Origin of the sequence: Bradyrhizobium sp. 4 (assembly GCF_023100905.1) — a bacterium.
In the GTDB taxonomy this organism is placed as follows: domain Bacteria; phylum Pseudomonadota; class Alphaproteobacteria; order Rhizobiales; family Xanthobacteraceae; genus Bradyrhizobium.
On sequence record NZ_CP064686.1, the window covers coordinates 7,360,379 to 7,418,049 of the forward strand.

Genomic DNA, 57,671 nt, shown 5'->3' on the forward strand with positions numbered 1-57,671 from the left:
GCTCGCAATGACGATGTGGAGGGAGCGCGCGTCGGTCGCCTAGCGCCGTCGTAGTCAGTGAATGCCTACAGACCGATCCACTCGCCCGGCGCATCGTGATCCAACCGCGCCACCGCATCGGCGCGGCGCGTCAGCACCGCGCGCTGGTTGATGTAGCCCTTGTCGGTGATCTCGCCGCCGTCCACCGACGGCGGCTCGACGAGCAGCAGGGCGCGCGTGGCGTGGGCGGAGGAGTTGGCGCCGTGTTGCTTGAGTTGCGCCAGACCCTGCGCGATCGCGGCTCTGATCTTGTCATGCGCGAGCAATTCGTTCACGTTCGCGGTGTCGGGCAAGCCGGCATGCGCGCGGCACGCGGCGATGTTCGGGAACACCAGGAAACGCACCTCGTCGCCGCCATGGCCGGTGACGACGATGTCCTGCGCGAGCGGCGCCAGCGCGGCGATGCCGGCGAGGCGCAGCGTGCCGACGCTGACCCAAGTGCCGGAATTGAGCTTGAAGTCCTCCGCGACACGGCCATCGAAGAACAGGCCGCGCTCAGGCCGGTTCGCATCGGCGAACTTCACGGCATCACCAATGAGATAAAAGCCCTCGTCGTCAAACGCCTGCCTGGTCAGCTCCGGCGCCTTCCAATAGCCCGGCGTGACGTTGGGGCCGCGCACGCGCACCTCCAGCTTGTCGCCGGAGGTCACGAGTTTCAATTCGGTGCCGGGGATGGGCACGCCGATATTGCCCGAGCGCTCCGCGAGGAAATGGCAGTCGGTCGCCAGCGGCGACGTCTCGGTCGAGCCCCACGCCGAGACCATCGGCATCGCGCGGCCAACGGTCTTGACGGAGAGTTCTTCCAGCGCGTCCCAGAGATTCTGCGGCAGCGCAGCCCCTGCGTAGAACGCGAATTTCACCTCGCTGAAGAAGCGGCGACACAGCTCCTCGTCTGCGCGCAGCGCCGTGATCAACATGTCGAAGCCGCGCGGCACGTTGAAATAGACCGTCGGCATCACGCTTTTGAGATTGGCAAGGGACGTCGCAAACAGGCCGGGCGCCGGCTTGCCGCCGTCGATATAGAGCGAGCCGCCATTGCGCAGCACGAGATTGAAATTGTGGTTGGCGCCGAACGTATGGCTCCAGGGCAGCCAGTCGAGAATGACGAGATCCTCGCGCGCCTGTTCGAGAAAGGTCCACGTCTGGGCCTTGGCCTGCTGGCTGGAGGTCAGCATGCGCTGGGTGTTGATCACGGCTTTCGGCGTGCCGGTCGAGCCCGAGGTGAACAGGAATTTTGCGATGGTGTCCGGTGTGACAGCGGCGAAGGCTTTTGCGACGTCCGCAGTTTCTGGCGTCGCCGCAACGGCGCGGAAGGCGAGCGCATCGGCGTCGCTCGCATTGCCGCTGATGATCTGCGCATCGTGCAACGGCTTGATCGCGGCGAGCGCTGCCGCAAATGGCTTGGTCGCGGAGACATAGATCGCGCCGGGCTCGAGCAGAGTGATCATGCTCCTGAGCTTGTCAAAGTCCTTTGACATCAGCGAATAGGCTGGCGAGATCGCGGCCGAAGGCACGCCGACATGCTGGGCCGCGAGCGCAAGCAGCGCATGGTCGATACTGTTATCGGAGAGGATCACGAGCGGGCGTTCGGCGCTGAGTCCTTGCGCCAAAATCCACGACGCCGCCGCGCGGACTCTCCGCAAGGCACCCGCGTAGGTCACGGTGGCCCAGGGCATATCCGCGCTGTCTCGCTCCGCGAGGAAAGTCGCATCGGGCCTCTGCCGCGCCCATTGCTCCAGCCAGTCGCCGATGCAGCGCGCGCCATCGCGCAGCGGCTCGGGCGAGCGCAGCACGATGCTGCCGTCGGCGCGATGCTTGGCAACGGTTCTGGGTGTCGCGAACAGGCTCGCAGCATCACCGCGAGGGGCGGTTGTCATGGTTTCCTCCTCGCCCGGAAGCCGGGATCGGCCGCAGCCTCGTCGCGGACCGCGTTGGCCATAATGTTGGGCATGTCAATTGTTGGGGCGCAAGCTCAGGCCCGTTGAGCTGCCCATTATTTGCGCAAATGCTCGTAACAGGGCGCTGACACGAAGCTCCGCCAGCGCTCGAAATATCCCACAAGCCTCTGATCTCTCGGTAATATCCGCAGCACTTGTCCTGCCCGAATTCTGTACACAATGGCACATCGCTTGCTTCGATCGGGGTGAAGAGACGTAGCCGGAGATTTGTCGCCATGAAGGCTGAAATGGGGGCTGAGCAGCCTGAAACGATCGCCGCGATCGTGGCCGCGCATCGCGCGGGCACGCTCACACCGGCGCAGACGGTCGCACGCACCTATCAGCGCATCCGCGACCACAATGATCCCGCCGTCTTCATCAGCCTGCGCGACGAAAAGGACGCGATCGCCGAGGCCGAGAAGCTCGCCACCAAGGAGGCCGCCAGCCTGCGGCTCTATGGCGTGCCGGTGGTGGTGAAGGACAATATCGACGCGCTGGGATTTCCGACCACCGCGGCGTGCCCGGCCTTCTCGTACATCCCGACACACGATTCGACCGCGGTTGCGCGGCTGCGCGCCGCCGGCGCGATCATCATCGGCAAGACCAATCTCGACCAGTTCGCGACCGGCCTTGTCGGCGTGCGCTCGCCCTACGGCATCCCCAGGAATGCGATCCGCGATGACCTCATTCCCGGCGGATCAAGCTCGGGATCGGCCGCCGCCGTCGGCGCCGGGCTGGTGCCACTGTCGTTAGGTACCGACACCGCCGGCAGCGGCCGCGTGCCGGCGATGCTCAACAACATCGTCGGTCTCAAGCCGAGCCTCGGCATGATTTCGACCGCTGGCCTGGTGCCGGCGTGCCGGACGCTCGACTGTATCTCGGTGTTCGCCCTGACCGTGGACGACGCCGCGCTGGCGCTCTCCGTGATGGCAGGTCCCGATCAGGCCGATCCGTTCTCGCGCGACCGGCCGCTTGGCGCGATCACCCCGCTTCCGGCAAACCTGCGCCTGGGCGTGCCGCGCAGCGGACAGTTGATCTTCTTCGGCGACAAGAAGGCGGAAGCGGCTTACGCCGAGGCGCTGAAGCGCTGGACCGCGCTTGGGGCAACGCTCGTCGAATTCGACCTCGAGCCGTTCTATGAGACGGCCCGACTGCTCTACGAGGGACCGTGGGTCACGGAGCGGTATCTCGTGATCCGCGACCTGCTGGCATCCGCGCCGGATGCCATCCATCCCGTGACGCGCGAGATCACCGCGGCCGGTGCGCGGCTGACTGCGGCGGACACCTTCTCCGCGCTCTATCGTCTGCAGGGCCTGCGCAAGATCGCCGAACGCACCTTCACCAATATCGACGCGCTGGTGCTGCCGACGGCGCCGACGGCCTATACGACCGCGCAGGTGCTGGCCAATCCGGTCGAGCTCAACAGCCGGCTCGGCACCTATACCAATTTTGTCAATCTGCTCGACCTCTGCGGTCTCGCGCTGCCGGCGGCGATGCGCGCCGACGGCGTTCCGTTCGGCATCACAATTCTTGCACCCACCGGCCACGACGCGCTGCTCGCGAGCATCGGCCGCGTGTTCCATGCCGATACCAAACTGACGCTTGGCGCAAAGGGCGCGGCACAACCCGCGCTGGCGCCGCTTGCCGCTGATAGCAGCGACGAGATTCCCATCGCCGTAGTCGGCGCGCATCTGTCCGGCATGGTGCTGAACAGCGAGTTGAAAGCCCTGAACGGCCAGCTGATCGAGGCGACCAGGACCGCGGCAGACTACAAGCTCTACGCATTGAAGACCACGCCGCCGAAACCGGGCATGCTGCGCGTCGAGGCCGGCAAGGGCGCGTCGATCGAGCTGGAGATCTGGTCGCTGTCGTCGTCCGCCTTCGGCAAGTTCGTCAACGCGATTCCCGCGCCGATGGCGATCGGCACCGTGCGGCTGGCGGATGGCCGCAGCGTGAAGGGATTTCTCGTCGAGCCCGAGGTGCTGGGCGAGGCTCGCGACATCACCGCGTATGGCGGCTGGCGGAAGTATATGGCGGACGCTGCGACAGCGTAGGTCTCCTAGGCTGGGCAAAGCGAAGCGTGCCCACCATCACCGTCAGCTTGGGTAGATGGTGGGCACGGCGCTTTGCGCCTTTGCCAACCCTACGGCACCGTGCGCGCGGCCCTAAACCGACACCGCGTAGATCTCGTACTCCCCGCGCACCAGCTCGATATGCGCACGCATCGCGGCGGCGGCGCCCTGCTTGTCGCCGCGCATGATGGCGACGACGACGCGATCGTGTTCCGCTTGCGACTTGGCGAGACGTCCGAGATTGCGGAACTGGGCGCGGCGGAACGGCTGCACGCGCACGCGCGTCGCCAGCGTGATCTCGGCGATGTAGCCGTTCTGCGATCCCGCATAGATCGCATTGTGGAAGCGCTCGTTGACCTCGTGGAAGCGATCGGGGTTGCCGGCGTAGCTCAACACCCGCAGCTCTTCGTGGATGGCTTCCAGACCGTGACGCTCGGCGGCTGACATGCGTTCGGCGGCAAGGCCCGCGCACAGCGCTTCCAGCTCCGCCATCGCCTCGAACATGCCCGTCAGCCGTTCGAACGAGGGCTGCGCCACCACCGCGCCGCGATGGGCGCGCGCTTCGACCAGGCCGCTTGCCACGAGCTGGCGCAGTGCTTCCCGCACCGGCGTGCGCGAAACGCTGAAGCGGCGCGCGATGTCGGTCTCGTCAAGCGGCGCGCCAGGCGGCAAAGCTCCGCGCACGATCTCGTCGGCGAGCTGCAGGCGCAGCTCCTCGGCGCGCGTGACCTTGTGCGCTGATGGCGACGCCCGGTCGACACGCGGCACCGCCGGTTCGGCCGGCAGCGCTCCGGGCGGAAGATCGTCAAGCGTCATACGGTCAGGTCTCTTTCGACTCGTCGATGATGCTGACATGGGCGGCGACGACGCGCCAGCCCTCCGGGAATTTTACCCAGGTCTGCATCTGCCGGCCGACCTTACCCGGCATCGTGTCGCGATAGAACAGGGTGGAGGCGACCGCGGTGTCGCGGCCATAGCTGGTGATCACGGTTTTCGCGGTGCGGCGATTGAGGCCGACCGGCGAGCGCCCGGCGCGAAAGCCGGAGATCGCTTCATAGCCGTAGAGGTTCTCGCCGATGCCATAGCGCAGCGTGCGGGGATCGTTGCGGAAGAGCTCGCCGAGCACCGCGACGTCGTTGGTGATCAGGGCCTGCTCATAACGCTCGAACGCGGCTTTGACGTCCGCGATCACGTCAGGGAGATCGATCTCCATCTCAAAATCCTTTTGGGCTGGGCGCGGCGGCGACGCCCATCTTCTCCAACGCGTACGCGACGCGCAACGCGATGTCCTCGCGCCAGGGCGCGGCGATGATCTGCACGCCGATCGGCAACGGTTCGAGCGGCACCGGCACGGCGACGACCGGGAGGCCGATGAATGAGATCGGCTGGGTGTGGAGGCCGATATTGGCACGCACCGGCAGCTCGACGCCACCGAGATGGAAATTGACCTGGCCGAGCTTCGGCGCGGTGCATGGCGTCGCCGGTGCAATCAGCACGTCGACGGATTTGAAAATCTCCGCGAATTGCGTGCGATACCAGCGGCGGAATTTTTGCGCGCGGTCGACCAGCGGCGCCGGCACCATGGCGCCCGCGATCAGCCGGTCGCGCACGGCGGGATCGAAATCGTTCGGTCGCTTGCGCAGCCGATCGAGATGCAGCGAGGCGCCTTCTGTGGTGGTGATGACATAGGCCGCCGCGCGGGCACGCGCGGCTTCCGGCACGTCCACCACGCGCGTGGCGCCCAGCGCCTTGGCGACGCGGCTGACGGCTTCGACGGCTTCCGGAAACAAATTGGTTTGGAAGTAGCCGCCGGCGATCGCGATGCGCAGGTCCGAAACCGGATTGGCGAGCAGCGGCAGCGTCGGCTCCAGACCACGTGTGGTGGTGCAGGCGGCGTCGTCCGCATCCGGCCCCTGCATGGCGTCATAGGCCAGCGCGAGATCGGTGACGGAGCGCGCGAACGGGCCGAGATGATCGAGGCTCGCGACGAACGGGAACGAACGCGCACGCGAGAGCCGGCCATAAGTCGGCTTCAGGCCGAAGATGCCGCAGAACGAGGACGGCACGCGGATCGAACCGTTGGTGTCGGAGCCGAGCGCGATCGGCACCAGCGCGCCGCCCACGGCGCTGCCCGAGCCGCCGGAGGAGCCGCCGCTCATCCGCGTGGTGTCATGCGGATTGCGCGAGGGACCGTCATGAACGTTCTCCCCGGTGAAGTCATAGGCGTATTCGCCCATGTTGAGCGCGCCGACCAGCACGGCGCCGGCCGCTTCCATCCGCTCGATCAGCGTGGCATCGCGCGTGGCGGGCACGCGGTCTCGGTTGATCTTCGAGCCTGCGCGCGTGGCGAGGCCTGCGACGTCGAACAAATTCTTGACCGCGAAGGGCACGCCGGCCAATGGGCCGACGGCCTTGCCGGCGGCGATATCGGCATCGATCGCGCGCGCTTTGGCACGGGCGCGATCGGCGGTGATGTCGGTAAAGGCGTTGAGGATGGTGTCGTGCTGCTTGATGCGCGCAAGCGCGGCTTCGGTCGCATCGAGCGCGGACATCTTGCGGCCCGCAACCGCGCTTGCGATCTCGGAGGCCGTCATCTCTGGCTTGGTCGTCATGGCGGCGTCAGACCGTGAACACGGGCGCTGGCTCGGTCTCGTCCGGCAGCGCGAATTCGTCGACGAGGCGGCCGAGCCGCAGCGAGACCTCAAGATTGGCGCGTATGGACGACCTCCATGCTTCCTCGACGGGCAACGCCAACGCTTTGGTGACAGCGTCGATATAATCGTCCAGCGGTTCGGCCATCACGCTCCCAAACAAGCTCTCAGTGTGCGCCCTGTATCTGCAGCGGCGGATGCGGGATCGCCGTCAGCAGCTCCTTGGTGTAATCGTCCTGCGGATCGCTCAAGACCCTCTCGGAAGACCCTTCCTCGACGATTCGACCCGACCGCATGACAATGACACGATCGCACAGCAAGCGCACTACGTTCAAATCATGCGAGACGAACAGATAACTCATACCTAGCCGCGCCTTGAGGTCCTGGAGCAGATTGAGGACCACAGCCTGGACCGAAACGTCGAGCGCGGCGGTCGGCTCGTCCAGGATGACGAGTTTCGGGTGCAGGGCGATGGCGCGGGCGATGCCGACGCGGGCCTTCTGGCCGCCCGACAATTGGTGCGGAAAGCGATCCAGCAGATTGTGCGGCAGGCCCACCATGGTGGCGAGCTCCTCGCAGCGAGCGCGGAGCGCGTCGCGCCCCCTGATGTCGCCGAGCTGCATGATGGGATCGGCGATGGCGCGCACGGCGGTGAAGCGCGGGTTGAGGCTGTCGGTCGGGTCCTGGAACACCATCTGGATGCGGCTGCGCTGCGGCAGACGCGCGAAGCCGGCGGGCGCGATGGCGCCGATGTCCTCGCCGTCGAACTGGATCAGGCCCGAGGTCTGGTCCAGCAGCCGCATCACCATCATCGACGTGGTCGATTTGCCGCAGCCGGACTCGCCGACCAGGCCGACGCTCTCACCGTGACCGATCGAGAAGCTGATGCCGTCGACGGCGCGGAACACATCCGGCTCCACCGGCGGCTTGCGGCCGAACAGTTTGCCGAGCGTGGCAGTGGCGCCCTGACGGGGATATTCCTTGACGAGCTTGTCGATGAGGAGAAGGGGCGTCTTGCCCGCCGGGACGATCGGAGCCAATTCCGCGGATGCTGCGCTCGTGGCGGCGAGTGCTGCGCCTTCCTCCTCCAGCAACAGATCCCGCAGGCTCACGCCGAGGCGCGGCGTCGCGCGCATCAGCTTCTTCGTGTAGGGGTGCTGCGGGTTGGCGAAGATGTCGGCCGCCTTTGCGGTCTCGACCACCCGGCCCTTCTCCATCACCACCACGCGGTCGCAATAGGCGGCGGCAAGGCCGAGGTCATGCGTGATCAGGATGGTGGACATTGCCTTGCGCTTGGTCAGCTCGACGATCAGATCCATCACCGCCTTCTGCGTGGTAACGTCCAATCCGGTCGTCGGCTCGTCCGCGATCAGCAGTTGCGGATTGCAGGCGAGCGCGAGCGCGATGACGACGCGCTGGCACATGCCGCCGGACAATTCGAACGGATAGGCATGATAGCGCTCGCGCGGGCGGGCGATCTTGACCTGCTCCAGCGCCTCGATCGCCTTTTCGCCGCGGTCCGAAACCATGGCCTGCTGGACATGGGTGCGCAGCACGTCCTCGATCTGGTCGCCGACTTTCCGGATCGGGTTGAGCGCGGCGCGCGGGTTCTGGAAGATCATCGAGACTTCGCGACCGCGCAAATCGCGCATCTGGTCTTCGGTCGCGGCCTTGACGTCGATGCCGGAGAACATCACCGAGCCCTCGGCAATCCGCCCGGCACGGTCGAGGATGCGCATCACCGCGTACGACGTCACCGACTTGCCGGATCCGGACTCGCCGACGATGGCGAGCGTCTCGCCCTTCGCAACGGAGATGTTGACGTGCTGCACCGCTTTGACGATGCCGCGGCGGGTGGTGAATTCGACGGTGAGGTCCTGGACGTCGAGCAGCGGCTGGGCGGTCATGGGCACCTCCCAAACAAAAACGTCGAAAACAACCCCATGCACAGTAGAACGGGATTGATTTCATTGGATAATTTTGAGCGAAAATTTGAACGGAATCCAGCCATCACGTCCTCCGCTGGGGGTCGACGATGTCGCGCAGGCCGTCCCCGAGGAGGTTGAAGCAGAACACGGCGATCATCAGAGCGAGGCCCGGGAATAGCGCGATCCACCATTCGCCTGACACCATGAAGCCGGCGCCTTCGGCGACCATGATGCCCCATTCCGCCGTCGGCGGACGGACGCCGAGGCCGATAAACGAGAGGCCGGCGGCATTGAGGATGGCGTAGCCCATGGTAAGCGACATCTGCACGATCATGATCGGCATGATGTTCGGCAGGATATGCACGAGGAGAATGCGGAATTCGCCGTTGCCGGACAGACGCGCGGCCTGCACGAAGCCGGCGTTGCGGCGGACATTGGCTTCGGCGCGCGCGACGCGGGCATAGAGCGGAAAGTTCACGATGGCGGTGGCCAGGATGATGTTCTGCACGGTGTTGCCGAGCGCGGCGACGATGCCCATGGCGAGCACGAACAGCGGGAATGCCATGATGGTGTCGGCGATGCGGCCGACGATGCGATCGGTCCAGCCGCCGAAATAGCCGGCCGCGATGCCGGCGAGCCCGCCCATCAGGAACACCAGCGCGACGGAGGCGACCGCGATGAACGTATCGAGCCGCGTCGCCACCACGACCCGGCTGAAGATGTCGCGGCCTAATTGGTCGGTGCCGAACCAGTGCGCGGCCGAGGGCGGCTTCAGCGACGCCGCGGTGTCGGACGCCAGCGGGTCATATGGCACCACATAGGGGCCGAAGATCGCGGCAAGGAGGATCACGATCAGCAGCGCGAAGGCGAAGCCCGTGACCTTGTTTTCGCCGAGCACGTAGCGGGTCTGGTCGAGCAACGCGACGAACCCTGACGTTCGCGCGGGACCGACAGGTTCAACAGCAGGCGCAACGGAGCTCATTGTGTCCCCTACCCTTCCAGCCGCACGCGCGGATCGATCACGCCATAGAGAATGTCGATCACCAGATTGAGCAGCACGTACATCACCGCCATGGTCAGCACGAAACCCTGCACCGGCGCGAAGTCCGACGAGATCAGCGCCTCGACCGCATAGGAGCCGATGCCTGGCCAGGCGAACACTTTCTCCACCAGCACGTTGGCGCCGAGCAGGAACGAGAACACCATGCTCAGCGTGGTGATGACCGGAAGCATCGCGTTGCGGAAGGCATAGGTGACGATGACGGTTGCCGGGGACAGGCCGCTGGCGCGCGCGGTGCGCACGAACTCGGACGACAGCACCGCCAGCATCGAGGCGCGCGTCATGCGCGCGATTGGCGCCAGCGAGAAGATCGCAAGCGTCGTCGCCGGCAGGATCAGCTGGCTGCATGCCGAGCGGAACGCCTCGAAGTCTCGCGCGATGAGGGTGTCGATCAGATAGAAGCCTGTGACCGTCGGCGGCGCGCTATAGAACACATCGAGCCGGCCGAGCGGCGCGGGCGACCAGCCGAGCCGGAAATAGAAGACATAGACCAGCACGAGGCCGGTGAAGAACACTGGCAGCGAGACGCCGGCCGTCGTCGTCACGCGACAGAGATGGTCGACCCACGATCCCGGCCGCGTCGCCGCCAGCACGCCGAGTGGAATCGCGATGACGACCGAGACGATGAGGCCGAGCAGCGTCAACTCGGCGGAGGCCGGCAGGCGGTTGCGGATCTCGGCTGCGACCGGCTGGCCCGTCGTGAGCGAATTGCCGAAATCGCCATGGGCGAGATCGTTGGTGTAGCGGAAGAACTGCTCGATCAGCGGCTTGTCGAGGCCGAGTTTTTTCCGGATCTGCTCCACGGCTTCCTTCGTTGCGGCGGGCCCAGCGAAATACGCGGCGGGATCGCCCGGCAGCGCGCGGGTCAGCAGGAAAGTGACGATGACGACCCCGATCAGCGAGGGAATTGCGAACATCAGGCGCTTGCCGATCATGGTCAGCATGGGGTTGCGCTCCTGCTGCTCTGCATTTGTGGGCGGGTTCGCGCCACCTGCTCCGCTGCGCCCCCTCTCCCACGCAACCGGGGTCTACCCCGGTTGCGCATTGGTGATTGGCGCAAGTCGGGCAGGCCCGACTTGCGATGGGAGAGGGTTGGGGTGAGGGGTAGCCCCAAGCGGGGTCGGAGTTCGTGGCTACCCCTCACCCTGCCCCCCTCCCACAAGGGGAGAGGGAATGAGAGAGCGGTGGCCGCCTCACTCAGAAAGAGAGTCGATGACGCGACCATCTCGCCCACTACCCCCCTCACCCCTTCGCCATCGCGCGATAATCCAGGCGGCGGTGGAACCAGTATTGGTAGCCGCTGATGTTCTTCTGCATCGCGACGTTGACGAAGGGCTGGTACAGCGGGATGCGCGGGATGTCGCTGTAGGCGAGGTCGACGAAGCCCTTCACGTCGGCGTCGTAGGTCGCGGTGTCACCGGTCGCGGCAGCATTCCGCGCCCCGTCGATCAGCTTGTCCATCTCCGCCGACTTGTAGCTCATGGTGTTGAAGACGGAATTATTGCCGTGATAGCACCAGTAGAAGAAGTATTCGGGGTAATCGAGCCAGCCCGAGAACACGTTGGTGAAGAGCGGCATCTCCTTCTTGTTCAACTCGGTGCGCCAGTTGGCGCCGGGCACCTTGTTGATGGTGGTCTTGATGCCGATCTGGGCCAGGCTCTCCTGCACCAGCACGCAGAGCGGCTCGTTGACGCCGGCGAAGTTGAGGTCGAACGAGATCGTGGTCTCGAAGCCGTTGGGATAACCGGCTTCAGCCAGCAGCGCCTTCGCCTTGTCCATGTCGGTGTTGAATTTGTGCGGCTGCGGCCAGGCGACTTCGGTCGGCTTGTCCTTGGCGGCCCCGAACATGGGATTGGCCAGCCCGAACATCACCGCGTCCATGATCTTCTGATAGGGAATCGCGTAGGCGACCGCCTGACGCACTTTGGGATTGTCGAACGGCGGCTTGGTCACGTTCATGCCGATATACTGGATGCCGTTGGAGAACGGCAGCGACACCACGTTGAGCTTGCCGCTCGCCTTCATCTCCTGGAAATCCTTGAACGGCAGCTCGTAGGAGATATCGGCGTCGCCACGCTCCAGCAGCGCGCGGCGATTGCCGGCCTGCGGCACCATGCGCCAGATCACGCGCTTGATCTTCGGCAGCGGGCCGCCGACCCAATCGTCGTTGCGCTCCATCACCACTTCGGTGCCGGCGGTCCACTTCGTCACCTTGTAGGCGCCGGAGCCCGCGGTCTGCTGCTTGGTGAATTCGAGACCCCAGGGATCCTTCTCGCTGGCATTCTTCTTCACCAGCTCGGAGTTGATGATGCAGGGCACGATCACCGCGAGATCGGGGATCGTCAGCTTGTCCTTCTTCAGGAAGTCGACACGCACCGTGTAGTCGTCGATCACGACGAACTGCTCGGGCTTCGTCAGCGAGCCCGCGCTCATCTGGAAGGTGGGGAAGCCGCCGACGCTGACGGCGCGGTCGAGCGACCACTTCACGTCCTTGGCGGTGACGGGCGCGCCGTCGTGGAATTTGGCGTTCTTCTTCAGCTTGAAGGTGACCGACATATCGTCGATCTTGAACTCCTCGGCGAGCTCGCCCTTGAACTTGTCGCGGTCGTAATAGGGCACCCCGCCGGGGCCGGTCTTCATCTCGTGGCTGAGCAGGCGGTCGTAGCAATTCCAGGACACCTCATAGCCGGGCACGTTGGTGCCGACGCCGTGGATGTCGAGATTGTTGGGGCCGCCTTCCGAGACGATCAGCAGCGTCTCCGAGCGCGCATCGGCCATCGCCGACGAGATCACGGACGGCATGGCCGGAAGCGCCGCGCCTGCGGCCAATCCGGAAACGGACTTGAGGAAATCGCGGCGCTTCATAAAATGGCTCCAACACAAAGTTTTCTGGTTGGAACTGGATTCGCAAGGTTCGTGCCAAGGCTTAATGAGAGTTTAAAACAACATAAGCCACTGATATAACCGCGTAAAATGGCCATTACTTCGACTGTCGATCAGAAGCCGATCTCCAGCGCGTTGCATACAAAGAAGCAGATTTGCATATAAAATGGGCTTTCTGGAACGCTCGCTCATTGCGTGGGCGCATCTCGTCCCAAGTCACTCGGCTACCGATCCGCGGCAATCACCCCGGCCAGATCAGCTCCTGGAGCTCGACCAGATCGTCGGCCTCGTCCTGCCAACCCTCGATGCAGATGTGGTTGTTGAGGTCGCTGGCGCGATGCAGCAGCATCAGCGCCATCAGGCGCCGCTTGAGTGAATAATCGAGCTTCGCATAGCCAAAACCCTCGAGCAGGCTGCGCACCCTCCCCGGCCGGCCCGCTGCCATGAAGGCGCTGGGGCCGAGCAGATCGTAGTCGCGCCATCCCGCCAGCACGTCGCCGAAGTCGAACAGGCCGGCGAGCGACCATTGATCATTATGGCAGGCGAGCAGGAAGTTCTCCGGAATGTATTCGCCGATCAAGATCACCGGCGGCGCATCGATGGGAATGAGCGCGGCCGCGTCACGCAGGAGGTCGTCGAGGCCGGCGAGGAATTTTGGCGCCAGGCCGAGACGCGTGTGCCGCGCCTTGCAGCCCTGCATCTGGGCCCGCATGAAGTCGGCCCAGCGCGGCTCGATCTGCGCGAGCGGACCGAGCGGCGCGCGCTGCACGGTGGCGATGGTCTCGCCGATCTGGCGCAGCACGCGCTCTCTCTGCGCTTCCGCCAACGACGGCCAGACCTCCGAACCGAGCGTGCCGGCAAGGCGTGTGATTGCGAGATAAGGCCAGCCGTCGCGCTCGCCTTCCGCGACGATCTCGGGGATCGGCAAATGGAGGCGGCCGGCAAGCTGGGTCAGCGAGCCGTGCTCGGAGACGAATTGCGCGCGGAGCAGCGGCGGGAAGATTTTCAGGATCAGGTGATCGCCGAAGCCGACGACGAGATTGGTGCCGGTGGCAAACACGTGCGGCGCGCTGACATCGAGACCGTGGCTGCGGGCGATGTCGATGGCGATCGGCAGCCATCGCGGAGGGTCGGCGCGAAAGGCGCGAAAGGCAGCAGCGTCGGTGAAAGTCGGCAAGATTTGCGATGGAACGCTGGTCATGCGTGCCCGATCAGGCAAGCAGGTTTTGGTTGATTTGATGCGCGCCAAGCAGACGGTGCACCTTTCCCGCTTGCGGGGGAGGTCGGCGCGAAGCGCCGGGTGGGGGTTCTCTCCTCTGGGGGATTGTCCCTTTGCGGAAAGACCCTCTCCCCAACCCTCTCCCGCAAGCGGGAGAGGGAGCGCACTTCCTTCGCGGTTAAAGAGAGGTCCAATCTGAGAACTCTACCGATCCGGGCTGGCGCGCTCGAACTGGCGCAGGATCTTGTTGCCGCGCTCGACCGCGGCATCGAGCGCGGCTTGCGCGCTCTTGCGGCCGGCAAAGGCCTGCTCCAGCTCGTCCTCGATCGCGCCGCGGATCAGCACGAAGGAGCCGAGCCGGATGCCCTTCGAATTCTCCGTCGGCGGATGCAGCGTGATCTCCTCGAACGACATCGCCGAGCCCGGATTGCGCTCGTAAAACCCTTGCGCGCGCGTCAGCTCGAAGGCGGCGCGGGTGACAGGCAGATAACCGGTGTTCTGGTGCCAGGCGGCCTGCACGCCGGGCTGCGACAGATAAGCGAAGAATCGCGCCACCCCCTTGTATTCCTCGCGCGGTCGATCGCGCAGCACCCACAGCGTGGCGCCGCCGATGATCGAATTCTGCGGCGCGCCCTTCACGTCGGGCCAATACGGCATCATGCCGTAGCCGATCTCGAACTTCGAGTTCGCCTTGATGTCGGCGCGCGTCGCCGAGGAGCCGATGAAGATGCCGCATTCGCCGTTCTGGAAGCGCGGCTCGGCCGACTGGCCGCGGCCGCTATAGTCGAACACCTTCGTCTTCTGCCACTCGCTGAGCTCGGCGACGTGACGCACGAGAGACGGATTGTTGATGGTCAACTCGGCATCGAGCGCGGCAAAGCCGTTGGTCCGCGTCGCCAGCGGCAGATTGTGAAACGCTGAAAAATTCTCGACATGGATCCAGGACGGCCAGGACGTGGTGAAGCCGCACGCCGCGCCGCGATCGCGCAGGCGTTTAGCGGCAGCACCGAGCTCCGGCCAGGTCTTCGGCGGCGCCTCCGGATCGAGCCCTGCGTCGCGGAACATGGTCTTGTTGTAATAGAGAATCGGCGTCGACGAATTGAACGGGAAGGACAAGAGATTGCCGGCCGCATCGGTGTAGTAGCCGGAGACCGCGGGAAGATAGTCATTGAGCGAGAACGGCTCGTTCATGTCCCGCATCAGGCTGAACACGGGATAGATCGCGCCCTTGGCCGCGGTCATGGTGGCGGTGGCGACCTCGTTGACCTGGACGATCGCGGGCTGGCTGCGCGAGCGGAAGGCGAAAATCGCGGCCGTGACCGTCTCGGTGTAACTGCCCTTGTAAGTCGGCACGACGCGATAGTCCGGCTGCGAGGCGTTGAAGTCGGAAGCAAGCTTCTCGAGCTGGCGGCCGAGTTCGCCGGACATGGCGTGCCACCACGCGATGTCGGTCGCGGCCCGCACCGGCGCGGCCAAGGAGAGGGCCGCAAGGGCGGCGATGACCTGCAAGAAGCGCAATGCTGAAATCACGATGGCTCTTTCCGTATCGCGCGACGACGGCGACCGTCCCTGCTTAAGGCGCGGCATTTGCGGTTTCAACCGGGAATGAGCGCCGGCCGCGCCGCACAATCACGCCGAAGCCCCGGGCGGGATGGCCTTCCCCCGACCATCTGCTAGATTGCATTGAACCTTTTGCTCCCGCCATAGACTCCACCACTGAGGGGTTGAGTGTGCCAGTGTTGAACCGTGCCGAACGCTCGCGGACCGGGGTGATTTTCGTCGCGCTTCTGATCGCCATCTGCGCGACGGGGGCCGCTGCGCGGGAATTCCGCGCCGCCGACACCCAGACCGAGGATTATCCGACCGTGCAGGCGCTGCGCTACATGGGCGCCCTGATCGCCGAGCGCAGCGGCGGCCGGCACGAGGTCAAGGTGTTCCACTCCCGCCAGCTCGGCGAGGAGAAGGAGACCATCGAGCAGACCCGGGTCGGCGCGATCGATCTCAACCGGACCAATGTGGCGCTGATCGGCAACTTCGTCCCGGCGATGAACGTGCTGGCGATGCCGTTCCTGTTCCGGTCCATCGAGCACATGCAGAAGGTGCTGGACGGGCCGATCGGCGGCGAGATCCTCGGCAGCTTCGAGCCCTATGGCTTCGTTGGCCTCGCCTTCTACGATTCCGGCGCGCGGTCGATCTACAACGGCGCCCGCCCGGTCAGAAACGTCGCGGACCTCAAGGGATTGCGGATCCGGGTGCAGCAGTCGGAGTTGATGAGCCAGATGATCCGCGCGCTCGGCGCGGAGCCGGTCGAGATGCCCTATGGACAGGTGCTTGCCGGGCTTGCCAACCATCTGATCGACGGCGCCGAGAACAACTGGCCCTCCTACGTGACGACGGACCATTACAAGCATGCCGGCTATCTCGCGCTCACCGAGCACACGATGAGCCCCGAAGTGCTGGTGATCTCGCTGAAGGCGTGGAAAAGCCTGTCGGCCGACGACCAGACCATCTTCCGGGAAGCCGCGCAGCGCTCCAGCCGATTCATGCGCGAGAAATGGCGCGACCTCGAGGAGCAGTCGCAGCGCAAGGCGGAAGAAGCGGGCGTCACCATCGTCAGGGATATCGACCGCAAGCCGTTCGAGGACGCGATGGTCGCGATCTACACCAAGGCCGGGCAAGATCCGGCCGCGGCCGTGCTGATCGAACGCATTCGCAAGGTGGAGTGAGGCCTCTTGCCCGGGCTTGGACACAGCGAGCATGCAGACAGGTCGCCCGGCCCGATGGGGCGGCTGCGCGCGCGGCTGGTCGGCGTGCTCCGGGCGGTGCCGATCCGCTGGCGCATCCTGTCGATCGCGGCGCTGAACTCTGCCGTGGTCATCGTGCTGGTCGGGCTGATCTGGAACGGCTCGCAGGTGCTCGGCTCGGCCTGGGAGGACGTGCGCCAGGTGCGCGAATCCGACCGGATTCTGGCGCTGCTCGAAAGCGAGACCGGGCGGCTGCACAATCTGATCCACCGCTACATCAACCAGCCGAGCCCCGACCTGTTCGCCGAGATCCTGCTGCTGCGCGAGGCGGTGCTGGGGACGCTGACCAACCGCGCAGCCAAGGACCCGATGCTGTCGGGCTCGGTCGAGGAGCTGGAGCGCACCACCGACCGCTTCCTCAACGGCTTCGGCGAGCTGCGCGGCGTGCAGGCCACCATCGCGAAGACCTATGAGGATCAGGTGCAGGGACCGGCCAGGGACATGGCCGGGCTTTACTCCATCATCGAAGGCGCCACCGGCCACCGCGACGCGCTGATCTGGCCTTCGCTGGGCAAGTCGCGCGAAGCCTTCACCGCGATGCTGGTCGCGGCCAATTCCTACTATCTCTCGCTGTCATCGGGTGCGGCCGACGACGCCCGCCGCAATACCGAAACCATCGAGAAGACCATCCCCGTGATGATCGATCTCGCCGACAACGACCTCCAGCGCATGGCGCTGCGGCGGCTGGCGGCCCGGACCGCCGCGCTGCGCGAGGGCTTTGCAAAGCTCTCCGAGCAGCTCACGAACCGTACCGAACTGCTGCGCAACACCATCGACGCCAACCAGGCCGAGGCCATCGGCGCCATCGACGATCTCTCCACCAAGATGCGCCAGCGCGAGCAGAAGGCGCAGGAGACGTTCGACCGCACGCTGGCGGACATCTCCCGCCGTGTTCTTTCCATCGCCGTGATCTTCCTCGGCATCATCCTCACCGCCGGCGTGCTGATCGCGCTGTCGATCCGGCTGCCGCTGCAGCAGATCATGGCGGCGATGCGCGCGATCACGCTTGGCGACCTCGGCCGCGAGGTGCAGGGCACGCGTGCACGTGACGAGGTCGGCGCCATGGCGCGCGCGGTGGAAGTGTTCCGCGAAAACGCAATCGCGAAGCGCCAGACCGAGGACGAGCTGCGCGCGTCCAAGGAGAAGGCCGAGAGCGCGCTGCTCGAGCTCAACGCCGCGCAGCAGAACCTGATCGATGCCGAAAGGCTCGCAGCCCTCGGCGGCCTCGTCGCCGGCGTCGCGCACGAGGTCAACAACCCGATCGGGATCAGCCTCACCGTTGCGTCGAGCTTTGCCCGGCGCACCGAGATCTTCGAGGCCCAGCTCAAGGGCGACGGCGGCCTGCGCCGCTCGCAGCTGGAAGAATTCGTGCAGTCCTCGCGCGACGCCTCGCAGCAGCTCGTCGCCAATCTCCAGCGCGCCGGCGAACTGATCCAGTCTTTCAAGCAGGTCGCGGTCGACCGCTCCCATGCCGAGCGGCGGCAGTTCTCACTGAGCGAAGCCACCGACCAGATCATCGCGAGCCTGCGCCCGGTGCTGAAGCGGTCGCCGATCACGCTCCATGTCGACATGCCCGAGGGGCTGCTGCTCGACGGCTATCCCGGCTCCTACGGCCAGATCCTGACCAATTTGTTCCTCAACGCCGCCAACCACGCCTTTGCCGACGGCCGCGCCGGCACGATCACGATCTCGGCGCGGCCCCGCGGGGCCGACGACGTCGAGATCATCTTCACCGATGACGGGGCCGGCATGACCTCCGACGTGCAGCGCCAGGCCTTTGACCCATTCTTTACCACCAGGCGCAATGAAGGTGGCACGGGACTCGGCCTCCATATCGTCTATAACCTCGTCACCCAGCAGCTCGGCGGTCGCATGATGCTGGAATCCAAGCTGGGACAAGGCACTACATTTCGCATTATCATGCCCCGGGTCGCCAGGGGCGGCGGGCAAAGCACAGAGACTGACGGGACTTCTCAATGGCCGAACAGGACGATGTCCTCCACCTGATCGACGACACCGGTACCGCATCGGAGGATGTTGACGCCCGGAAATGGAAGATCGCCGTCATCGACGACGATCCGGCCGTGCATGACGGCACGCGTTTTGCGCTCTCGGACTATTCCCTCAACGGCCAAGGCCTGGAGATCCTCTCCGCCCATTCCGCGGCCGAAGGTCGCAAGCTGATGGCCGCGCACAACGATATCGCCGCCGTGCTGCTCGACGTCATCATGGAGACGGACGTCGCCGGCCTCGAGCTGGTCGAGTACATCCGCAACGAGCTCAAGAACGAGACCGTGCGCATCATCCTGCGCACCGGACAGCCCGGCCAGGCGCCCGAGCGGCGCGTGATCGTGCAGTACGACATCAACGACTACAAGGCCAAGACCGAGCTCACCGCCGACAAGCTGTTCACCTCGCTGACCGCGGCGCTGCGCTCTTACCAGCAGCTCGAGCGCATGCTGCAGACAAGGCGCGGGCTCGAGATCATCATCGACGCCGCCTCGACGCTGTACGACTTCAAGTCGATGCAGCGGCTCGCCGAGGGCGTGCTGACCCAGCTCGCCTCGCTGCTCAACGTCGATTGCGCCGGCATACTGGTCTTGCGCGACAATGGCGGCCTCGACCCCGAGCTCTCGGTGCTCGCCGGCAGCGGCTGCTACAGCCGCTTCATCGGCACGACCTCGTCGAAGGCGCTCGACCCCGATCTGCGCGCGATGGTGGAAGCCGCGTTCCAGGGCCGCAAGAACGAATTCGCGGACCACCGCAGCGTCATCTATTTGCGCACCGGAAGCGGGCGCGAGGTCGTGGTGCTGCTGCAGGCCGAGCGCGAGCTGTCCGAGACCGACCGCTCGCTGGTCGAGATCTTCTCCAGCCGGCTCTCGATCGCTTTCGACAACGTCATCCTCTACCAGCAGCTGCAGGCCGCCAACACCCAGCTGGAAGACCGCGTCGCCCAGCGCACCCGCGCGCTGATGCAGGCCAACCGCCGGCTCTCAGCGCAATGGCTGCGGCTGCAGCGGGCCAACGGCTTCAAGAACGAGATCCTCGGCACCGTTGCCCACGATCTGAAGAATCCGCTCGGCGTCATCCTCGGCCGCACCGAGATGCTGAAGGAGCTGATCTCGACCGGCGCGTCGTCAGGCGGCGTGGTCGCCCAGGTCGATCACATCCGCGATGCGACGAAGCGCCTTACCTCGATGGTCGATCATCTGATCTCGGACGCGATGGCCGATGCCTTCGACATCACCATCCGCCGCGAGCCGGTCGACGTCGCGGCCCTGGTCAAGGAAGTCGCCGAGGCCAACCAGCCGCTCGCCGTCAACAAGCAGCAGACGATCAGCGTCACCGCACCCGTCAACATCGTCACCATGTGCGACACCGACCGGATCCGCGAGGCGATCGACAACCTCATCAGCAACGCCATCAAATACTCGCCGATCGGCGGCAAGATCGGCGTCATCGTGAGCCATGAAGGCGGCGACACAATCATCCGCGTCAGCGACGAGGGCGCCGGCCTGTCGCCGGAGGATCTCGGCCGCTTGTTCGGCCGGTTCCAGCGGCTGTCGGCAAAGCCGACCGCCGGCGAGAGCTCGACCGGGCTTGGGTTGTCCATCGTCAAGCGTATTATCGACATGCACGGCGGCGAGGTGACCGCCGAGAGCGAGGGCCCCGGCAAGGGCTCGACCTTCACCATCACCCTCCCCGCGACCGAAATTCCGTGATCTCAGGACCATGACCCAAAGCCAGCACATCATGATCGTCGACGACGAGGCCCCGGCCCGGGAGATGGTCGGCGATTACCTCAAGATGCACGGCTTCACCGTGACGCTGTGCGACGGCGGCAAGTCGTTGCGCACGGCGATCGACGGCAGCATGCCCGACCTCGTCGTGCTCGACCTCAACATGCCGGAGGAAGACGGGCTCTCGATCATCCGCGACCTCAAGAGCCGCATCAACGTGCCGGTGATCATGCTGACGGCGACGGCGAGCCCGATCGACCGCGTCGTCGGCCTCGAGCTCGGCGCCGACGATTACGTGGCCAAGCCGTGCGAGCTGCGTGAGCTGATGGCGCGCATCCGCTCGGTGCTGCGCCGGAGCGCGCCGGCGAAAGCCGTGGCGGAAACGGCGGCTGCGAAATCGGACAAGGAGCAATTGGTACGGTTCGGGACGAAGTGGCTCGATCTCGAAGCTCAGGCCTTGCGCGACGACGAGGGCAACGAGCACCCGCTGACCGCATCCGAGTTTGGGCTCTTGAAGGTGTTCGCGGCCAATCCGAAGCGCGTGCTGTCGCGCGAGCGCCTGCTGGAATTGGCCAACGCGCGCGACGCCGAAGCCTTCGACCGCGCCGTCGACCTGCGCATCATGCGCATCCGCCGCAAGATCGAGCCCGATCCGGCAAAACCCGCCGTGATCCGCACCATCCGCGGCGGCGGCTATCTGTTCTCGCCGGCGGGCGAGAAGGCGTAGATCACGCACCACCCACGGTGTCGTCCCGGCGAAGGCCGGGACCCATTACGCCAGGGAGAAGTTGTGGCGCGAGGCTGGTCCCTCGTGTCTTCGCCAAACCCACTCCGTGGTTATGGGTCCTGGCCTTCGCCAGGACGACAGCTGGGATTGAGGCGACATCGAACGCAAAGGCCCGAAATACGTTCCCGGCGCCTCCGTCCGCCTCCATTCCCCACTCCCGTATTTTCCGTACATTGAAATTCCACGCTTTTTTACCCCGAATGTTTCGTCGCGGCTAATCCGACGAAACAATTTGATGGCGCACGAAACCATTTTCCCCTTTTCGTGCAGACGTCCCGAAACGTTGGCTCATTAACACTTTGGTCGAAGGAAACGCCGCTCGGTTGCGGCGCTACGGGGAGCCAAGTCAATGCCGAACGTCATCGCCATCAACGCCCAAGCCAGCCAGAGCATCATTGCCGCTCAGGCGACCTCGGACGACATGCTTCTCGAAAGCATTGCCGACGGCAACCGGACGTCCATGCACATCCTTTATTGCCGGCACAATGTGCGCGTCTACCGCTTCATCCTGCGGATCGTGCGCGACGCCACCACGGCGGAAGACCTCGTCAGCCAGGTGTTTCTGGACGTGTGGCGGACCGCCGGCCAATTCCAGGGCCGCTCGCAGGTTTCGACCTGGCTGCTCTCGATCGCCCGCTTCAAGGCGCTGACCGCGATGCGCCAGCGCCGCTTCGAGGACATCGATCAGGAAGACGTGCGCCAGATCGCCGACGGTTGCGACACGCCGGAGACCTCGCTCGACCGCAGCGACACCAGCGCCATCCTGCGTGCCTGCGTTCAGAAGCTGTCACCCGCGCACCGCGAAATCATTACGCTCGTCTACTACCATGAGAAGTCGGTGGAGGAGGTCGGACAGATCATCGGCATCCCGCAGAGCACGGTGAAGACCCGGATGTTCTACGCCCGCAAGCAACTCGCCGAATTGCTTAAGGGCTGCGGCGTCGAGCGCTTTGCCGCCTGAAGTTCAGATATTTCAAGGGGATAGGGCGTTCGTTTTGGCCTTACCCCGGACACGGAAGTGTTACCGCCGACGAAACAATTGAAACAAAGCACAACATCAGGCGGAAAAACTTCCCTCCTATAAAGCTCACATACGGTTTCGTTAAACCTCCCAAGACCTCCAACGACCCGGACGGGATGCCCCCCTCCGGGTCGTTTTGTATTTGGGCTTGGTTTAGGTGCCGGACTTATGGTTCGAGACGCCCACTGCAGCACTCCCGTCACGAAGGCGTGACGCGAGGTAACGACTGCCTCTCTCATCCCGAACAGCCCTCGTGACCCCCATTCACGAGTGCCCCGATGCTCGAACTCACCTTCGCCGTCCTCGCCGGCATCCTCACCATCGCCGCGCCGTGCACGCTGCCGATGCTGCCGATCCTGCTCGGGGCCTCGATCGGCCGCAGCTCGCAGCTGCGCCCCGCGATGATCGCGCTCGGCTTCGTCATCTCGTTCTCCGCGACCGCGCTGTTGCTCGGCGCCATCACGCGGCTGTTTAATTTCGATCCGAACGTGCTGCGCGAAGTGGCATCGATCCTGCTGCTCGGCTTCGGCCTGTTGATGCTGTGGCCGGCGCCGTTCGAATGGCTGTCGATCCGGCTCAACGGCTGGCTCGATCTCGGCAACTCCGGCGCCACGCAGCGCGAGGGCGCGCTCGGCGGGCTCGTGCTCGGCACCACGCTTGGCCTGGTCTGGACGCCCTGCGCCGGCCCGGTGCTCGGCTCGATCCTGACGCTGGTCGCGACCACTGAGAACGCGACCTGGGCCGGTACGCTGCTGATCGCCTACGCCATCGGTGCGGCCATTCCCATGCTGGCGATCGCCTATGGCGGGCAGGCCGCCACCACGCGGGTGCGCAGTCTCGCGCGGATCTCGCCGCGGCTGCAGCAGGGCTTTGGCGTTGTCGTGATCGGTTTCGCGCTCGCCGCTTATTTCCAATACGACACGCTGATCGTGGCGTGGCTCACCGGCTTCTATCCCACCGGCCAGATCGGCCTGTGATCATCCCTCATCTTCACCGGAGGACTTGTCCATGACTTTCAAACTGCTCGCCGTCTCCGCCGCTCTGATCGGCATCGCCGTAACCGGCGCCGTCATCCCCGGCATCTGCGACGAGGCCGCGCGCGCCGTCCCTGTCGTGACAGCGGCCGCCAGCCAGGACACCGCGCCCGACTTCGCCGGCATCAACAACTGGTTCAACTCGAAACCGCTGAACATTGCCGATCTCCGCGGCAAGGTCGTGCTGGTTGATTTCTGGACCTATGGCTGCGTCAACTGCGTCAACACGCTGCCGCACGTCACCGACCTCTATGCCAAGTACAAGGACAAGGGCCTCGTCGTGGTCGGCGTCCACACACCGGAATTCCCGTTCGAGCGCTCGGCGTCCAACGTCCAGGCGGCGCTCAAGCGCCACGGCATCACCTATCCGGTGGCACAGGACAATGATTCCAGGACCTGGAACGCGTACCGCAACCGATATTGGCCGGCGCAATACATCATCGACCAGAACGGAAAGATCGTGTTCCAGCACGAGGGCGAAGGCCGCTATGACGAGATCGACCGCACCGTGGCAAAGCTGCTGAACGCCAATAGCTGACGCCGGATTGGCGCGCCACGCCCTTGTTGCTTGACTCCACGGACCGGTCCGTGGAGTTTCACGGGCCACGTAATCAGCCGCCCGCGATGGACGACGTCACCAGCAGCACCGACATTCGCCTTCGTGAAGGCGCCTCGATCGCGCAGCGGCTGGTCATGTCCGGCTTTGCGGGCGCCGTTGCGCTATGCTTCACGCCGGGCCTGTTCACGCACGACACTCTGGAGGTCATCATCTCCGTGGTCGCGCTGCTGGTGGGAGCGGCGTTCGTCGCTATCATCATGCTGGCGCCGGCGGTGGTGTGGATCATCACGCCGGATGAGATCCTGATCGGGGAGCAGCGTCCGTTCGGAAAACTTCGGACGCGGATCGTTGCCAAGGACGACATCAGGGGATTGCAGGTTCCCGGCAGCAAGAGGGCGAAAGCCCGCTTCCAGCTCGCCTTCACGTTGGCCTCCGGTGAGCGCCTGACATCGCCGCCGATCGCCGATGTCACCCACGTGCACGACACGGTGGCGCGGATCGCCGCGCAATTCGACGTTCCCGACGTCGAGTCTCCCGTCAATCCGCTCGATGCCAGCAATCCCGAGATGCGTCTCGGCGACCCGCTCGAGCCGTTCTCGAAGAGAGACATCAGGATCGTCGCACTGATCGTCGTCGCATTGTGCGCCGTTCCCTACGCCTACAGGCTCTGGCGTGGCCTGTCGCCCGGGCCGGTCGACATCATGCTGCTGCCGGTCGGCGCGATCGCCGCTTTCGGGGTGTCCCGTTATGCCAATCTTGTGACCGGCGCCTTCTGGATCATCCGGCAAGGTGATATCCGCGTCGAACGCCTGTGGGGCGACGGCACGTTGCGCGCCGACCACATCGAAGGACGCGACGTCAAGACGATCACGGTCGAGCGCCGCGGCCGGTCCGAGGACGAGCACTGTATCGTGGTGATCCGATTGCAGTCGGGACGGCGGTTTCGCAGCCCTCGCATCGGGTCGAGGCCTGAGGCCGGGGCCGTAGGTGCCGAAATCGTCCGGCGGCTCGGGATCGCGGCTGAGAATAACCAGATCTGATATCGCGTCGCTTCCACATCGTCATGGCCGGGCTTGTCCCGGCCATCCACGTCTTTACCCATAGCGCCAAGAACGTGGAGGCCCGGGACAAGCCCGGGCATGACGGCGTTTGTGAATGCAAATTTGGTCGCCCCACCCCAAGCAAGGCCGTGGCTACTGCTTTTCGCGCCATCCCCTGTTTGTGGCATTGCCCGGCCTCGTCAAAAAACCAAAGCATTCTCGTGACATATCGGCTAAGTGTGCCTTGAACTTGCCATGAAGAGGGCCCTCAGATTTGATGGTTCCAGATGGTTTTGGCCTTGGCCGTGGGGGAGAGCTTGAAATGACGGATTTTCGTCGTCTGACCGGGATGTTTGTGGCTGCGATCGGCCTGATCCTGTCCGCGCCCCATGCCTACGCCCAGCAGCCCGACCGCGGCGACGAGCCGGGCCTGGTCGCCGACGATGCCTTCGAACTCGATCCGGAGTGGCAGAAGCAGGTCGTCTACTTCCGTACCACCGAAGCGCCCGGCACCCTCATCATCTCGACCGCCGAACGGCATCTCTATCTGGTGCAGCCTGGCGGTCGCGCGATCCGCTACGGCATCGGCGTCGGCCGCGACGGTTTTCAGTGGCAGGGGCTGGTGAACATCACCAACAAGAAGGAGTGGCCGGACTGGACGCCGCCGGCGGAGATGATCCAGCGCCAGCCCTATCTGCCGCGCTTCATGGCCGGCGGCCCCGGCAATCCGCTCGGCGCGCGCGCCATGTATTTGGGCACCACGGTCTACCGCATCCACGGCACCAATCGGCCCGACACGATCGGCACCAAGGTCTCCTCGGGCTGCTTCCGGCTGGTCAACCGCGACGTCGCCGATCTCTACGATCGCGTCCCGGTCGGCACCAAGGTTGTCATCCGGCAGAAGCCCGAGCTCTGATCTCCTCGCCTTAGCGAATATTCCTTTTCCCGATTATTTCGAGAGAGCAACATGATGCGCACTTTTCGTGGCGGCCTGCTGATCGGGCTCGCAGTCGCCGTGCTGGTCGCCGTCCTGGCCATCATCTATGAATTCTACGACACCCGCACGCTGAAGCGCACCGTCCGCCGCGGCGAAGTGCTGTGCGGCGTCAACAAGGGCCTGCCGGGCTTCTCGATCCCCGACGATAAGGGCAATTGGACCGGCTTCGACGTCGATTTCTGCCGTGCGGTGGCCTCCGCGATCTTCAACGACCCGAGCAAGGCGAAGTTCGTCGCGCTGGATGCCAACGAGCGCTTCAAGGAATTGCAGAGCCGAAAGGTGGACATCCTCTCGCGCAACTCGACCTGGAGCATGGCGCGCGAGCTCGACTACGACCTTTATTTCCCCGCGGTCGCCTATTACGACGGCGCAGGCTTCATGCTGCCGCGCGCGCGCAACAAGGAAACTGCCCTGGACCTGACCGGCAGCAAGGTCTGCGTCCAGACCGGGACCACCACGGCGCTCAACGTCGCGGATTACTTCCGTGCCAACAACATGAAGTATGAAGAGGTGAAGTTCGACAAGCTGGACGACGTCGTGAAAGCCTACGACACCGGCAAATGCGATACGCTCTCCGCCGACGTCTCCCAACTCTACGCACTGCGGATCAACCTGTCGAAGCCCGGCGACCACATGATCCTGCCGGACATGATCTCCAAGGAGCCGCTCGCCCCCGTCGTGCGTCAGCGCGACGACGACTGGATGATGATCGTGAAGTGGACGCTCTACGCGATGATCAACGCCGAGGAGCTCGGCGTCTCCTCTGAGAACATCGACGAGGCCCTGAAGTCGAAGAAGCCGGAAGTGATGCGGCTGGTCGGCACCGAGGGCAATTACGGCGAGCAGCTCGGCCTCACCAAGGATTGGGTGGTCCGCATCATCCGCCACGTCGGCAATTACGGCGAGATGTATGAGCGCAACATCGGCGAGAAGTCGAAGCTGAAGATCCCGCGCGGCATGAACCAGCTGTGGAATGCAGGCGGCGTGCAGTATGCACCGCCGGTGCGGTAAGGGGTCTTTCCGCCGTCATTGCGAGCGAAGCGAAGCAATCCAGGATCTTCCGCAGAGGCAGTCTGGATTGCTTCGTCGCAAGTGCTCCTCGCAATGACGAGCTTGGGGCAAGCGCTGTCCACACTCTCAACTGTCATCGCCCGGCTTGACCGGGCGATCCAGTACGCCGCAGCCTCTCGGTAGATCTCTGCCGTCTCTGGAATACTGGATCGCCCGCCTTCGCGGGCGATGACACCGAATGCGACGCGACGGTGCGCCTCAATACCCCCGCGCACGCGCCAGCTGCTCGGTGTGGTAATTGGCGTCGCCGAACAACTCCTCGCACACGCGCGCGCGCTTCATGAAGAAGCCGATGTCGAACTGGTCGGTCATGCCCATGCCGCCATGCATCTGCACGCCTTCCTGCACCGCGCGCGTGGCGGTGGTGCCGGCGCGGGCCTTTGCCACTGCGACGCTTGATGCGGCCTTGGCGACGTCCGTATCGAGCGCTTGCAGCGCCTTCATCACGGCGGCGCGGGTGATCTCGATGTCGACATAGAGCTCGGCGGCGCGGTGCTGCAGCGCCTGGAATTCGCCGATCAGCTTGCCGAACTGCTTGCGGCTCTTCAGGTACTCGACGGTGCGGTTGAACACTTCTTCACTCAGACCCACCATTTCGGAGGCCACAGCGCCGCGCCCGATATTGAGCACGCCGTCGAGCAGCGCACCACCCTGGTCGATCTCGCCGAGCACGCTGTCGGCATCGACCTCGACATTGGCAAGCTCGATCCGCGCCGCATTGTGCGCGTCGACCATGATGGTGCGCTCGATCGCAACGCCCTTGGCCTTGGGATTGACCAGGAACAGCGTCAGCCCCTCGTGCTCGCCGGCCGAGCCGGCGGTGCGTGCCGCGACAATGAGAAGATCGGCGACGTGACCGTCGACCACCAGCGCCTTGGCGCCGGAGAGCCTGAAGCCGTTGCCGGCGCGTACGGCCTGGAGGCTGGTCTGAAGCGGCCGATGTTTTGCGCCCTCGTCGATCGCGAGCGTCGCCAGCAGGGAGCCGTTGGATATCTTCGGCAGATATTCCGACTTCTGCCCGGCATTGCCGCCACGGTTCAGCGCCGAGGCCGCGACCACGCTGGTGGCGAGGAAGGGCGACGGCATCAGCGTGCGGCCGATCTCCTCCATCACCACGCCGGCCTCGACATAGCCGAGACCGCTGCCGCCGAACTCTTCCGGCACCAGCAAGCCGGCAAAGCCCATCTCGGCGAAGGAATGCCAAAACTCCTTGGAAAAGCCGGCGGGGTCTTTGCTGTCGCGCAGATGCCGCAAATGCGGCACCGGCGCCTTGTCGCTGATCAACCCGCGCGCGCTGTCGCGGAGCATCGATTGTTCTTCGGTGAGGACGAGGGCCATGGGTGCGTTCCGATTCGATATCTGTTTTGTCTTGGTCATTCCGGGACGGCCCGAAGGGCCAGGCCCGGAATCCATCAGGGGGCATATACGCGGTGAAATGGATTCCGGGCTCGCGCTTCGCGCGCCCCGGAATGACGGGAAGTCTACGCCCCCGGCAGATCGAGGATGCGCTTGGCGACGATGCCGAGCATGACCTCGGTCGTGCCGCCCTCGATCGAGTTGGCCTTGGTCCGCAGCCAGGCACGCGGACGGGCGCCTTGCTTCGAACGCTCGCTCTCCCATTCCAGTGCATCGACGCCGCCGGCCGACATCAGGATCTCGTAGCGGCGCTTGTTGAGCTCGGTGCCGTAATATTTCATCGCCGACGAGAACGCCGGATGCGCCTGCCCCGCCTTGGCGAGATCGACCGCGCGCTCGGCGCAGGCTGCAAGGGCGGCTTCATCGACGTCGAAGCTGGCGATCCGGCCGCGCAGCATGGAATCGTCGAGCCGTCCCAGCGCATCGGTGCCGACGGAATCGGCCGCGATCTGGCCGAGCGGACGGCCGACGCCGCGCTCGCCCATGCCTGATATCATCGCGCGCTCATGCTGGAGCAGATATTTTGCGACGTCCCAGCCGCGATTGACGGTGCCGACCACGTGCGATTTCGGCACGCGGACATTGTCGAAGAAGGTCTCGCAGAACGGCGAGTACCCGGAGATCAGCAGGATCGGCTTGGTCGTCACCCCCTTCGACGTCATGTCGAACAGGATGAAGCTGATGCCGTCGTGCTTCTTCGCGGCGGGATCGGTGCGGACGAGGCAAAAGATCCAGTCGGCGTAGTTGGCGTAGGACGTCCAGATCTTCGACCCCGTGATGACGAAATCATCGCCGTCGCTCTCGGCACGGGTCTGCAGCGAGGCGAGATCGGAGCCGGCGTTCGGCTCGGAATAGCCCTGGCACCAGCGGATCAGGCCCGCCGCGATCTTCGGCAGATGCTCCTTCTTCTGGGCATCGTTGCCGTATTTCAAAAGCGCCGGCCCGAGCATCCAGATCCCGAAGCTCGACAGCGGCGGACGCGCGCCGATTCGTCCCATCTCCGCGCGCAGCACCTTGTGCTCGGCCGCGCTCAAGCCGCCGCCTCCGTACTCCTTCGGCCAATCGGGTACGGTCCAGCCCTTGTCGCGCATGCGCTCGAACCAGATGCGTTGCGGCTCCGACGAGAATTTTGCGTTGCGTCCGCCCCAGAACACGTCGGCATCCGACGTTGCGGGCTTGCGCATCTCCGGCGGGCAATTGGCTTCGAGCCAGGCGCGCGTTTCGCTGCGGAATGTTTCGAGATCGGCGGTCTCAGTCTCGCTGGCCCTGGAGTCAGTCATTGGTCGTTTCCATCAATCTAAATCGGCTTGTTGGCCGCGACTCTGGGCCAAGCTCCCGCGGAATTCAACCACTTCCGTGTCACGCATCCGCTATAGTCGCCGCGACGGCGAAGCTTGAAAACAAAGAGGAAACAACAATGCGCCTGAAACTTCTTTCGCCTGGCGAAATGAACGAGAGCCAGCGGCAGACCTATGATGAGTCGATTGCCGGCAAGCGCGGCAAGCCGCCCGCGCCGATGATGGCCTGGCTCAACAGCCCCGACATGGCCCGTCACGCCACGCGGCTCGGCGAGGTCCTGCGCTACGACACGATATTTCCCGCAAAACTTTCGGAGATCGCGATCCTGGTGACGGCGCGGCACTGGACCGCGCATTACGAATGGTACGCGCACAAGCGCCTCGCGCTTGCCGGCGGCATGGCCCCTGACATCATCGATGCCATCCGCGACCGCCGCACGCCCGTCTTCGACGATCCCAAGGGCAAGATGATCTACGACGTCGCAAAGTCGCTGCATGAGGGCCACGGCGTCGAGAAGGGCCTCTATGACGAGGCGGTGAAGCTGCTCGGCGAGCGCGGCGTGGTCGAGGTGATTGGTCTCTGCGGCTATTACACGCTGGTGTCGATGACGCTGAACACGTTTGAGTTCGAGCTGCCGGAGGGCGAGGTGCGGGAGCTGTCGTAAGTTGCCTATCCGGAAACGCTGGGTTTCTGGATAGGCCGGTAGCACTGTCCCAAGCACGCACTTATGTGGAGTTCATCAACGGAGCAGCCGCATGTCGCAGAACCAAGCCGTCGCCGCCGGCACCAGGATCGGCCACGTTCACCTCAAGGTCGCCGATCTCGATCGCGCGCTGGGCTTCTATTGCGGCGTGCTCGGTTTCGAGCTGATGCAGCGCATGGGCTCCGGCGCGGCCTTCATCTCGGCCGGCGGCTATCATCACCACATCGGGCTCAACACCTGGGAGAGCAAGGGCGGCTCGCCGCCGCCGGCGGGCACGACCGGGCTCTATCACACCGCGATCCTCTATCCGACGCGGCCGGCGCTGGCGGATGCGCTGCACCGCGTGCTCTCGGCCGGCATTGCGCTCGACGGCGCCAGCGACCATGGCGTCAGCGAGGCGCTGTATTTGCGCGACCCGGACCAGAACGGCGTGGAGCTGTACTGGGACAAGCCGCGGGAGCAATGGCCGTTCGGGCCGGACGGCAAGCTCGCGATGTTTACGAAGCGGCTGGATGTGGAGGAGCTGCTGAAGCAGCGCGAGGCTTAAACTCAACTCTCTCCTCGTCATTGCGAGGAGCGAAGCGACGAAGCAATCCAGAATCTTTCCGCAGTAGCAGTCTGGATTGCTTCGCTGCGCTCGCAATGACGGAGGATGTTGAAGCGACGCCGCGCCTCTACGCAGTCTTCACATGCGGCTTCCCCCGCACCATGATCAACGCCGCCGCAGCCAGCTCCAGCGCAATACACAGATAGAACGGCAGCTCATAGCCACCGGAAAAATCGCGCAGAAGGCCGACCACGCCGGGGCCGAACGCATACGTCACCTGGTTGATCGCAGTGTTGAGGCTGATCAGCACGCCGAACGAGGCGGAATCGAATTCCTGCTGCACGATCAGCGACGGCAGCGTGATGAGATTGCCGACCGAGAAGCCGAACAATGCGCAGGCCGCGATCAGCACGTAATCATTGTGCAAATTGATGACGACGAGAAGCGCCACGGCCTGGCTCAGGAACGACAGCGCCGAGGCGAGCCGCTGGTTGAGGCGGTCGATCACCAGCGAGAACAGCACCCGGCCGATCACCGCCATCGCGGTCAGCACCGCAACCGCGACGGCCGCGCGCTCGCGCCCGATCACGGGGTCGAGGAACGAGATCAGGTGGACGATGAAGCCGACCTGCGCGAACAGCACCAAGGCAAAGGCAATGGTTACGGTGAGGAAGCCGACGTCGCGCAAGGCCTGGCTGCGGATCTGCGCCGACGATTGCGGCTTCGCTCTCGTCGCTGCGCGCCGGCCATGGAGATCGGGCGGGCGGCCGACGACAATCAGGATCACCGGCAGGAGCAGCGCCAGCATGGCGCCGGCGACGGTAAACATCGCGCTGGCGAAGCCGATGTGGCCGATCAAGGTCACCAGCAGCGGCACGCCGACGATGCCGCCGAAGCTTGCGCCATTCAGCGCGAGGCTGATCGCCATGCCGCGCTTGTGGTCGAACCACAGGCTGATCGTGTTGGTGATCATGGCGAGGCTGGTGCCGGCCCAGCCGAAGGCGAGCACGGCGTTCGCGAGATAAAGTTGCCACGGCTCGCGCACCGCGCCGATCGCGACTGCCGCGGCCGACATCGCCAGCGTCCCCGCGATCAGGCCAAGGCGCGGGCCGTATTTGTTGACGGCTTCGCCGACGAAGACGACGAGCAGCGCGCCGAACAGATAGAAGAACGTCGTGCCGGACGAGATCAGCGAGGCCGACCAGCCGTGCGCGCGCTGGAGCTCGGCGACATAGACGCTCTGGCCGTAGAAGCCGAGCCCCCAGCCGAAGGTCGCGAGCAGGAAGCAGACCGCAACGATGCGCCAACCTTCGTAGCGGAGGGAGGATTCGTCGATGGATGCGTCGTGCCGGGGATTGTCGAGCATTTGCGCTTGTCCTTCGTTTCCCCCGCGAGCGCCGTGCTTCACGCTCGCCTGTTCATGACGAGCATCATGTAACAACCCAAGCCCCGGAAATCACTTCGACCTGGATCGAACTATCAACGCTGCTGACAGCCTCCCGCCAATTCAGATCGCATCCGGGAACTCGCCCATCGCCGCGTCCAGCCGCGCCCTGCGGCGGCGGGCAAAGGATGCCAGCGACAGCACGGCGAGCCCGAGCAGCACCGGCGGGAACACCACCATGTTCACCGCGGACCAGCCGTAACTGGCGAGCAATTGGCCGGACGAGAACGAGCCGATCGCCATCATCCCGAACACCAGGAAATCGTTGAAGGCCTGCACCTTGTTGCGCTCCTGCGGCCGATGCGTCTCCAGCACCAGCGCGGAGGCGCCGATGAAGGAAAAATTCCACCCCACACCGAGCACGACCAGCGTGGCCCAGAAATGCATCGCGGTGATGCCGGACAGGCCGATGCAGGCTGCGCCAGCCTCCAGCAGCAGGCCGGCGGCAACGACCTTGCGCGCGCCGAAGCGGGCAATCAGCGCGCCCGTGAAGAAGCTCGGCCCGTACATGGCGACGATGTGCCATTGAATGCCGAAATTTGAATCGGAAACGCTCAAGCCGCACAGCTTCATGGCGAGCGGCGCCGAGGTCATCACCAGATTCATCATGGGGTAGGAGATGACGCCGCATAGCGCCGCCGCGATGAAGCGCGGCTGGGTCACGATCTCGAGCAGCGGCCGCCCGCCGTGAAGATCGGCCGGTGCCGGCTTCGGCATGTCGACCCCGGCGACGATGCCCATCGCGATGAGCGCGACGGCAGCCTGGACCAGGAAGCTGAAGGCAAACAGATAAGGCTGCCAGACATCCATGGTCCATTGCACGAGCTGCGGACCGAGCACGCCGGCGAACACGCCGCCCGCCATCACCCAGGACACCGCCTTGGGCCGATAGGCAGCGCTGGCGCCGTCGGCCGCAGCGAAGCGATAGGACTGCGCCACCGCGCCGTAGAGGCCGCCGAGAAAAGTCGCCAGACAGAACAACGGAAACGAAGCGTGCAGGATCGCGAACGAGCCGAGCAGACCGGTCAGCGCGCCCAGACCTGTGCCGACGATGAAAGCCATTCGGCGGCCGAAGCGGCGCGAGATCGCGCCGGTCGGCAGCGTGCCGGCGGCGAGGCCGAGCACATACATCGAGATCGGCACGGTCGCGAACGAGACGTCGGGCGCGAGCGTCGCGCCGACGATCGCGCCGGTGGCGAAGATCACCGCCGAGTTGGCGCCGGTCAGCGCCTGCGCGGCGGCCAGGCGCACCACATTGGCGCGCACGCGGGTGTCGGCGGCGATCTCATTGGCTGCAGTCACATCCAGCATCGGCATTTCCGCCCCAACGGGCTTTCGAGGGGCTTTTAAAGGCTTTCAAGGGCTCGCTTGATTCCCGGCACTATGGCGGGGCGCGGGAGGCCGGGCAACCGGCGCAAACGGGCGCAGGCCATGTCTCTGACGCAATCGGGCCGATGATAATGGGCCGCGCACTTGACGGTTTGCGCTCGATCAAATCCTATCCGCCGCGACCTTCCGGAGTTTCGTTCATGTCCGTCGACGACAGGCCTACGCTCAGCACTCCCGACGACGATCCCTGGCTCTGGCTGGAGGAGATCGAAGGCAAGCAGGCGCTCGATTTCGTCACGCGGCAGAACAGCCTGACGCTCGAGGCGTTCGGCGGAGCGGCCTTCGCGCGCGACCGTGACATCCTCGCGGCGATCTACGATCGTCCCGACAACATTCCCTATGTCAGCCGGCGCGGCGACGAACTGCACAACCTCTGGAAGGACGCCACCAACCCGCGCGGCCTGTGGCGGAAGACTTCGCTCGCGGAGTTTCGCAAACCGCATCCCACGTGGGAGATCATGCTGGATGTCGACCAGCTCGCGGCAAGCGAAGGCGAGGACTGGCTGCTGAGCGGAATCACCACACAGAAGGGAAGCGCGCGCGCCATTTTGGGCCTGTCGCGCGGTGGCAGCGACGCCGTGACCTTGCGGGAATTCGACCTCGACACCAAGAGTTTCGTCGCGGACGGATTTGCGCTGTCGGAAGCCAAGGGCGGCGCCGATTGGCTCGATGCCGACACGCTGCTGCTGTCGAGCGCCTATGGCGAAGGCATGGCGACGAGCTCGGGATATTCCCGGACGGTTCGGCTGTGGCGACGCGGCCAGCCTATCGATCAGGCGCAGGTAATCATCGAGACCACGGCCGATCATATGGCGATCTCCGGCATCGTCGACGACACCGCGGCGGCGCCGCGCAGCTGGATCGTCGACCAGATCGACTTCTTCAATCATGCGCTCTGGCTGCGCGGCGCGGACGGCACGACGACAAAGCTCGATCTGCCGACCGGCATCTGGTTGCAGGCGCATGGCGACTGGTTCGCGATGAAGCTGCGCGAAGCCTGGTCGATCGAGGGGAAAACCTATGCCGCCGACACCGTGCTCGGCATGTCGCTCTCGGCCTTCCTCGCCGGCAGCCGCGATTTCGCAGTCCTGTTCGAGCCGGAATCTCGCCGCGCCCTGCAAGGTCTGTTCTGGACCGGAGGCAGGCTGGTGCTGTCGATCCTCGACGAGCTCCAGCCGCAATTCGAGATCTGCACGCCGTCCGCCACGAGCTGGAGCCGCGCGTCACTCGGCGGCCTGCCGCAGATCGGCGTGGTCGACATCTGGCCGCTGGATCGCCATCCCTCCGAGAGCAATGGCGACCTGCTTGCCAATGTGCAGGATCCGCTGACGCCGCCGTCGCTGCTGCTGATGGAGCGCGGCGTCGCGAGCCCGACCGTGCTGAAGCAGGCGCCGAAAACATTCAACGCCGACGGCCTCGTGGTGACCCAGCACGAGGCGATCTCGATCGACGGCGAGCGCATCCCTTATGTGCAGACCGGCCCCAGCGGCGAGACCGGCGATGCACCGGTCTATATGAGCGCCTATGGCGGCTTCGCCCATTCGGTGAAGCCGTATTACAACGCATCGCTCGGCAAGCTGTGGCTGGAGCGCGGCGGCACGACGGTGCAGGCGAATTTGCGCGGCGGCGGCGAATTCGGCACGCGCTGGCACGATGCCGGCCGGCTCGCCGGCAAGAAACTGTCGCACGACGATTTCGCAGCCGTTGCCGCCGATCTCGTCCGCCGCGGCGTGACCAAAGCAAAGCGCATCGCTGCGCAGGGTGGATCGAACGGCGGCATCCTCATCACCAACATGCTGGTGCGCTACCCCGAACGTTTCGGCGCGCTGTTCTGCACCATCCCGCTGATCGACATGCGCCGCTACACGAAGCTGCTCGCCGGCGCGAGCTGGATCGCGGAATACGGCGATCCCGACAAGCCGGAGGAGTGGGACTGGCTGAAGACCTACTCCGCCTATCACAACGTCAAAGCCGGCCAACCCTATCCGCCGATCCTGATCGCCACCACGCGGCGCGACGACCGTGTCCATCCCGGGCATGCGCGCAAGATGGCCGCAAAGCTCCAGGCCATGGGCTACGAGGCCTGGTTCTACGAGCCTGAAGCGGGTGGCCACGGCTACGGCAAGGACAACAAGGAGCGCGCCGGGTTCGAGGTGATTGGCTTTCGGTTCTTGAAGGACAAGATCGGCTGGAGGGATGGCGAGGGCTAGCGTTGCGGCGCTGACGTCTTCGGATCGTCATGGTCGAGCTTGACCCGGCCATCCACGCCTTGGCTGGTGCACGAAGAACGTGGATGCCCGGGACAAGCCCGGCATGACGACCTTCTATCGCGCGAATACCAAGGTCAGATTATTCGCGGGCATGTCGATCGTATCGACGAGGCGAAGACCTGCGCCGCGGGCGAGCGCCTCGACGTCGGCGATATCACGCACGCCCCAGTCGGGATTGCCTTCACGCAACGACGTGTCGAACACGGCATTGCTGAGCGCGATGTGCTTGCCGTCGCGCTTGAAGGGGCCGTAGAGGAACAGCTTGCCGTCGGCCCGCAAATAGCGGCCGGCGCCGGCGAACAGGCCCTCGGCGACGCTCCATGGCGCGATGTGGATGACATTGGCGCAGAACAATGCGGCAAGACTTGACGGCGCCTGCCCGCTTTTCATCTCCGGGCACCAGTCCGGATCGGTGAGATCGATCCGCAGCGGCGAGCGGATGTTCTTCAGGCCTGAATGAACGCGCCACGCCTCGATGCTCTTGAGGTGGCGCTGGTTGAGATCGCTGGGCCACCAGATCAGGCCGGGCGTGTGCCGGGCGAAGTGGACCACGTGCTGGCCGGTTCCGCTGCCGAGCTCGACCACGTTGCCGGTGCAGCCGGTGAGATGCTTTTCGAGTGCCGCCCAGAGCGGCTCGTGATTGCGATGAAATGCCGGCGCGTCGAGCCGCCCGTCGGACTCGACCCGACCGCCATCCCTGCCGAATTCGACGACATATTCAGCCAAGTGAGGTCCCCTTGAAAAAACGAGAACGCGTTGAAAACACGATGAGCGCCCAAACGCTCAGGAAACAGCCGGCCCGCGCCACGACCCTTAACTCTCGGTCCAAATCGGCTGAACAAATAATCTCATTAGTTGCAATGGGGAAGATATTAACTTCATTTTGTCGCGTGCATAGTCTGGATTGTCAGGCGGTGCCCTTTGTGCTTTGGAACGCTTCTATTTCGCGATCGAGACCATCGATATAACGCTTTGGAATGACGCCTTGACCGCCTTCTCCCGGACGCCCGTTCTGTTCATCTTGCTGGTCATTGCCGCCCGCCTCGCCAGCCCGGCGTGGGCGCAGTCCGTTGTGGCCGACGGCCAGAAACTCGCTTTCGACCGCGGCAAGGGCAATTGCCTGACCTGCCATGTCATCAGGGGTGGCGACCTGCCGGGAACGATCGGGCCGGAACTGAAGGACCTCAAGGCCAAGTACCCCGATCGCAACGAGCTGGCCGCGATCATCTTCGACGAGACCAAACGCAATCCGCAGACCATGATGCCGCCGTTCGGCCGGAACCGGATTTTGACCGAGCAGGAGATCAGCGCGATCGTTGATTTCCTGCAGACCCTGTGACTTCAGGCACGCCACGAGATTTGGTTGGGAGACCCGAGATGACCATACTCACCGGCCCAAGCGCGACGCGGCGCCTGATCCTTCAGGGCGCAGCCTCGGTCGCGTTGCTCGGCCTCGGCAATCTGCCGTTCGGCGCCGCGCCTGCGCGCGCCGCGGCCAACGACAAATATCCGGAAGAGGCCTTCAGGCAGAAGAGCGAGGCGGACGCCATCAAGGCGCTCTACGGCAAAACCGCCGAGCCGTCCGACAAGGTCAAGCTGGACGCCCCTGAGATCGCCGAGAACGGCGGCGTGGTGCCGATCTCGGTGACGACGACGCTCGACAAGGTCAGCTCGATCTCGTTCTTCGTGGCCGAAAATCCCAGCGCGCTGGCCGCGTCCTACAGGATTCCCGAAGGCACGATCCCTGCTGTCGCCAACCGGCTGAAGATGGCCAAGACCACCAACGTGGTCGCGATCGTGGAGGCCGACGGCAAACTCTACAGCGCGACCAAAGAGGTCAAGGTCACCGTCGGCGGCTGCGGCGGCTAAGCGAGGAAGATCGAGATGGCATCCAGCATTCGCGTTCGCGCCACCGCCAACGGCGACATCACCGAGGTGCAGGCGCTGATCCAGCACCCGATGGATACCGGCTTCGTCAAGGACGCCAAGGGCGAGCTGATCCCGGCGCATTACATCCAGCAGCTGAAATTCGAATGTAACGGCAAGGACGTCTTCGTTGCCGATTGGGGCACCGCGGTCTCGAAGGACCCCTACGTCAAGTTCAGCTTCAAGGGGGCCAAGAAGGGCGACGATCTCAAGGTCTCCTGGACCGATAACAAGGGTGCGTCGGACACGACCACCGCGAAGATCTCGTGATGAAGGCCCGCACCTCCATCCTGCTTGGTTCGTTGAGCGCCGCGCTCGTCGCGTTGGCCCTCACCTCTCCGCGCGTGGTGGCGGCCGACAAGGTCGATCCCGGCGCCGATGCCAAGGCGTTCCAGAACTTCTTCTTCCAGAAGTTCCCGACCGTGAAGCACGAGGACTTCGTCAACGGTCCTTATTCCATGAACGAGGACATGAAGCGGCAGTGGCAGGAGAAGGAGGAATTCCCGCCCTACGAGTTCGCGCTCGACGCCGGCAAGGAGATGTTCGCCACCCCGTTCAAGAACGGCAAGACTTATGCCGACTGTTTTCCGAACGGCGGCATCGGCATCCGCCAGAACTATCCTTATTTCGACGAGAAGGAAGGCAAGGTCGTCACGCTGGAGCTGGCGCTCAACCGCTGCCGCGAGGCCAATGGCGAGGCGCCCTATTCCTACGTCAAGGACGAGATGGCCTCGCTCACCGCCTACATGGCCTTCACCTCGCGTGGCAAGCCGATGGACATCACGATCCCCGACGATCCTCGCGCGCTCGCGGCATTCGAGAACGGCAAGCGCTATTTCTACACCCGCCGCGGCCAGTTGAACTTCTCCTGCGCGAGCTGCCATGTGCAGAGCCCGGGCGAGCGCATCCGCGCCGAGATCCTGGCGCCGGCGCTCGGCATTCTGAACGCGATGCCGATCTACCGCTCCGAATGGAGCGGCATGGGAACGACCAGCCGCCGCTTCGTCACCTGCAACAGCCAGACCCGCGCGGTTCCGCTGGAGCCGCAGGCGGATGAATATCGCGACGTCGAATATTTCCTGTCCTACGTCGCCAACGGCCTGCCGATATCGGGACCGGGAGCGCGGCCATGAAGCGGTCACTTGCTCTCGCCATGCTGCTTGCCCTGAGCCTCGCGCCGGCGGCCCACGCGGCAAATGAGGCAGACTACAAGACCGCCTATTCCGCCGCCGAAGCTGCCGCGAAGGAGGCTGCCGGCTTGCGCCACCAATGGACCGTGACCGTCTCGGCGCTGGCCGCCGCGAAGAAGGCGGCCGATGGCGGCGATTTCGACCGCGCCGTGGCTGCAGCCAGGGAGGCCGAGGCGCTGGCGAAGGCGTCGATCTTCCAGGCGATTTCCGAAAAAGAAGCCTGGAAGGCGATGGAAATCCGCTAGACTGTTCGCTTGTGCAACAGCCTTGCGGCCATGAGAGGGCGCGGAGAATTTCTGGATGGCGATCCGCCGCCGCGATTTCCTGAAGAATGCAGGCCTTGCTGCCGCATCGCTCAGCCTGCCACGGCTTGCGCGCGGTGCTGAGGCCGCGAGCATTTACGACCTCGAACGGTTCGGCAATGCGCGCATCCTTCACCTCACCGACACGCATGCGCAACTCAATCCGGTCTATTTTCGCGAGCCCAGCGTCAATATCGGGATCGGCGAGATGGCCGGACGGCCGCCGCATCTGGTCGGGCGCGCCTTCCTCGACCGTTTCGCCATCAGGCCCGACAGCGCGGACGCCTATGCCTTCAGCTGCTTCGAGTTCGAGAAGTCCGCAGGCCGCTTCGGCAAGCTCGGCGGCTTCGCCCATCTGAAGACGCTGATCGACCGCTTGCGCGGCGATGTCGGCGAAAAACACTCCGTGCTCGTTGACGGCGGCGACCTCTGGCAGGGCTCGGGACTCGCCAACATCATGCAGGGCCGCGACATGGTCGAGGCCGCAAACCTGCTCGGTATCGAGGCGATGACCGGGCATTGGGAATTCACCTACGGCGAGCAGGCGCTGCGCGACAATCTCGCGCGCTTCAAGGGCGAGTTTCTGGCGCAGAACGTTTTCCTGACCGAGGAAGCGGCATTCAACGACGCCGCCGCCTTCGACAAGGCGACGGGGCGCGTGTTCAAGCCCTCCGTGATCAAGGAGCTCGGCGGCCATCGCGTCGCGATCGTCGGCCAGGCCTTCCCTTACGTGCCGATCGCGCATCCCAAACGGTTCACGCCGGACTGGACCTTCGGCATCCGCGAGGAGGAACTCCAGAAGCATGTCGACGGCTTGCGCGGCGCCGACAAGGTCGATGCGGTCATCCTGCTGTCGCACAACGGCATGGACGTCGACCTCAAGCTCGCAAGCCGCGTCACCGGCATCGACGTCATCCTCGGCGGCCATACCCATGATGCGATCCCGCAGCCAATCGCAGTGAAAAATGCGAGCGGGACGACGCTCGTCACCAATGCCGGCTCCAACGGAAAATTCCTTGCCGTGCTCGATCTCGCGCTCGACAAGGGCAAGGTCGGCGACGTCAAATATCATCTGCTGCCGGTCTATTCCGAGCTGTTGAAGCCCGATCCCGCAATGGCGGAACTGATCGGCCGGTTGCGGGCGCCCTTCGTCACCGACTGGTTGGAGAAGATCGCGACGCCCGATCGCCTGCTGTATCGCCGCGACAATTTCGCCGGCCCAGTCGACGAGCTGATCTGCAGCGCGCTGCGCACCGAGCTCAACGCCGAGATCGCGCTGTCGCCGGGCTTCCGCTGGGGCGTCACCGGGCTCTCCGGCCAGGCGCTGACGATGGAGGATTTGCTCGCGGAAACCGCGATCAGCTATCCCGAGACCTATGTGCAGGAGATGACCGGAGCCCAGATCAAGGACGTGCTGGAAGACGTCTGCGACAATCTCTTCAACACCGATCCCTATTACCAGCAGGGCGGCGACATGGTGCGCGCCGGCGGGCTCAGCTACACCTGCATGCCGACAGCGCCGATCGGCGGCCGCATCTCGGAGCTGAAGCTCAATGGCGGCAAGGCGCTCAGTGCCAGCCACCGTTACAAGGTCGCGGGCTGGGCCTCGGTCAACAGCCAGCAAGGCGCGCCGGTGTGGGATGTGGTGGCAAAATATCTGCGCTCGGGCCGGATGTTTCAGGAGCGGCTCGGCTCCGGCGTCACGCTAAAGGGCGTCGAGGGTAATCCGGGCATTGCAGGACAGGGATGATGCGGTCGCAAACCCTATCCGCGATGCTGCTGGTGCTGTTCGCCTGGGCGGCGATGCCGCACGCTTTTGCGCAGCAGGTGCCGCTCCAGGACAAGCCCTTCGCCGAGCACAAGATCGTGCTGCAGCTCTCCGATGGCGATTCCAGGAAGCAGGCTCTGGTGCTCAGCGTCGCCAACAATTTGCTGAAGGCCTACGACCCCGACAAGGTCGCAATCGAGGTGGTGGCGTTCGGTCCCGGCATCGATCTCCTGTTGTCAGGCAGCGAGCGCCGCAAGCAGGTCGAAAGCCTGATCGCGCAAGGCGTACGCTTCGACATCTGCCTCAACACCGTCGACACGATCGAGCGGGAGACCGGCAAGCGGCCGGAGTTCATCCCCGCCGCCACGCCGGTGCAGGTCGGGGTCGGGCAGATCCTGTTTCTCAGCGAGAACGGGTACACATTGGTGAGGCCCTGAGCCTTTTGTCGGGGCAAGGCGTCGCGGCACAGCCGGTGTCATCGCCCGCGAAGGCGGGCGATCCAGTACTCCGAGACGGCGAGGGGTACGGAAGGGGCGCGGCGTACTGGATTCCCCGCCTTCGCGGGGAATGACAGCGGTGGCCAGGTGACACCCACTCGCCCCTCACAGGAATAAAAATCTTCCAAATTTTCTTGCTTACACAGTGAATTGCTTCTCTTGTGGGCCCGAAATGTAGTAGAATCTCCGGGTAATTCACGCCGGGCCTTGCCATGATCTTCCGCCAGCTCTTCGACAGTGTTTCGGGCACCTACAGCTATCTCCTGGCGAGCCGCCCCGGCGGCGAGGCGCTGATCCTCGATCCCGTACTGGAGAAGGTCGACCGCTACTGCCAGCTGCTGCGCGAGCTCGACCTCAAGCTGGTTAAGGCCGTCGACACCCATCTGCACGCCGACCACGTCACCGGCCTCGGCGAGCTGCGCGACCGCACCCATTGCATGACCGTGATGGGCGACCAGACCAAGGCCGACGTGGTGGCGATGCGGGTCGCCGACGGCGACAAGGTGACGATCGAGGGCCTGTCGCTCGACGTGATGTACACGCCCGGCCACACCGACGATTCCTATTCCTATTTGATGGGCGACCGCGTCTTCACCGGCGACACGCTGCTGATCCGCGGCACCGGCCGCACCGATTTCCAGAACGGCTCGTCGCGCGCGCAATACGACTCGATCTTCAACCGCCTGCTCAAGCTGCCGGACGAGACCATGGTGTTCCCGGCGCATGACTACAAGGGCGACACCGTCTCCACCATCGGCGAGGAGAAGCGCTACAATCCGCGGCTCCAGGTGCGCTCGGTCGACGACTATATCGAGCTGATGGCCAATCTGAAGCTGCCCAATCCGAAGATGATGGACGTCGCGGTGCCCGCCAACATGCATGTCGGCCTGCACCAGGAGGAGCTGGAGAAAGAGGGCCGCGCGCTCCGCGCCGTCGAGGCGATCCGCAGCCTCGGCCGTCCCGATATCCTGCTGGTCGATTTGCGCGAGACCAACGAGCGGATGAAGCACGGCATGCTTGAAGGCGCGCTGCATACGCCCTATCCGTCCGTTGAGGACAGCCTCAAGCCCGGCGGCATGCTGCGCGAGGTCGCGGCCGCCACCGGCCGCCGCGTCGTGTTCTTCTGCGCCTTCGGCGAACGCTCTGCGATGGCGGTCGCCGCCGCCAAGGAGGCCGGGCTCACTAACACCGCCCACATCGCCGGCGGCATCGATGCCTGGAAGAAGGCCGGCGGGCCGGTGGTGCACTGACCGTCTTGCCGCCGTTCTTGAGATAAATCAGCAGCTGCCCATATATTCAGGCTAGACGGATGCAGCATCACCATCCGGGACCAGCCATGGCCAAGATCGGCAAGCCGAGCGCGCCGCCGAAAATTGCGGACGACACGCCAGCAAAAGACAAGGCGAAGAAGCCTCCGCCTCCGCTCGACACCGACGACGATGATTACGAGGACGGCGACATGGCGACCCCGAAGCGCGACCGCTACGGGCCGGATGACGAGCCGTTTTGAGGGGCTCGGCTCTTGCCACGCTCTCAACTGTCGTCCTGGCGAAAGCCAGGACCCATACCGCGTGATCTCTCGATTATGACGGATCGCAGTCCCGGACGATGATCCTCCGCCAAACTGCCCCCTGGGGTAATGGGTCCTGGCTTTCGCCAGGACGACAATGTGGAGCCACCGTCCTCGCCATTCTCATGACCCCCTCTCGCCCCGCCCCCACTACCAGCCATGCGCCTGCGTTCATGGACAAATAACCGCTCTGCCCGATAGTTTGCGCGTCTCCAAAGGACATAAAACGGAACTGCAATGGTCGACGTTCTCGCCGCACCGCAGCAAGGCAAGGCGGACAGCGCGCTACGCACGCTGACGGGAATCTCGATCGCGCATTGGGTCAGCCATTTCCATCTGCTGGTCCTGCCGATGCTGTTTCCGTTCCTCAAGAATCAACTCGGCGTCGGCTATGTCGAGCTCGGCTTTGCGCTCACCGTGTCGGCCGTGGTGTCGGGGCTGACGCAGGCGCCGACCGGTTATCTCGTCGACCACTTTGGCGCGCGACGGATCCTGCTGGGCGGTCTCACCCTCGGCGGCTTCGCGCTGATCCTGCTCGGCCTGCATCTCAGCTACACCTCGCTGATCGCCTGCGCCGTGCTGCTCGGGCTCGCCAACAGCGTCTACCATCCCGCCGATTACGCCATCCTTGCAGAGCACATGGATGAAGCGCGGATGGGCCGCGCCTTCTCGATCCATACTTTTGCCGGCTATTTCGGCGGCGCGGTGGCGCCCGCGATCGTCGCCGCGATGGTCATCGTGTCCGGCGGCGCCGGTGCGCTGATCGCATCGGGCGCGATCGGCGTTCTGGTCGCGCTGTTGCTGGTGACGATGAACATTCCCGATGCCGGCGCGCACAAGACCAAGCCGGGCACCGAGAACGCACCTAAACAAGCCGTGATCACGCCGGCGCTGATCACGCTGACGGCGCTGTTCATGCTGCTCAGCCTGTCGGTCGCCGGCATCAACAATTTCGGCGTGGTAGCGCTGATGAGTGGCTATGGCGTCACCTATTCCGCGGCCAATGTCGCGCTCACCGCCTTCCTTGGTGCAAGCGCCGCCGGCGTGCTCGCGGGCGGCTTCCTTGCCGACCACACCGAGCGCCACGGCTATGTCGCCGCCGCCTGCTTTGCTGCGAACGCGGCGATCGTGCTGCTGATCGCGCTGGTCACGCTGCCGGGCTGGGCGCTGATCGCCACGATGGCGACCGCGGGATTCCTCTCCGGCGTGATCGCGCCCTCGCGCGACATGCTGGTGCGCAATGCAGCACCTCCCGGCGCGGCCGGCCGCGCCTTCGGCATCGTCTCCACCGGCTTCAATCTCGGCGGCATCGTCAGCCCGCTGCTGTTCGGCTGGATCATGGACCAGAGCGCGCCGCATTGGGTGTTCGGGGCGTCCGTGATCTTCATGCTCGCGACGGTGGTGCTGTCGCCGTTCACGGAGCGGAAGCGGCGGCCGCAAACCTAATCGTGTCCCGGCCTGGAGCGCAATTGCGCGCCAGGCCAGAACGACGATTGTAATTGGGTTTGGCGGAGCCCGCCCCTTACGTCGGCGACACCGCGCTCTTCAGCGGCGCGGCCTGCGGCGTAGCTCCACCGGTCAGCCTGGCCTTTTCCGTGTTGGGCCAGAGCAGGAGCAGCCCGAGCAGGCCGGAGCCGACCATGATCGCGGCGTTGATGGTGAAGCCGGTCATGTAGCCGTCGAGCATGCTGCCGGCACGCTGGATCACGCTGCCCATCACCAGCGGCGCGATGATGCCCGAAAGCGTATAGAGCGCGCCATAGATCGCGAGAACCGCGCCGCGCTGCGACGTCGGCGTGAACTCGCCGAGCATGGGCGGGCAGACGACGTAGATCGCGCCGCACAGGCCCGAGCCGACCACGAGCAGGGCGATCTGAAGGCCGGCGCCTTGGACGTGCGGCATCATCGCGAGGATCAGGCCGCCGACGATCAGCGGCACCGAGCCGAGCACGCCGCGGGAGATCCGCGACGTGTAGCCGCGTGCCAGCATCACCTGCGAGATCCAGCCCGTGAGAATGACGATGGTCGCACCGAACACCCAAGGCAGGATCGAGACGAAGCCCGCCTGAGACTGCGAGAAGCCGAGGCCCTTGACGATGAAGGGCGTGAACCAGGTGAGCCCGAGCGACAGCGCCCAATAGGCGCCGAAGGTTGCGGTCACGCAGCCGATGAAGGTGCGCGATGTCAGGAGCTGGAGATAGGGTATTTTCGGTTCGATCACGGCCGATGCGTGGGTGTCCAGCGGGCCTTCCTTGCCGAGTGCGAGCCAGGCGGCGACCCAGATCAGACCGACGATTCCAAGCGCACCGAACGCATAGTGCCAGGAATGATTGACGATGATCCAGTTCAGCGCCGGGACCGCCAGGATCACGCCAAAGGCCGAACCCTGCGATAGGATTGCGGTCGGCATCGTGCGCTTCTCGTCGGGGAACCATTTGTAGACTGCGTGCATCGCCACCGAGGCCGCCGGGCCTTCGCCGGCGCCGAGCACGATGCGGCAGATCACGAGCGTGGTGAAAGAGACGGTGCCGACCATCGGAAACTGCGTCAGCGCCCAGATCACCGCGAGCGTCAACAGCACCCAGCGGGTCGGTACCTTGTTGACGATGAAGCCGACCACGATCGCCGAGATCGAGAACAGGAAGAAGAACGACGAGCCGAGCAGACCGAACTGCTCGGGCTCGAGCTTCAGCTCGGTCATGATCGGAACGCCCGCGAGACCGACGACGATCTTGTCTGCGAAGTTCACCAGCATGAAAAGAAACAGGAGAAATGTAACTGTCCAGGCACCCTTTGGCGTTTCCTTCGACGTTTCCTTGGACATCCCCGTCATCTTGCCCGCCGCGGGCTGCGTTGCCTGAGCGCTCATCGTTCTCCCCGTCGTCCCTTTTTGGCACTTTTTTGATTTGGTCCTCTTAGGAGCTAACAACGGCTTCAAGACCAACGCAACCCGGCATTTCCGCAGCAAGTGTGCTACGCAGCAATTCCGCTAATTCCGTCCGGCGCCATTCATCGTGCTGAGCATCCGAAACCTCTCCAAGACGTTCTCTTCGGCCGGTGAGCCGGTCCATGTGCTGCGCGGCGTCGATCTCGACCTCAAGGCCGGCGAACGCGTCGCGCTGACCGGCGAGTCCGGCAGCGGCAAGAGCACGCTGTTGCACCTGATTGCAGGGCTCGATGCTGCCGATAGCGGCACGATCCGACTGGAAGATACCGAGGTCACCAAATTGTCCGATGCGGGACGCGCCGGCCTGCGGCGGGACCGGATCGGCCTGGTGTTTCAACAGTACAATTTGATCCCGAGTCTGTCGGTCGGAGACAATCTGGTGTTTCAGGCGCGGATCGCCGGCCGGTACGACGCAGCTTGGTATAAAGAGCTGATCGAACGTCTCGGGCTTGGCGGCCTGCTCAAGCGTTATCCAGAACAATTATCGGGCGGACAGCAGCAACGGGTCGCGATTGGCCGGGCGCTGGCGACAAAGCCGTCGTTGCTGTTGGCGGACGAGCCGACCGGCAATCTCGACGAGGCCACCGCCGAGGACGTGCTGGCCCTGACGCGCGACCTCGTCACGCGCACCGGCTGCGGCTTTCTGATGGTGACGCACAGCCTGCATCTGGCCGCGACACTCGATCGCCACGTCAATCTGCATGCCGGGCGGATCGCATGAGGCGCGCGCTCTGGGTCCTCGCCGTGCTGCTCAGCCATTGGCGGCGCCACAAGATGCAGTTCGCGACGCTCCTGATCGGGCTGATAGCGGCGACTGCGCTGTGGAGCGGCGTGCAGGCGATCAACCAGCAGGCCCGCAACGCCTATGACCGCGCCGCGGCAACCTTCGGCGGCGCGCGCACGCCGATGCTGGTCGCGCCTGATGCCGCGACCTTTCCGCAGGAATTGTTCGTCAAGCTCCGCCGCGCCGGCTGGCCGGTCTCGCCGATGCTGGAAGGACGGGTCCAGGTCAACGGGCGTTCGGTCCGGCTGCTCGGCATCGAGCCGGTGACGCTGCCGGTCGATGTCGGCAATGCACCTCGGCTCGGCGCCGCCGATCTAAGCAGCTTCGTCGCGCCGCCGGGCCAGACGCTGGTGGCGAAGGAAACGCTGAGCGATTTGCAGGAGCAGGAGGGCGCGGCACCAGCGATCAGCAACGGCGCAAAACTGCCGCCGCTGCGGGCGCTGCCGCAGCTCGTGCCCGACGTGCTCGTGGTCGATATCGGCGTGGCGCAGCGGCTGCTGAACAAGCCGGACCAGACCTCGCGGCTTTTGATCGGCAAGCCCAAGGGCAAGCCCGCGCCCTTAGCGAGCGTCGTCGGCGACCGCTTGCAGCGGGTTGAGCCGGATGCGGAGACTGAGCTGGAGCGCCTCACCGACAGCTTTCATCTCAACCTCACTGCGTTCGGCCTGCTGTCGTTCTTCGTCGGTCTTTTCATCGTCAATTCAGCCGTCGGCCTGGCCTTCGAGCAGCGGCTGCCGATGCTGCGTACGCTGCGGGCCTGCGGTGCCTCGGCGCGACTGGTCAACACCGTGCTGGTTGTCGAGCTCGTGGCGCTGTCGCTGATCGCAGGCCTGATCGGGCTTGCCTGCGGCTATTTCATTGCGGCCGCGCTCTTGCCCGACGTCGCAGCATCCCTGCGTGGACTCTATGGCGCGCAGATCCCGGGGCAGCTCAGCTTGCGTCCCGAATGGTGGCTCGCCGGGATCGGCATCAGCATTGCCGGTGCGCTTGTTGCCGCGGCGACCAGCCTGATCAAGGCTGTCAGGATGCCGGTGCTGGCGACCGCGCAGCCGCGCGCCTGGCAACAGAGGCAGCGCCGTTGGCTGATTCTGCAAAGCGTAGCTGCCGGCGCCGTGTTCGCGCTCGCGCTGTTGCTGCTCCAGTACGGACAATCGCTGATCGCGGGCTTTGGCGTGCTGGCAGCGCTGATGCTCGGCGCCGCGTTGATCCTGCCGGCCTTCCTCGACATCATCCTGCAAACCGGGCAGCGTTTCGCGCGGAGGCCGCTCGCGCTGTGGTTCTGGGCGGACAGCCGGCAGCAGCTCTCGGGTTTGTCGCTGGCGCTGATGGCGCTGCTGCTCGCGCTCGCCGTCAATGTCGGGGTGTCCACCATGGTGGAAACGTTCAGCCGCACCTTCATCGGCTGGCTCAACGGGCGGCTCGCAGCCGACGTCTACATCAGCGCCTCCGACAACGCCAAAGGCGTCGCGATCCGCAACTGGCTGAAGGAGCGCAGCGACGTCCAGGCGATCCTGTCGGGCGGACGCGCCGAGGCGCAGGTGCAGGGCCAGCCGGTCGAGCTGCTCGGCCTGCCCGATCATGCGCTGTATCGCGAGCGCTGGCCGCTGCTGGAAGCCGCGCCCCGTGCCTGGACCCGGCTCGTGCCCGGTAATGCCGCGTTCATCAGCGAGCAGCTGAGCCGCCGCCTCAACGTCCGCGTCGGCGACGTCGTTGACGTCCCGGCGCCGGGCGGCACCTGGGAGCTCGACATCGTCGGCATCTATGCCGACTACGGCAACCCCAAGGGCCAGCTTGCGGTGAATGTCGCGGCGCTGATCCGGCAATTTCCGCAGACGCCGCAGACACGCATCGGTCTCATCGTCGCGAAGGAGAATATCCCCGGCCTGATCACGGCGTTGCAGAAGCAGTTTGCGCTCGACGAGCGCAGCGTCGCCGACCAGGCGACGGTCAAGGCGGAATCGATCCGGATCTTCAACCGCACCTTTGCGGTGACGTCGGCGCTGAACGCGTTCACGCTCGGCGTCGCCGGGATCGCGCTTCTGACCAGCCTTCTCACACTGGCGAACTCGCGCCTGCCGCAACTCGCACCGCTCTGGGCGATCGGCATCACGCGGCCACGCCTTGCCGCGATCGAGCTGACCAAGACGCTGTCGGTCGCGCTGTTCACGTCGCTCCTGGCCGTGCCGCTCGGCCTGCTGGTGGCGTGGTGCCTGATCGCGATCGTCAACGTGAAGGCCTTTGGCTGGCGGCTGCCGTTCCATGTGTTTCCGCTGCAACTGGTCGAGCTGGTCGCAGTCGCGCTGTTCGCCTCGTTGCTTGCCGCCCTGCTGCCGATGATCCGACTGGCCCGGATGCAGCCGGCGAGCCTCGTCAAGGTGTTTGCCAATGAGCGCTAACGGGATATCGCGGCGCACCTTCGCCGGCGGCATCGCCGCGCTCGCGGCAGTCCGCCGCGCAGGCGCGCAAGGCTATGCCGGGCTCGGCGCGACGGCCGACGGCTTTGCCAAGGTCACGCCGGGAAAGACGTTCGCCTTTCCGGGCGATCACGGGCCGCATCCTGAGTTTCGCATCGAGTGGTGGTATCTCACGGCGAATCTCATTGATGCCAGCGGCGCGGCGTGCGGCCTGCAATGGACGCTGTTTCGCCAGGCGACGCAGCCGGGGCCGCAGAGCGAAGGCTGGGCCAATCAGCAGGTGTGGATGGCGCATGCGGCGGTGACGCGCGCCGACACCCACCGCTTCAATGAGCTGTTTTCCCGCGGCGGTGTGGGGCAGGCCGGCGTCACCGTGAAACCGTTCTCGGCCTGGATCGACGATTGGGCGATGAACGGATCCGAGCGCACCGAAGATCGCACTTTGGCGCCGCTGACGCTGACGGCCGCGGGCGCCGACTTCAGTTATGCGCTAACGTTGGAGGCCGATCGTCCGGTGGTGCTGCAAGGCGATCGCGGCTACAGCCGCAAGTCGGAGCGCGGACAGGCCTCCTACTATTACAGCCAGCCGTTCTATCGCGCCCGCGGCACGCTCACCATCGACGACAGGCCGGTCGATGTTTCCGGCCAGGCCTGGATGGACCGCGAATGGAGCAGCCAGCCGCTCGACACCGACCAGACCGGCTGGGACTGGCTGTCGCTGCATCTGGCGTCCGGCGACAAGCTGATGCTGTACCGGCTGCGGCAGAAGGACGGCCAAAATCATCCGTTCGGCAACTTGATCTCCGCCGCCGGCGACACGCACATGATTGCGGGCGACGACATCCAGATGACTCCGAAGGCGACCGCCGAGATCGCGGGACACAAGCTGCCGGTGGAATGGCAGATCGCGATCCCCTCGCGGTCGTTCTCGATCCAGTGCAAGCCGCTCAATCCAAAGGCGTGGATGGGGACCGGTTTTTCCTATTGGGAGGGGCCGATCAGCTTTGCCGGCACGCATGACGGCGTTGGCTATCTCGAGCTGACCGGGTATTGAAGAAGCGCGACCTGTCTAGATCCTCGTTTTGACGCGTTTTTCTTTACGCGGACCGGGTGTCGACTTCGCTCGAAAACGCTTTAAGGAAACCAACGATGTATCGTCTCACCGCCCTCGTCACGCTGCTGGCGATCGCATTTTATTTCTTCACCTGCATCAATGTCTCGCGGGCGCGGACCAAGACGGGTGTTAAGGTGCCGGCCACGTCAGGCCATCCGGATTTCGAGCGCGCGTTTCGCATTCAGATGAACACGCTGGAATGGATGCCGATCGTCCTGCCGGCGCTGTGGCTGTTCGCGATCTATATCGGCGACGCCATCGCGGCCGGCATCGGCGCGGTGTGGATCATCGGCCGCATTGTCTATTTCATCGGCTATTCGAAGGCTGCCGCTAAACGCGGCCCGGGCTTCATGATCCAGGGCGTCGCGGCGATTGCGCTGTGGGCGGGGGCGTTGGGCGCGGTGGTGCTGCGGCTGGTGTGAGGGGCGGGCAACCGCCACACCCTCAGAGTCGTCCCGGCGAAGGCCGGGACCCATAACCACGGGATGTGGTTTGACGATGACTCGGAGTTACCAGTTCGCGCCCACAACTTCTCCCTGGGGTTATGGGTCCCGGCTTTCGCCGGGACGACATAGGAGTTATTGGCGCGGTCCTGGCCCTACTTCGTCAGCGGACAGCCGCTCTCCTTGGCCGTGAAGAACGCCTTCTCGCCGGGAACGACCGCGAGCTGCTTGTAATAGTCCCAGGGCTTCTTCGATTCCGAGGGCTTCTTCACTTCGAACAGATACATGTCGTGGACCATGCGGCCGTTCTCGAGCACCTTGCCGCCTTGCGCGAAGTCGTCGTCGACCGGCAACTCCTTCAGCTTCTTGGCGACCGCATCCGGATCCTTGGTGCCAGCGGCCTTGACCGCCTTGAGATAGCTCAGCGTCGCCGAATAGGTGCCGGCCTGGATCATGTTCGGCATCCGGCCGGTGCGCTTGAGAAAGCGTTCACCGAGATTGCGGGTGCGGTCGTTGATGTCCCAGTAATAGCCCTCGGTCAGCACCAGGCCTTGCGCGGCCTGCAAGCCGAGACCGTTCACTTCGGCGAGCGTCATCAAGAGGCCCGCGAGCTTCTGGCCACCGGAGACGATGCCGAACTCGGACGCCTGCTTGATCGAGTTGGTGGTGTCGAGGCCGGCATTGGCAAGGCCGACGATCTTCGCCTTCGAGCTCTGCGCCTGGAGCAGGAAGGAGGAGAAGTCCGAGGAGTTGAGCGGCACGCGCACCGAACCGAGCACCTTGCCGCCATTGGCGGTGACGATCTCGCTGGTGTCCTTCTCCAGCGCGTAGCCGAAGGCATAGTCCGCAGTGAGGAAGAACCAGCTGTCGCCGCCGGCCTTGGTCAGCGAGCCGCCGGTGCCGACGCCGAGCGCGCGGGTGTCATAGGCCCAGTGGAAACCATAGGGCTGGCAGGCATCGCCGGTGAGGCGCGAGGTCGCAGCGCCAACCACGATGTCGATCTTCTTCTTTTCCTTGGAGAGCTCGTGGATCGCGAGCGCGACTGATGAGGTCGTCAGCTCCGTGATCATGTCGACGTTCTCGACATCGTACCAGCGCCGCGCGATGGAGGTCGCGAGATCCGGCTTGTTCTGGTGGTCGGCGGTGACGAGTTCCACCTTCTGGCCCAGCACCTCGCCGCCGAAATCCTCGATCGCCATCCTGGCGGCCTCGACCGACCATTTGCCGCCGTAATCGGCGTAGACGCCGGACTGGTCGTTGAGGATGCCGATCTTGACGCCTTGCGCAGAGGCCGGCGCGGCCGCCAGCAAGGCCGAAATTGCGACAGCGGCCAAAAGTGCTGATTTCATAGGTTGCTCCCAGCAGTTTTCTGTTTTGAAATCGCGCGGATACTAGTGAAGAACCCCGGCGGTGCCCATCCATTTCGGCCTAGGCCGTTAGTAGGAAAGATCGGCGTCCAACCCAATGCTGTCATCCCGGCGAAGGCCGGGACCCATACCGCGGAATCCATCGGTTGCATTCGGCAGGAGCACCGAACGACGAGTCTTCGCCAAACCACGTTCGGTGGTTATGGGTCCCGGCCTTCGCCGGGACGACAGCGTGAATATTGGAGCCTCGGTTGCTGCCACTGATACTTATGGAGCCACCGCCTTCGGCTTCCCCTCGTTCTTCCCCTCGGCCAGGTTCCTCACCACCACGTAGAAGATCGGCGTGAACAACAGCCCGAACAAAGTGACGCCGATCATGCCGAAGAACACGGCGACGCCGACCGCTTGCCGCATCTCCGAGCCAGAGCCGGACGAGATCACCAGCGGCAGCACGCCGAGGATGAAGGCAAAGGACGTCATCAGGATCGGCCGCAGGCGCAGGCGGCAGGCGTCGATCACGGCCTCCAGCCGCGGCTTGCCTTCCTTCTCGATGTCGCGGGCGAACTCGACGATCAGGATCGCGTTCTTCGCCGCCAATCCCACCAGCACGACGAAACCGATCTGGGTGAGGATGTTGACGTCCTGCCCCATGATGCGCACGCCGATGGTGGCGGCTAACAGGCACATCGGCACGATCAGGATCACCGCGAACGGCAGGGTCCAGCTGCCATATTGCGCAGCGAGCACCAGATAGACGAACAGCACGCAGATCGGGAACACGTAGAGACCCGCATTGCCGCCCGTGATCTGCTGGTACGACAGGTCGGTCCATTCGAAGGTGAAGCCGCTCGGCAGGGTATCGTCGGCGAGCTTCTTGATGGTGTTGAGCGCGGTGGTCGAGCTGGTGCCCGGCGCCGGCTCGCCCTGCAGTTCGGACGCCGCATAGAGATTGTAGCGCGCGACGCGGTCGGGGCCCGAGACGTCCCTGAACTCGACCACGCTGCCCAGCATCACCATGTCGCCGGAGGCGTTCCGCGTGCGCAGGCGCGACAGGTCGCTCGGCTCTTTCCGGAACGGGAAGTCCGCCTGTGCGGTGACGTGATAGGTGCGACCGAACAGGTTGAAGTCGTTGACATAGGTCGATCCGAAATAGGTCTGGATCGTGTCGTTGATGCCGGCGATGGGAACGCCGAGCTTCTGCGCCTTGGTGCGGTCGATGTCGACGAAGAGCTGCGGCGTATTGGCCGAGAACGGAGAGAACACGGAGGGAGCGAGCAGCGAGGGCGATTTGCGCGCCGCGGCGACAAGCTCGTCAGTAGCTGCGGCGAGCATCTCCGGCCCACGGCCCTGGCGGTCCTGGATGCGGATGGTGAAGCCGCCACCGGTGCCGATGCCGGGCACGGCCGGCGGCGGAATCACGATGATGAAGGCACCCTGAATCGCGGCCAGGCGTTTGCGCAGCTCGACCGTGATGGCGTTCGCAGACAATCCCTTCTTGATCCGCGCCTCGGGCTCGTCGAACACCGGGAAGAGCGCCGCCGCGTTGCCGGCCTGCGTCCGCGTCGCGCCGGAGAAGCCGGCGAAAGCGGCGACGCGGATGATACCCGGCGTATCCAGCGCGATCCGCTCGATCTCGCGCACGACCTCGGTGGTGCGTGCCAGCGAAGCGGCGCCCGGCAATTGCACGGAGATGATGACGTAGCCGCGGTCCTGCGCCGGAATGAAGCCTTGCGACGTGGTGGCGATCAGCCAGCCGGCGCTGCCGATCAGCACGACGTAGATCAGGATCATCACCGCCGAATGCCGGATCACGAAATTGGCGAGGCCGGCATAGCCATGCGCGAGACGGTCGAACACGCGGTTAAAGACGCCCGTGAAAGCACTCCAGCCGCGGGCGAGGATATTCCAGCGCGCCGGCGGCCGCTTCTCCTCGTGCGGGACGAGGAGAAGCGAGGCCAGCGCCGGCGATAGCGTCAACGAGCAGAAGCAGGAGATTGCGGTCGCGACCGCAATGGTGACGGCGAATTGCTGAAAGAATTGCCCGGATATGCCGCCCAGAAACGCGGTCGGGACGAACACCGCGCACAGCACCAGCGCAATCGACATCAGTGCGCCGCCGACCTCCTCCATGGTCTTCAGCGCGGCGTCGCGCCGGCTCATGCCATGCTCGAGATGCCGCTCGACATTCTCGACCACCACGATGGCGTCGTCGACCACGATGCCGACGGCGAGAACGAGCCCGAACAGCGTGAGATTGTTGATGGAGAAGCCGAGCGCCGCCATCACCGCGAAGGTGCCGACCAGCGACACCGGGATCGCGATGATCGGAATGATCGCGGGTCGCCACCCTTGCAGGAACACCAGAACCACGATGACCACGAGCAACATGGCCTCGTAGATGGTCTTGATCAGCTCATGGACGGACTGCGCGATGAACTCGGTCGGGTTGTAGCCGATATTGAAGTCGAGGCCTTTCGGAAAGGTCTCCTTCAGCTTCGTCATCGTGTCCGAAATGTTCTTCGCGGTCGCGAGTGCGTTCGATCCCGGCCGCTGCGTCACCAGCATGGCGACCGCCGATTTGCGCAGCAGGAAGCTGTTGGTGGAGTAGGCGAGAGCACCGAGCTCGATGCGGGCGACGTCGCGCAGGCGCACCGTGCGGCCGTCGGAGCCGGCCTTGATCAGGATGTCCTCGAACTGCTTCTGGTCTTTCAATCGCCCGGTAAAGGTGAGGTTCGGCTGGAAAGCGCGATCCGCGATCGGCGGCTCGGCGATCTGGCCGCCCGCGATCTGCACGTTCTGCGCACGGATCGCGGCGAGCACTTCGGCCGAGGTCAAGCCGAGATTGGCGATTCTATCCGGATCGAGCCATAGCCGCATCGAATAATCGCGTGCGCCGAAGATCTGGATGTCGCCGACGCCGTCGATCCGGAGCAGCTGGTCGCGGACCTGGAGCAGCGCGTAGTTGGAGATGTAGAGCTGGTCGAAAGTGTCGTCCGGCGACAGCATGAACACGACCATCAAAATGTCGGGCGAGTTCTTGCGTGTGGTGACGCCGTTGCGCTGAACCTCTTCAGGCAAACGCGGCTGCGCGATCGCGACGCGGTTCTGCACCAGCACCTGGGCCTTGTCGAGATCGGTGCCAAGCTTGAAAGTGACGGTGATGGTGAGCTGGCCGTTCGAGGTCGCCTGGCTGTAGAGATACAGCATGTCCTCGACGCCGTTGATCTCCTGCTCGATGGGAGCTGCAACCGTGTCGGACACGGTCTGCGCGGAGGCGCCAGGATATTGCGTGGTGACGACGACGGTCGGCGGCACCACTTGCGGATATTCGGAGACCGGCAGCGTGGTGTACGCGAGCGCGCCGACGATCAGCAGCACGATCGACAGCACCATCGCGAGAATGGGCTGGTTGATGGAGAGACGGCCAAGATTCATGACTTGTCACCGGGCTTGCCACCGGCCGGCGCTGGCGCCGTCTGCGGAGCGACTTTGGCGCCGACACGGGCGCGCTGGATGCCGTTGACGATGACGCGATCGTCAGCCTTCAGCCCTTCGCGGATCACGCGCAAGCCGTCATCGAGCGGCCCTAGCGTCACGGGACGCGCCTCGACAGTGTCGTCCGGCTTCACCACGAACACGATCTTGCGCGACTGGTCGGTCGCAACCGCGACGTCGGGAATCAGCAGCGCCTCATATGGCGCGCTGCCGATCAGGCGGACGCGACCGAACTGACCCGGCAGGATCGACAGATCGGTGTTCTTGATCACGGCGCGGCTGCGCAGCGTGCCGGTGGAGACATCGAGGCGGTTGTCGAGGAAATTGATGCTGCCTTCACGGGATGGTTTCGTCTCGCCGGCGAGCGTCACCTGCACCGGGTTCGCCGTATCGCGCGAGCTCGGGCGGCGGCCTTCGAACCACAGCTTGCTGTATTTGATGAAGGTCGCCTCATCCATGTCGAAATAGATATAGATCGGGTCGAGCGTCACGATCGAGGTGAGCAGCGTCGATGTTCCGGTATCGCTGCCCTGCACGAGATTGCCAGGGCTGACGAGATGGCGGCTGACGCGGCCGGTCAGCGGCGCCGTCACATGCGTGAATTCGATATTGAGCTTGGCGACTTTGAGCGCACCCTCGGCCTGTGTTTCGGCAGCGTGCGCGGCCTGCAAGGCCTGACGGCGCTGATCGACAACCTGCTCGGAGACGGCGCTGGTCTGCACCAGGCTCAAACCGCGATCGAGCTCCCGCTTTGCAAGCTCCACCTTGGCACGCGCATCGGAAAGCTGCCCCTCCGCCTGCGTGGCCACCGCCTCGAACGGACGTGGGTCGATGACATAGAGCAGATCGCCCTGACGAACGATGGCGCCATCCTGGAATTCGACAGAGTTGACAAACCCGCCGACGCGCGGGCGGACCTGCACCTCCTCCATGGCCTCGAAGCGGCCGGTGAACTCGTCCCAATCGGTGACGGTGCGCTTGACCGGCTGGGCGACGGTCACCGGCGCGGGCGGCGGGGCGGCCGCTTGCGGGGTCGGCTGTCCACAGCCCGCAAGACCGAATGCCGCGGCGAGAAGCCCCGCGATCACGCGAGGTCGAGGCGAAACGAAATCGTGCCTTTTGACAAACTGCTCGCTTCCGTCCGGTCCAGTCATCCCAGGTCCTCGCATAAAAACCGCGGAAATAGCAGGGTACGCCTGTACCCGCGGGCGCCACAAGATGGGTCGCAATGGTGAACTCTTCAAGACCAAAGCGCGCGCAAGGCTCGGCGAGATGCCCTAGCCGGATGATGGGTTGACAGGTTCTTCTTCGCCTCTCCCCGCTTGCGGCGAGAGCTATTGCATCTGACAGAAAAACTTGGGGCATTAACGCTTCCACAGCGTCATGGCCGGGCTTGACCCGGCCATCCACGTCTTGCCCCGTGGCGCAAAGAACGTGGACGCCCGGGCCTTCGCCTCGCAGAAGCGGCTTCGGCCGCGCAGGCGGTACAAGCCGGGCATGACGACCTCTCGGCCAGCGTCTTCGCGCATGACGAATGCCGCCAGCGCGGTTAGACTACCCCCCACAAAAATAAGTCGAATTGTCCGGGGAGGACAGGCGTGCACCAGGGACGTGTCTTTTACGGCGCGATCGAGGAAGTCGTGTTCGGCCATCCCGCGGCCGAAGCCGTGGTCGCGCAGATGGACCGGCTGGGGACGCGCCGCGCCTTCCTGATGGTCTCGGGGACGCTCAACCGCCAGACCGACGAAATCACGAAGATCAAACAGGCCCTGGGCACAAATTGCGCGGGCGTCTTCGATGCCATGCCGGCGCACACCCCGCGGGAGGCGGTGATCGCCGCCACCAATGCGGCGCGCGGCGCGGGCGCCGACCTGATCGTCACCGTGGGCGGCGGCTCGATCACCGACGGGGCCAAGGCGGTGCAGCTCTGCCTCGCCAACGGCA

The 57,671-nt window shown here is 64.7% G+C and carries 49 protein-coding genes (1 of these 49 cut by a window edge); 29 read left to right on the forward strand and 20 right to left on the reverse strand.

The genetic code is table 11. From position 1 onward, the window contains the following. Window positions 1-65 precede the first annotated feature (65 nt). The gene (locus IVB45_RS35335; protein ID WP_247357581.1) at window positions 66-1,916 is read right to left on the reverse strand and encodes a feruloyl-CoA synthase; all 1,851 of its coding nucleotides are present in this window, start codon (window positions 1,914-1,916) and stop codon (window positions 66-68) included. 296 nt (window positions 1,917-2,212) lie between these two features. On the opposite strand from IVB45_RS35335, the gene atzF reads away from it, so the two are divergent. Beyond that, a complete protein-coding gene (gene atzF / locus IVB45_RS35340; protein ID WP_247357580.1) occupies window positions 2,213-4,030 on the forward strand; it encodes an allophanate hydrolase in 1,818 nt (605 codons plus the stop codon). 111 nt (window positions 4,031-4,141) lie between these two features. Here the strand turns inward: atzF and IVB45_RS35345 are convergent, their stop codons facing one another. The 10 genes from IVB45_RS35345 to ugpB form a co-directional block, all read right to left on the reverse strand. After that, window positions 4,142-4,864 carry a GntR family transcriptional regulator gene (locus tag IVB45_RS35345; protein WP_027565933.1) on the reverse strand — a complete coding sequence of 241 codons (723 nt, stop codon included), beginning with the start codon at window positions 4,862-4,864 and terminating at the stop codon, window positions 4,142-4,144. A 4-nt stretch (window positions 4,865-4,868) separates the two neighbouring features. Next, window positions 4,869-5,261, reverse strand: coding sequence for an oxalurate catabolism protein HpxZ (hpxZ, locus tag IVB45_RS35350; RefSeq protein WP_007615793.1), 393 nt, complete (start codon window positions 5,259-5,261; stop codon window positions 4,869-4,871). Window position 5,262: 1 nt separating this feature from the next. Next, window positions 5,263-6,660 (reverse strand): AtzE family amidohydrolase, encoded by a 1,398-nt coding sequence (locus IVB45_RS35355; RefSeq protein ID WP_247357579.1) that lies wholly within the window; start codon window positions 6,658-6,660, stop codon window positions 5,263-5,265. Window positions 6,661-6,667: 7 nt separating this feature from the next. Continuing rightward, entirely contained in the window at window positions 6,668-6,847 is a 180-nt protein-coding gene (locus tag IVB45_RS35360; RefSeq protein WP_007615797.1) for a DUF4089 domain-containing protein, read from the reverse strand. A gap of 19 nt (window positions 6,848-6,866) precedes the next feature. Beyond that, a complete protein-coding gene (locus tag IVB45_RS35365) occupies window positions 6,867-8,606 on the reverse strand; it encodes an ABC transporter ATP-binding protein (protein WP_247357578.1) in 1,740 nt (579 codons plus the stop codon). A gap of 103 nt (window positions 8,607-8,709) precedes the next feature. Continuing rightward, window positions 8,710-9,609, reverse strand: a complete 900-nt coding sequence (locus IVB45_RS35370) for an ABC transporter permease (RefSeq protein WP_247357577.1) — start codon at window positions 9,607-9,609, stop codon at window positions 8,710-8,712. A gap of 8 nt (window positions 9,610-9,617) precedes the next feature. Beyond that, window positions 9,618-10,631 carry an ABC transporter permease gene (locus IVB45_RS35375; RefSeq protein WP_018456013.1) on the reverse strand — a complete coding sequence of 338 codons (1,014 nt, stop codon included), beginning with the start codon at window positions 10,629-10,631 and terminating at the stop codon, window positions 9,618-9,620. A gap of 298 nt (window positions 10,632-10,929) precedes the next feature. After that, window positions 10,930-12,552 carry an ABC transporter substrate-binding protein gene (locus IVB45_RS35380; RefSeq protein WP_247357576.1) on the reverse strand — a complete coding sequence of 541 codons (1,623 nt, stop codon included), beginning with the start codon at window positions 12,550-12,552 and terminating at the stop codon, window positions 10,930-10,932. A 259-nt stretch (window positions 12,553-12,811) separates the two neighbouring features. Further along, window positions 12,812-13,771, reverse strand: coding sequence for an aminoglycoside 3'-phosphotransferase/choline kinase family protein (locus IVB45_RS35385; RefSeq protein ID WP_247357575.1), 960 nt, complete (start codon window positions 13,769-13,771; stop codon window positions 12,812-12,814). A gap of 222 nt (window positions 13,772-13,993) precedes the next feature. Then, complete coding sequence (ugpB, locus tag IVB45_RS35390) at window positions 13,994-15,376, reverse strand: sn-glycerol-3-phosphate ABC transporter substrate-binding protein UgpB (RefSeq protein ID WP_051462636.1); 1,383 nt, start codon at window positions 15,374-15,376, stop codon at window positions 13,994-13,996. 143 nt (window positions 15,377-15,519) lie between these two features. Here ugpB and IVB45_RS35395 point away from each other — a divergent pair, with 143 nt between their 5' ends. The 10 genes from IVB45_RS35395 (at window position 15,520) to IVB45_RS35440 (ending at window position 26,782) form a co-directional block, all read left to right on the forward strand. Beyond that, on the forward strand, window positions 15,520-16,515 hold the full coding sequence (locus IVB45_RS35395) for a TRAP transporter substrate-binding protein (RefSeq protein WP_027565940.1): 996 nt from the start codon (window positions 15,520-15,522) through the stop codon (window positions 16,513-16,515). A gap of 54 nt (window positions 16,516-16,569) precedes the next feature. After that, window positions 16,570-18,600, forward strand: coding sequence for an ATP-binding protein (locus tag IVB45_RS35400; RefSeq protein ID WP_027514477.1), 2,031 nt, complete (start codon window positions 16,570-16,572; stop codon window positions 18,598-18,600). Then, on the forward strand, window positions 18,570-20,315 hold the full coding sequence (locus IVB45_RS35405; protein WP_247357574.1) for a DUF3369 domain-containing protein: 1,746 nt from the start codon (window positions 18,570-18,572) through the stop codon (window positions 20,313-20,315). Before IVB45_RS35400 ends, IVB45_RS35405 begins: the two co-directional genes overlap by 31 nt. A gap of 10 nt (window positions 20,316-20,325) precedes the next feature. Next, window positions 20,326-21,060, forward strand: coding sequence for a response regulator (locus IVB45_RS35410; protein ID WP_007597984.1), 735 nt, complete (start codon window positions 20,326-20,328; stop codon window positions 21,058-21,060). Between the two features lie 409 nt (window positions 21,061-21,469). Next, a complete protein-coding gene (locus IVB45_RS35415; protein ID WP_018456005.1) occupies window positions 21,470-22,081 on the forward strand; it encodes a sigma-70 family RNA polymerase sigma factor in 612 nt (203 codons plus the stop codon). A gap of 338 nt (window positions 22,082-22,419) precedes the next feature. Beyond that, window positions 22,420-23,118, forward strand: coding sequence for a cytochrome c biogenesis CcdA family protein (locus IVB45_RS35420; RefSeq protein WP_247357573.1), 699 nt, complete (start codon window positions 22,420-22,422; stop codon window positions 23,116-23,118). A 31-nt stretch (window positions 23,119-23,149) separates the two neighbouring features. Beyond that, window positions 23,150-23,713, forward strand: a complete 564-nt coding sequence (locus IVB45_RS35425; RefSeq protein WP_018456003.1) for a thioredoxin family protein — start codon at window positions 23,150-23,152, stop codon at window positions 23,711-23,713. A gap of 86 nt (window positions 23,714-23,799) precedes the next feature. After that, on the forward strand, window positions 23,800-24,774 hold the full coding sequence (locus tag IVB45_RS35430; RefSeq protein ID WP_247357572.1) for a hypothetical protein: 975 nt from the start codon (window positions 23,800-23,802) through the stop codon (window positions 24,772-24,774). 322 nt (window positions 24,775-25,096) lie between these two features. Next, a complete protein-coding gene (locus IVB45_RS35435; RefSeq protein ID WP_027565945.1) occupies window positions 25,097-25,690 on the forward strand; it encodes a L,D-transpeptidase in 594 nt (197 codons plus the stop codon). Between the two features lie 54 nt (window positions 25,691-25,744). Beyond that, the gene (locus IVB45_RS35440) at window positions 25,745-26,782 is read left to right on the forward strand and encodes an amino acid ABC transporter substrate-binding protein (RefSeq protein ID WP_027565946.1); all 1,038 of its coding nucleotides are present in this window, start codon (window positions 25,745-25,747) and stop codon (window positions 26,780-26,782) included. 258 nt (window positions 26,783-27,040) lie between these two features. On the opposite strand, the gene IVB45_RS35445 is transcribed toward IVB45_RS35440, so the two are convergent. Both IVB45_RS35445 and IVB45_RS35450 read right to left on the reverse strand, forming a co-directional pair. After that, entirely contained in the window at window positions 27,041-28,180 is a 1,140-nt protein-coding gene (locus tag IVB45_RS35445) for an acyl-CoA dehydrogenase (protein WP_247357571.1), read from the reverse strand. A gap of 143 nt (window positions 28,181-28,323) precedes the next feature. After that, entirely contained in the window at window positions 28,324-29,538 is a 1,215-nt protein-coding gene (locus IVB45_RS35450; protein ID WP_247357570.1) for an acyl-CoA dehydrogenase family protein, read from the reverse strand. 137 nt (window positions 29,539-29,675) lie between these two features. On the opposite strand from IVB45_RS35450, the gene IVB45_RS35455 reads away from it, so the two are divergent. Together IVB45_RS35455 and IVB45_RS35460 are read left to right on the forward strand one after the other, a co-directional pair. Further along, window positions 29,676-30,221 carry a carboxymuconolactone decarboxylase family protein gene (locus IVB45_RS35455; RefSeq protein ID WP_027565949.1) on the forward strand — a complete coding sequence of 182 codons (546 nt, stop codon included), beginning with the start codon at window positions 29,676-29,678 and terminating at the stop codon, window positions 30,219-30,221. Window positions 30,222-30,312: 91 nt separating this feature from the next. Beyond that, entirely contained in the window at window positions 30,313-30,807 is a 495-nt protein-coding gene (locus IVB45_RS35460; protein WP_027565950.1) for a VOC family protein, read from the forward strand. Window positions 30,808-30,934: 127 nt separating this feature from the next. Here the strand turns inward: IVB45_RS35460 and IVB45_RS35465 are convergent, their stop codons facing one another. Both IVB45_RS35465 and IVB45_RS35470 read right to left on the reverse strand, forming a co-directional pair. Further along, window positions 30,935-32,173: an MFS transporter gene (locus IVB45_RS35465; protein ID WP_247357569.1), complete on the reverse strand. Its 1,239-nt coding sequence runs from the start codon at window positions 32,171-32,173 to the stop codon at window positions 30,935-30,937. Window positions 32,174-32,314: 141 nt separating this feature from the next. Beyond that, entirely contained in the window at window positions 32,315-33,562 is a 1,248-nt protein-coding gene (locus IVB45_RS35470; protein WP_247357568.1) for an MFS transporter, read from the reverse strand. 218 nt (window positions 33,563-33,780) lie between these two features. Between IVB45_RS35470 and IVB45_RS35475 the strand changes: the two genes are divergently transcribed. After that, window positions 33,781-35,850: a prolyl oligopeptidase family serine peptidase gene (locus tag IVB45_RS35475; protein WP_247357567.1), complete on the forward strand. Its 2,070-nt coding sequence runs from the start codon at window positions 33,781-33,783 to the stop codon at window positions 35,848-35,850. Between the two features lie 114 nt (window positions 35,851-35,964). Here the strand turns inward: IVB45_RS35475 and IVB45_RS35480 are convergent, their stop codons facing one another. Further along, window positions 35,965-36,636: a DUF938 domain-containing protein gene (locus IVB45_RS35480; RefSeq protein WP_247357566.1), complete on the reverse strand. Its 672-nt coding sequence runs from the start codon at window positions 36,634-36,636 to the stop codon at window positions 35,965-35,967. A 259-nt stretch (window positions 36,637-36,895) separates the two neighbouring features. Between IVB45_RS35480 and soxX the strand changes: the two genes are divergently transcribed. The 10 genes from soxX (at window position 36,896) to IVB45_RS35530 (ending at window position 44,609) form a co-directional block, all read left to right on the forward strand. After that, window positions 36,896-37,249 carry a sulfur oxidation c-type cytochrome SoxX gene (gene soxX / locus IVB45_RS35485; protein ID WP_247357565.1) on the forward strand — a complete coding sequence of 118 codons (354 nt, stop codon included), beginning with the start codon at window positions 36,896-36,898 and terminating at the stop codon, window positions 37,247-37,249. Window positions 37,250-37,287: 38 nt separating this feature from the next. Continuing rightward, window positions 37,288-37,779, forward strand: coding sequence for a thiosulfate oxidation carrier protein SoxY (gene soxY / locus IVB45_RS35490; RefSeq protein WP_027565956.1), 492 nt, complete (start codon window positions 37,288-37,290; stop codon window positions 37,777-37,779). 15 nt (window positions 37,780-37,794) lie between these two features. Beyond that, on the forward strand, window positions 37,795-38,106 hold the full coding sequence (gene soxZ, locus IVB45_RS35495) for a thiosulfate oxidation carrier complex protein SoxZ (protein WP_204513134.1): 312 nt from the start codon (window positions 37,795-37,797) through the stop codon (window positions 38,104-38,106). Further along, window positions 38,106-38,969 carry a sulfur oxidation c-type cytochrome SoxA gene (gene soxA, locus IVB45_RS35500; RefSeq protein WP_247357564.1) on the forward strand — a complete coding sequence of 288 codons (864 nt, stop codon included), beginning with the start codon at window positions 38,106-38,108 and terminating at the stop codon, window positions 38,967-38,969. The genes soxZ and soxA overlap by 1 nt, the downstream gene beginning before the upstream one ends. Next, the gene (locus IVB45_RS35505; RefSeq protein ID WP_027565959.1) at window positions 38,966-39,271 is read left to right on the forward strand and encodes a hypothetical protein; all 306 of its coding nucleotides are present in this window, start codon (window positions 38,966-38,968) and stop codon (window positions 39,269-39,271) included. The genes soxA and IVB45_RS35505 overlap by 4 nt, the downstream gene beginning before the upstream one ends. A gap of 55 nt (window positions 39,272-39,326) precedes the next feature. Next, window positions 39,327-41,078, forward strand: a complete 1,752-nt coding sequence (soxB, locus tag IVB45_RS35510) for a thiosulfohydrolase SoxB (protein ID WP_027565960.1) — start codon at window positions 39,327-39,329, stop codon at window positions 41,076-41,078. After that, on the forward strand, window positions 41,075-41,533 hold the full coding sequence (locus tag IVB45_RS35515; protein WP_247357563.1) for a hypothetical protein: 459 nt from the start codon (window positions 41,075-41,077) through the stop codon (window positions 41,531-41,533). The genes soxB and IVB45_RS35515 overlap by 4 nt, the downstream gene beginning before the upstream one ends. Window positions 41,534-41,805: 272 nt before the next feature. Beyond that, entirely contained in the window at window positions 41,806-42,843 is a 1,038-nt protein-coding gene (locus IVB45_RS35520) for an MBL fold metallo-hydrolase (protein WP_247285262.1), read from the forward strand. 86 nt (window positions 42,844-42,929) lie between these two features. Beyond that, window positions 42,930-43,103, forward strand: coding sequence for a hypothetical protein (locus IVB45_RS35525; RefSeq protein ID WP_197031101.1), 174 nt, complete (start codon window positions 42,930-42,932; stop codon window positions 43,101-43,103). A 297-nt stretch (window positions 43,104-43,400) separates the two neighbouring features. Beyond that, window positions 43,401-44,609: an MFS transporter gene (locus IVB45_RS35530; RefSeq protein ID WP_247285261.1), complete on the forward strand. Its 1,209-nt coding sequence runs from the start codon at window positions 43,401-43,403 to the stop codon at window positions 44,607-44,609. Between the two features lie 76 nt (window positions 44,610-44,685). Here the strand turns inward: IVB45_RS35530 and IVB45_RS35535 are convergent, their stop codons facing one another. Continuing rightward, on the reverse strand, window positions 44,686-46,032 hold the full coding sequence (locus IVB45_RS35535; RefSeq protein ID WP_247285260.1) for an MFS transporter: 1,347 nt from the start codon (window positions 46,030-46,032) through the stop codon (window positions 44,686-44,688). Window positions 46,033-46,177: 145 nt separating this feature from the next. Between IVB45_RS35535 and IVB45_RS35540 the strand changes: the two genes are divergently transcribed. The 4 genes from IVB45_RS35540 (at window position 46,178) to IVB45_RS35555 (ending at window position 50,844) form a co-directional block, all read left to right on the forward strand. Continuing rightward, window positions 46,178-46,831 (forward strand): ABC transporter ATP-binding protein, encoded by a 654-nt coding sequence (locus IVB45_RS35540; protein WP_007598028.1) that lies wholly within the window; start codon window positions 46,178-46,180, stop codon window positions 46,829-46,831. Continuing rightward, window positions 46,828-49,290, forward strand: coding sequence for an FtsX-like permease family protein (locus IVB45_RS35545; RefSeq protein WP_247357562.1), 2,463 nt, complete (start codon window positions 46,828-46,830; stop codon window positions 49,288-49,290). The genes IVB45_RS35540 and IVB45_RS35545 overlap by 4 nt, the downstream gene beginning before the upstream one ends. Beyond that, entirely contained in the window at window positions 49,280-50,362 is a 1,083-nt protein-coding gene (locus IVB45_RS35550) for a lipocalin-like domain-containing protein (RefSeq protein WP_247357561.1), read from the forward strand. Before IVB45_RS35545 ends, IVB45_RS35550 begins: the two co-directional genes overlap by 11 nt. A 95-nt stretch (window positions 50,363-50,457) precedes the next feature. Then, window positions 50,458-50,844, forward strand: a complete 387-nt coding sequence (locus IVB45_RS35555; protein ID WP_106941367.1) for an MAPEG family protein — start codon at window positions 50,458-50,460, stop codon at window positions 50,842-50,844. Window positions 50,845-51,020: 176 nt separating this feature from the next. Here the strand turns inward: IVB45_RS35555 and IVB45_RS35560 are convergent, their stop codons facing one another. The 3 genes from IVB45_RS35560 to IVB45_RS35570 form a co-directional block, all read right to left on the reverse strand. Continuing rightward, window positions 51,021-52,214, reverse strand: a complete 1,194-nt coding sequence (locus IVB45_RS35560; protein WP_247357560.1) for an ABC transporter substrate-binding protein — start codon at window positions 52,212-52,214, stop codon at window positions 51,021-51,023. A gap of 285 nt (window positions 52,215-52,499) precedes the next feature. Continuing rightward, the gene (locus IVB45_RS35565) at window positions 52,500-55,667 is read right to left on the reverse strand and encodes a multidrug efflux RND transporter permease subunit (RefSeq protein ID WP_247357559.1); all 3,168 of its coding nucleotides are present in this window, start codon (window positions 55,665-55,667) and stop codon (window positions 52,500-52,502) included. Further along, window positions 55,664-56,881: an efflux RND transporter periplasmic adaptor subunit gene (locus IVB45_RS35570; protein WP_027565971.1), complete on the reverse strand. Its 1,218-nt coding sequence runs from the start codon at window positions 56,879-56,881 to the stop codon at window positions 55,664-55,666. Before IVB45_RS35570 ends, IVB45_RS35565 begins: the two co-directional genes overlap by 4 nt. A 444-nt stretch (window positions 56,882-57,325) precedes the next feature. Between IVB45_RS35570 and IVB45_RS35575 the strand changes: the two genes are divergently transcribed. Continuing rightward, on the forward strand, window positions 57,326-57,671 hold the 5' end (the start) of the coding sequence (locus IVB45_RS35575; RefSeq protein WP_247357558.1) for an iron-containing alcohol dehydrogenase. The gene runs 809 nt beyond the window's last position; the window shows 346 of its 1,155 coding nt (coding positions 1-346); it begins with the start codon at window positions 57,326-57,328; its stop codon lies beyond the right edge, outside the window.

Bases quoted from the DNA above. Each gene is read 5' to 3' on its own strand.
- IVB45_RS35335 (WP_247357581.1), bottom strand. From the start codon at position 1,916: ATGACAACCGCCCCTCGCGGTGATGCTGCGAGCCTGTTCGCGACACCC.
- atzF (WP_247357580.1), top strand. From the start codon at position 2,213: ATGAAGGCTGAAATGGGGGCTGAGCAGCCTGAAACGATCGCCGCGATC.
- IVB45_RS35345 (WP_027565933.1), bottom strand. From the start codon at position 4,864: ATGACGCTTGACGATCTTCCGCCCGGAGCGCTGCCGGCCGAACCGGCG.
- hpxZ (WP_007615793.1), bottom strand. From the start codon at position 5,261: ATGGAGATCGATCTCCCTGACGTGATCGCGGACGTCAAAGCCGCGTTC.
- IVB45_RS35355 (WP_247357579.1), bottom strand. From the start codon at position 6,660: ATGACGACCAAGCCAGAGATGACGGCCTCCGAGATCGCAAGCGCGGTT.
- IVB45_RS35360 (WP_007615797.1), bottom strand. From the start codon at position 6,847: ATGGCCGAACCGCTGGACGATTATATCGACGCTGTCACCAAAGCGTTG.
- IVB45_RS35365 (WP_247357578.1), bottom strand. From the start codon at position 8,606: ATGACCGCCCAGCCGCTGCTCGACGTCCAGGACCTCACCGTCGAATTC.
- IVB45_RS35370 (WP_247357577.1), bottom strand. From the start codon at position 9,609: ATGAGCTCCGTTGCGCCTGCTGTTGAACCTGTCGGTCCCGCGCGAACG.
- IVB45_RS35375 (WP_018456013.1), bottom strand. From the start codon at position 10,631: ATGCTGACCATGATCGGCAAGCGCCTGATGTTCGCAATTCCCTCGCTG.
- IVB45_RS35380 (WP_247357576.1), bottom strand. From the start codon at position 12,552: ATGAAGCGCCGCGATTTCCTCAAGTCCGTTTCCGGATTGGCCGCAGGC.
- IVB45_RS35385 (WP_247357575.1), bottom strand. From the start codon at position 13,771: ATGACCAGCGTTCCATCGCAAATCTTGCCGACTTTCACCGACGCTGCT.
- ugpB (WP_051462636.1), bottom strand. From the start codon at position 15,376: ATGCCGCGCCTTAAGCAGGGACGGTCGCCGTCGTCGCGCGATACGGAA.
- IVB45_RS35400 (WP_027514477.1), top strand. From the start codon at position 16,570: ATGGGGCGGCTGCGCGCGCGGCTGGTCGGCGTGCTCCGGGCGGTGCCG.
- IVB45_RS35405 (WP_247357574.1), top strand. From the start codon at position 18,570: ATGGCCGAACAGGACGATGTCCTCCACCTGATCGACGACACCGGTACC.
- IVB45_RS35410 (WP_007597984.1), top strand. From the start codon at position 20,326: ATGACCCAAAGCCAGCACATCATGATCGTCGACGACGAGGCCCCGGCC.
- IVB45_RS35415 (WP_018456005.1), top strand. From the start codon at position 21,470: ATGCCGAACGTCATCGCCATCAACGCCCAAGCCAGCCAGAGCATCATT.
- IVB45_RS35420 (WP_247357573.1), top strand. From the start codon at position 22,420: ATGCTCGAACTCACCTTCGCCGTCCTCGCCGGCATCCTCACCATCGCC.
- IVB45_RS35425 (WP_018456003.1), top strand. From the start codon at position 23,150: ATGACTTTCAAACTGCTCGCCGTCTCCGCCGCTCTGATCGGCATCGCC.
- IVB45_RS35430 (WP_247357572.1), top strand. From the start codon at position 23,800: ATGGACGACGTCACCAGCAGCACCGACATTCGCCTTCGTGAAGGCGCC.
- IVB45_RS35435 (WP_027565945.1), top strand. From the start codon at position 25,097: ATGACGGATTTTCGTCGTCTGACCGGGATGTTTGTGGCTGCGATCGGC.
- IVB45_RS35440 (WP_027565946.1), top strand. From the start codon at position 25,745: ATGCGCACTTTTCGTGGCGGCCTGCTGATCGGGCTCGCAGTCGCCGTG.
- IVB45_RS35445 (WP_247357571.1), bottom strand. From the start codon at position 28,180: ATGGCCCTCGTCCTCACCGAAGAACAATCGATGCTCCGCGACAGCGCG.
- IVB45_RS35450 (WP_247357570.1), bottom strand. From the start codon at position 29,538: ATGACTGACTCCAGGGCCAGCGAGACTGAGACCGCCGATCTCGAAACA.
- IVB45_RS35455 (WP_027565949.1), top strand. From the start codon at position 29,676: ATGCGCCTGAAACTTCTTTCGCCTGGCGAAATGAACGAGAGCCAGCGG.
- IVB45_RS35460 (WP_027565950.1), top strand. From the start codon at position 30,313: ATGTCGCAGAACCAAGCCGTCGCCGCCGGCACCAGGATCGGCCACGTT.
- IVB45_RS35465 (WP_247357569.1), bottom strand. From the start codon at position 32,173: ATGCTCGACAATCCCCGGCACGACGCATCCATCGACGAATCCTCCCTC.
- IVB45_RS35470 (WP_247357568.1), bottom strand. From the start codon at position 33,562: ATGCTGGATGTGACTGCAGCCAATGAGATCGCCGCCGACACCCGCGTG.
- IVB45_RS35475 (WP_247357567.1), top strand. From the start codon at position 33,781: ATGTCCGTCGACGACAGGCCTACGCTCAGCACTCCCGACGACGATCCC.
- soxY (WP_027565956.1), top strand. From the start codon at position 37,288: ATGACCATACTCACCGGCCCAAGCGCGACGCGGCGCCTGATCCTTCAG.
- soxZ (WP_204513134.1), top strand. From the start codon at position 37,795: ATGGCATCCAGCATTCGCGTTCGCGCCACCGCCAACGGCGACATCACC.
- soxA (WP_247357564.1), top strand. From the start codon at position 38,106: ATGAAGGCCCGCACCTCCATCCTGCTTGGTTCGTTGAGCGCCGCGCTC.
- IVB45_RS35505 (WP_027565959.1), top strand. From the start codon at position 38,966: ATGAAGCGGTCACTTGCTCTCGCCATGCTGCTTGCCCTGAGCCTCGCG.
- soxB (WP_027565960.1), top strand. From the start codon at position 39,327: ATGGCGATCCGCCGCCGCGATTTCCTGAAGAATGCAGGCCTTGCTGCC.
- IVB45_RS35515 (WP_247357563.1), top strand. From the start codon at position 41,075: ATGATGCGGTCGCAAACCCTATCCGCGATGCTGCTGGTGCTGTTCGCC.
- IVB45_RS35520 (WP_247285262.1), top strand. From the start codon at position 41,806: ATGATCTTCCGCCAGCTCTTCGACAGTGTTTCGGGCACCTACAGCTAT.
- IVB45_RS35525 (WP_197031101.1), top strand. From the start codon at position 42,930: ATGGCCAAGATCGGCAAGCCGAGCGCGCCGCCGAAAATTGCGGACGAC.
- IVB45_RS35530 (WP_247285261.1), top strand. From the start codon at position 43,401: ATGGTCGACGTTCTCGCCGCACCGCAGCAAGGCAAGGCGGACAGCGCG.
- IVB45_RS35535 (WP_247285260.1), bottom strand. From the start codon at position 46,032: ATGAGCGCTCAGGCAACGCAGCCCGCGGCGGGCAAGATGACGGGGATG.
- IVB45_RS35545 (WP_247357562.1), top strand. From the start codon at position 46,828: ATGAGGCGCGCGCTCTGGGTCCTCGCCGTGCTGCTCAGCCATTGGCGG.
- IVB45_RS35550 (WP_247357561.1), top strand. From the start codon at position 49,280: ATGAGCGCTAACGGGATATCGCGGCGCACCTTCGCCGGCGGCATCGCC.
- IVB45_RS35555 (WP_106941367.1), top strand. From the start codon at position 50,458: ATGTATCGTCTCACCGCCCTCGTCACGCTGCTGGCGATCGCATTTTAT.
- IVB45_RS35560 (WP_247357560.1), bottom strand. From the start codon at position 52,214: ATGAAATCAGCACTTTTGGCCGCTGTCGCAATTTCGGCCTTGCTGGCG.
- IVB45_RS35565 (WP_247357559.1), bottom strand. From the start codon at position 55,667: ATGAATCTTGGCCGTCTCTCCATCAACCAGCCCATTCTCGCGATGGTG.
- IVB45_RS35570 (WP_027565971.1), bottom strand. From the start codon at position 56,881: ATGACTGGACCGGACGGAAGCGAGCAGTTTGTCAAAAGGCACGATTTC.